Genomic DNA, 57,671 nt, shown 5'->3' on the forward strand with positions numbered 1-57,671 from the left:
GTATAAAAAACTTACATTTCTCTTAAGGTCAAAGTTTGGAATTATTATCAACAAGAAAAAGGGTTACAGGCTATGCAGGGTATATTTCATGAGCGAATACCAGTAAGGTCGCCTGAAAGAAACCCAAATATTGAAAGATTTCATAGAACCTTGAAAGAAGAATATGTTAATTTAAATGATTTTGAAAGTTATAATTCATTCTTTAAAGGCCTGGATGATTATATAAAATTTTATCTTTGTGAAAGGCCCCACGAATCCGCAAATTTATGACACCTTCAGCATTTTATGAAGCATTTTTAAGAAATAATGTGAATCGTGGCGTGTTGGTCGTTTAAGTCCAAGTAATAGGGGGCCAGTACATAGCACAAATTAAAAAGCAAGCTGAAAAACAGCAAAATTTTTTACGTTTAATCCATCCCTTTTTAAATGAAAATGATAGGTACCACCAGGAATGTATAGAATTACGTCCTATCCCCAGACAAAAGGATGTTTATTTTATGAAATCCTTAAATCTCTGGAGATTGTATGACAAAGCCACAGAAAGACACATAAAATTCCTTCAGAAAATTAATGGAATTCCTGTTTGCTTATATTATTCGGTTTTTGCCCTAGATTATAATAAGGAAACCTTTAAAAAGGATGGTAAGCCCTATATAAAAGGCTATATCAACAACCAGAATGCTGTACATTGCCAGATATTGGTGGCGGATTTTGATAAGATAACTGAAAGCGAACATAATGCTATTATTGACATGTTTAATAGCTGTGACATTGAAGTCTTGTCCGTATTCAGCGGACATGGCTATCAGGATATCATTCTCTTAAGCGAGAAAGTTTATGATTTGAATATATTAAAAAAGTTTTGTTGCATCTTAAAACGAAAAGGTTTTCCAGTAGACGAAAATATTGTTGATCCAGCCCGTGTAATGCGAATGCCCTTTTCCTTTAACTGTAAGGAATTTGACCCAACCAATAAATATCATTCTGATAGCCCAAAAGCTATACCAACACGGTTAGTTAGAGAAACAGACAAGAGATATTCAGTAAAGGAGATATTTGAAAAGCTCGAAATGCTCCCTGATTCTCCAGCAAGCTTTAACATGCAAATAGAAAATCCACAGTTAGGCAAACAAGAAGAAATTTTCCCCAAAATACAACCAAAAATACAACCAGGGATATTGAAGCAATAAAAGAAAAGTTATTGGAAATGGGCCGCAGATATACTTCTGGTGAATACAATACTCCCAAAACAAATGATAATTCCGAACAATATAGCAAAGACAAAGAAGAAAAATATAAATATGAATTGGATAATAATCAAATTGAAGAAATGCAGGATATTTACAAAATGATAAATATTAAAAAACTGCCGAGTGCGGTTCAAAAAATGTTATATTGTACAAGAAAAGGGTTTCGGGGGAGAGTGCTTTATTTCCTGGTTACTTTTTTGTCAAACAAAGAAGGAATGCCCCTGGACAAAGTACTTGCCATTATGAAAATTTGGGCAACACGATGTTCGCCATCTCTTGATGTAGATTATGTTTTATCGAATGTAGAAAGGATATATAGAGGCAGATACAAAGGCGATGGCAAGTATGATTCTGAAATGGCAAAAGAATTTGGCTATATAGAGTTTAGCCGTTACAAACGCGACAATAAAATATTGGTTAAGAACGAATTTTTTGAAATGTTTAATAAACTGACAGATGGGGTTATAAGGTTGTACCTTTGTGCAAAATTATATGAAAAACTGAACAATGAAAAAACATGGACCAAGGATCAATTAATTAAGCTGTCTGGAATGAGTATTAGAACAATTGACAAACATTTAAGGCAACTTGTTATTCATGGTTTTAACGATAAGAAGAGGGGCTGCAGGCGAAAAGGAGAACCTAACAGATATTGTACAAATAAATTTTACGACCGTACAAAAGGGTTCACTGTTTGGGAAGTGGGCACTTTAACGCATCTCTTAAAGCAGGGATATTTAACTGATGGAGAACTCAAACTGTATTGCTATCTTTGCTACAGCATTAGTCAATCTGTAAATGGAGAATGCTGGTTGAGCCAGAGCCATTTGGGGGAACGGATTAATAAGAGACGGAATTCTATTTCGGAAATGACTACCTCTTTGCATGCTAAAAATCTTATAACAAAATCGGCAGAAAAAATAGGGCCAGCAGTTCATTGCTATTATTCGCTGAAGTATTGACATCTATTTTATCTTTCATAATGTTCGAGCGTTTTATTATTCCCTCCTTTCGACTACGTATAAAATGTGAAGATGCTTAAAAATTAAGGGTTAGCATTTATTAAATGTTATTTTCCGACACTATATATAAAAACGGGAGAGAGGGGAGGAGGGGGGCTTTTTCAAACTTTCAAATGAGGGAAGGGCGATTTCAATTCAAAATGAGGAGAAGAGAGGAATTACAAACCATAACTGTTGCTAAGGGGGCAATGCCCCAAAACTCTGTGCTGGTTTATTTCCTTTTGTGAAGTTTCCTCTTCCTCTCGTAGTCGATAGAGTGCAATTAAGTATTAATGATTTATCCCCGTCGACAGATGGACATTAAAAAAGCATATTTCATTAAAAAAGCATATTTTTAGAGGGGAAATTTATTTTGCTTTGTTAACCTTCCCCCCGTCGATAATTTGCGATTATATTTAAGGCAAGGATATTTTAAAACAGCTAAAGATAAATAGTACCTGCTTGTTTCGTCATAAGAAAATTTAACTGATATATCTTGACTTTGGTTTATATGTTGTGTATATGATGGATTCGGGTTAGGGGTGGAGCAATTTACAGACTTTCTTGGTATTTGATTACCTCCTTCTTCACCAACAGGGGAGTTTTAAGCTCCTGTGGTACATAGCAGAGAAACCTATACGGCATTTCAACATGCCGTTTGATATAAATTACTTCCCCTTTCTTTTCCCTCTCCTTCTTTGATGATGCAGGTGTGATTTGTAGCCGCTACGGTTGATGTAGCGGCGTACATATGGTTTTTAAAAACGATTTGAAATGCCTAATTGCAACAGCATTTCTTTTTTTATTTTCAAGGACGTTTTTAAAAACGAATATGTTTAAACTTTTGGTTATGTCTAATAACGGGTACACATTTTAAGCAGCTGTTTTTCGTTTTTAGAGGCGGGAAATGTTTTCAAAACACGATTTTGAAAACGCTGTTGACTCAAATTTTTCTTACCCATTGAAATATTGTAGCCAAATAAGATACATAATATAATATAAACAAAATAATAGTTGCCAATACGTTGACTAAAGTGTAAGAAAAAGCATATAATATTAGCAGGAGGAGGTGTTTGAAATGCTTACAACCAACGAAATCATCGGACAAAACATCCTTACCATACTTAACAAAAAATCTTTGACGCAGGCAGCTTTGGCGGAAAAACTTGGCTGGACAAGACAGGAGGTTAATAAAATAGTTCATGGAAGAAAGAATGTAACCGCGCAGGAATTAAAAAAGATTTCCGATGCCTTAAATGTATCTATGGAGGAATTGGTGAAAGAGGGTGCAGTCAATGAAAACATTGAACCGATAAAACTTTTTATGGGCCAGGTTAGTACAAAAGAGGCGCGATTGGGACTGCTGCATGCCCAGAAAATCATGGACATGGTTTTATTCCACAGCCAGGTTCAGGAAAACAAAAGCAAACTGATGAAGGAATGGGATGCGTAATATGCATGAGCTTATAAAAGAATGTGTTTTTAGAAACGATAAGGAGCAATTTAATAATATCGAAGATAAGGTAATTGGCTTTGTCAATAGGTATGTCGGCAGTGGGGTCATTATCCAGGACGATATTTTTAATATTATTGAAAACTACGATCGGCAAGTGACTTTACTTCTTTTCCCCATTCCTGACGATGAAATCTGTGGCTTTATTTGCAATTACAAAGGGAAAATGTTTATTTATGTAAATACCAACCTTCCGCTGGAAAAGCAAATTTTTACTGCTGCCCATGAGCTTTATCACCTCTTGTTCAACCGCGACCAGTTGGAAAGCGGTTATAGCCACTTGGTCAAACAGGACGATCTAAACGGTAGACAGGAGGAACGGGTAGCTAATCTTTTCGCCGCCCTATTGCTTGTCCCCAGGACTTTGTTGAAGGAACAGATTGAGATTTTACAGATAGATCCTGCTAATTTAAATTTGCTAGATATTATTCGTTTGATGGATGTATTTGCCGTTCCTTATAAAACAATGATATTACGGCTGTACGAAACGGGGATTTTGAAAGAAAAAGAGGCGGATAAATGGCTGCAGGTTCCAGACCGAGACGAAAGGGAAGGCGTATTGTTTGAAATAAAGAAACACGAAATCGGATTGCGGTGGCAGGAACGTACCAGGACAGTAAAATACGGGAACTTAAAAGCATTGATTATGGACAATGATGCCCAGGAACTTGTTCCAGAAGCAAAAGCTGCAAAAGATCTGGCTTATATCCAGAAAAGTATGGAAGAGATCTTTAAGGGGTTGGGTGAGAAAGTTGAGTAAATTAGGTATTTCCGTACTTGATACGGATTTTATAATTAAGTCAGCTGTCTCCCCTTCTCCTCAGCAATCCACCTTATTTGAAAGGATTTTAACCCTGGGTGAAAAGTTTTACATACACCATCAAGTACATGAAGAAGTGGAGTGGCCACAAGAGGCAGCAGATTTGCTGGACAAGCTTATTAAAGAGCATCAAATAAAAATGGTGGACGACAGGGATTTGCTTGAACTATTGGACAAGCATTATCCTATGCCTGCAAGGACTTTTTTAGGCAATCTTAAAGAGTGTTGCGAGATGTTTGGCACGGACTATTACGAGCATTATTATAAACAATTGGAAGCATTGCTTTTTGATGGTGGCAATATTGAACAATTTTGTGCAAAGCTTGCCGCTGTGGAGGAAAAGCTAAAGCAAAACTGCAAGGGTGGAGGCCGTTCAACCAACCTTGGGGAAATCAAGACAGCCCTGTTGGCAGCTATTTTCAGCCTTTCCAATATCGAACGGGTAACCATTTTCATGTCTGATGATCGCAGGGCGAGAAATTTCATTGTATCCAGATATTCCGAAAAATACCATGAAATCAAGGCGATTAGTGTAATAGGGGCGTTCTATATCTTGATGAAAAACGGCATGCCTCTTGAGGAAGCCCGCAGGTATGTAGATGCTTTGGCGACAAAGGAGTTTAGACTGTTTGATAATAAGAAAATGACAGGTTTGGAGATTGTTGATGGGATTTATGCTAATAAACTGATTCTTCTTGTAAACGGTATGCTGAAAGCGCGGGACTGATATTTTCAGTTCCTTTTTTTGATGCTATAATTCCATCATCAGCCAAGAAAGGGGGATGTATTGCATGACAGGGCAGGAAGAAAAACTTATCAATGCTGCTCAGGAGATCATCTTTGCCGCAAGGCTTGGCGGGCAGGATTTGGCACAGTTCGGTCGGGAAGTAGCACAGATTCTTTTAAACTACGGCCTTATAGAGAAAGGGCCCTATGAAATACTTACAGGTGAGGTATAGTTAAATTGAGGTTTTACACTCAAAATTGCGCTTGAGATAACAAATGATATGCTGAAATTGGCAAAAGCTTTTCACGAAAGTTCAGTTGTAAACTTTGGTGAATAATTGTTTTATCTAATGATGATTATAACAGCAGAACAGAAGATATAGTGGTCGCGGCTGTTACTTCAAATCTGGCAGCAAAAGATTATGTTGTTATGCTGACCAGTAGCGACCTTGATGAAGGAACCTTAAAGGTGGATTCCTGCATAAGGGTGGATAAAATTTATACCTTATCTAAAGTTTTGTAATAAGCAAGTTTGGTGTCGTGAAGAAGCATATTATTGATGTAGTGAAGGAAAAGCTTTTTGAATTAATCTAAAATAACCTTAAATAACTTAACGTAATTGCAGTGAATTATCTTCGTGGAAAAGGAAAGCATATATGAAAATTAAAGAGAAGCCCTGTTGACGGACTTCTCTTTTTCTTAATGCTATCAAATCACAATTCTAAACAGGTCTTTTTTTGAAGTTGTGGCTTCAAATGTATATGGTTCGCCTCCACCAACCTTACCCCTTTTCGTTTAAATTTCATACAACCTTCAAAGACGCATCTATCCTGTCAGGATAGATTTTTATTTTATTCATTATTCTCTATGAAGTCCTGCCTGATCCGATAGTTGTTGGTTGAAATTTTTAACGAATGGAAAAGACTGGATGACGATGGGAATAAAGATATATTTAATCTTATTCTGGGTATGCAGGATTCAAAAAAGTCTTTATTGGAAATAGTTTTAATACACATTAAAAAATGCAGAAGGATTGGGATAATTCAGTGTCCGGAAGAATTCATAAAATCACTTTGCTTATTGAAGATGTATTGGAAATTTTATATAATTGAGACAGGGAGGGAAGGTGTTGAGCATGCCCCTGGAAGATATGGAAAAAGCTAAAAAAGAAGTTGCAAGCAGCGATGAACCAAAGATTCCCGAGATCGGTTATTTTTATCTGGCACAGCAGGTAAATACTCTCATGCAAATGTTAAATGAAACCAGAAATAATATAGACATACGTTTCGATAATCAAAGGCAGGAATTCAAAGGCGAAATAAAAAGCCTGAGAGAGGAAATAGATGGATTAAGAGAGGAAACGAAGAACAGCATAATCAGTCTTAAAGAAGAAACGAAGAATAATATGAGCGCTTTAAGAGAAGAAATTAAAAACGAGATAAAAGAATTAAGAGAAGAAATTAAAAATGATATAAAAGAATTGAGAAGTGAATTTAATAGTATCAAAACCTGGTTTATCGGAACAGTGGTGGGAATAGTAGGCATCATCGTTGCTATTGTAGGGATGATATTAAAGTCATAGGGTGGATTTTTCCACCCTTTATGTTCTCTTTTGTTTTCTGAAGTGCAAGGGTTCAAAGCCTGGCGGCCTTGCTTAAGAGTACGGCAGCAAAGAAAAATTTTGCTACTGAATAAAAAAATTTATAAAAAAATTAATAAATAAGGGGCGCTGATGTTATGATAAGATGGAAGGACGAATACAGGATTGGCGTTGAAAAAATTGACGAGCAGCATAAGAAACTGTTCGAGATAGCCGGCAGGGCGTACGATCTTTTGAAAAACGAGTTTTATATTGACAAGTACGACAGGATAGTGGAAATACTGAACGAGTTAAAGGATTATACCGTTTATCACTTCAACTCCGAAGAGGAGTATATGAAAAGCATAGGATATAGAAGGTTTTTATCTCACAAAGTCGAGCATGACGACTTTATAGAAAAAATAAACAGCGTAGACTTCAGCAAAATCGACAGCAATCAGGACAAGTACATACTTGATCTGCTGGAATTTATTGTTAACTGGATCGACAAACATATACTGGGCAGGGACAAATTGATAGTTTCTTGATAAAGCTGTTTACTTTTGCAGCTTTAATTTTTTTATATAAAAAAATGGAGCGGAAGACGGGATTTGAACCCGCGACCCTCGCCTTGGCAAGGCGATGCTCTACCACTGAGCCACTTCCGCACCTTTGAACTGGCGACCCGGAAGGGATTCGAACCCTCGACCTCCAACGTGACAGGCTGGCGTTCTAAACCAACTGAACTACCGGGCCGCTTTTTATTTGTCAGAGATATTACGTAATATGTATTATACATGAGAATTTTTTTTGTGTAAAGAGCCTTTTTCGTTTTTTTATAACCCCCGTTTTGATGGGGCTGGTGGTCCTTTTTGATAATCATCAAAAAAACTTAGTTTTTTAGTTTTGAAAAACAAAGGGGCTATACGCATTGACGTATAGCCCTTTTCCATGAAACTATTCAATGTCGATTTTTCGACCTTTGGGCTTGGAAGGAGTAACTTTGGGTAATGTCACCCTTAATACTCCGTTGTTGAAGCTGGCCTTTATGGCGTCGCCGTTAACATTTTCGGGCACCGGAATGGAGCGCGAAAAGCTGCCGCGGCGTCTCTCACGGTGGATGTAGTTGTCTCCCTTTTCCTCGGTGATTTCGTTCTGCTCGGCGGATATGGTCAGCAGATTATCTTCGTACCGGATTTCAATGCCGCTTTTATCATATCCGGGCAGATCGGCTTCGACGATGTACTCATTTTCGGTTTCTTTCATATCAACCTTTACCGGCTGGAAATTGAAGAAATCAAACAGGTCGTCAAAGTCAAAGCCAAAGTCGAAAAACCCGGGCAGTAACCCTTTTCGCCTCCAAGGAACCAGACCTCTACCACGCATAAAAATTCCTCCTTTAACATAAATTACTATTTGTAACTATTATTATAATACAAAGGTCAGAGAAGGTCAAGAATTTAAATAAAAATTTTTTTGGGTCGGAAGGTTTTAAGTTGCCTGTATAGAAATAAACTATATAAATGAGTGTGGTGAGGAATTTCACTTCTACCCTTCAATCCTTTATTATTTTTATCATTTTTGCGATAAAAAATTCAGATCAATACGTTCCGGGGTGAAGTATGGAAATAGGTGTAGACATAGTTGAAATTCGTAGAATAGAGAAGGCGTGTCGGAGGAACAGATTTTTGAATCGATTTTTTTCCGAGAGGGAACTGGGGATTATAGGCTATAGCGCCTCTTTTTATCCCCGTATTGCCGGCAGGTTTGCCGCAAAGGAGGCGGTGGCAAAAGCCCTGGGCACCGGCTTTAGGTATTTCCGGTGGCGGGACATTGAGATTTTAAATGATCCGGACGGCAGGCCACGGGTTGTACTTTCCGGCAAGGCAGAAGAATTTTTAAAATCAAAAGGTTTGGAGAAAGTCCTGGTGAGCATTTCCCACGGCAGGGATTACGCCGTGGCCTTTGCCGTAGCTTTGGGAGGTGCTGAGGTTGAAAGTGATAAGCCCTTACGCCATGAGGGAAGCGGACAGGAAAGCCATTGAAGAGTTCAAAGTGCCCGGTGTCGTCCTTATGGAAAACGCCGGCCGGGAAGTGGCTTTGGCCGTAAAAAGGATATGGAACCTGGATAAAAAGAGGTCGTCAAATAAAGTTGTGATTTTTTGCGGCAAGGGGAATAACGGGGGTGATGGGTTTGTAGCGGCGAGGCACCTGGCCAACATGGGCTTTGACACAGGAGTAATTCTTCTGGCCGACCCCGGAGAAATAAAGGGCGATGCCGCCGTGAATCTTAAAATCCTATTTAAAATGGGTCTTAAAACAATAACAGTTAAATGCGAGGATGACCTGGCCGGAGCGGCGAGTTTTTGCGACGGGGCCTTTGCGGTGGTGGACGCCCTTTTTGGAACGGGGTTAAAAGGAGAGGTAAGGGGCCTTGCCCGGAGGGCAATCGAGCTTATAAACAACGTAAATTCTCACGTCATAGCGGTGGATATTCCCTCGGGGATATGCGGGGAAACCGGAAAGGTGCTGGGAGCTGCCGTCAAAGCCGAAGAAACCGTCACCATGGCGCTGCCCAAAATGGGCCTTGTCCTCTATCCCGGCGCCGCATACGTTGGAAAGCTAACGATAGCCGATATCGGCATGCCGTTAAAGGTTATCGAGAGCGTTAAAAACGAAGGGGAGCTTGTCGATAGAGAAACGATTGCGGGTTTTTTTAAGCCTGTACCTCCCGATGCGCATAAAGGGACCTTGGGCAAAGTATTTATTTTGGCCGGCTCCCGGGGCATGACCGGTGCCGCCGCCCTCTCGGCGCTGGCGGCATCCAGGAGCGGCGCCGGTCTTGTCACACTGGGCGTACCGGAGGGCCTGAACGACATCCTTGAAGTCAAAGTGACCGAGGTCATTACAAAACCCCTGCCTGAGACGCCGGAGAAGAGCTTTTCAATGCAAGCTTTAACGGAAGCCCTGGACTTTGCCGGGAAATGTGACGCCGTGGCGCTGGGCCCCGGGATTTCCACTGTGGAGGAGACAAAGGAATTTGTCAAAAGGTTTTTAATGGCCTGCCCCGTGCCGGTGGTGGTGGATGCAGACGGATTAAACGCCCTGGCCGGGGAGCCGGAAATTATCGCGAAAGCCCCGGTACCGGTGGTCATAACTCCTCATCCCGGGGAAATGGCGCGACTCCTTTCAACGACGGCAGAGCTCATTCAGGAGAACAGGGTGAAGACGGCAAAAAATGCGGCGGAACAATTTAAATGTACGGTGCTTTTAAAAGGGGCCCGCACGCTGATTGCTGCTCCCGGCGGCCGGCTGTGGATAAACACCTCCGGCAATCCCGGTATGGCCACCGGAGGCAGCGGCGACGTATTGACGGGGATTATTGCCGCTTTCCTTGCCCGGAGAATGGAACCTTATGAGGCCGCCGTGGCGGGCGCCTATATCCATGGCCGGGCAGGGGACCTTGCCGCCAGGGTGAAAGGTGAAACGGCGGTGATCGCCGGCGATATAATAGACTTTTTGCCTGTAGCCTTTAAAGAAATACAAATGGCAACTTAAATTGCCGATTACAATTTGCCTGAAGGAGGAATATCATGGACCTGCGGCATCTCCGGCCCACCAGAGCCGAAATCAGTCTTGACAACCTTGAACACAATTTAAAAGAAATACGCAGAGCTACCGCACCCACCGCCCGGATTTGCGCTGTGGTGAAAGCAGACGGCTACGGTCACGGCGCCCTGGAAGTGGCCCGAACGGCCCTCGCCTGCGGGGCTTCTTACCTTGCCGTCGCCATACTGGATGAAGCTCTTCAGCTTCGCGAGCAAGGTATAAAAGCTCCCATCCTGATTTTGGGTTTTACACCGGAAGAGCAATTTGATAGAATAGTAGAACAGGACATTATTCAGACCGTTTATAACCTGAAATCGGCGCAGCTCCTTTCTCTTGAGGCGAAAAAGCAGGGGAAAAAAGCAAAAATCCACGTAAAGCTGGATACGGGCATGAGCCGTATCGGTTTCCAGGCGGAACCTTCCGCACTTTGCGAGATAAAGAAACTTTTTGCTCTGGAAGGTTTGGAAGTTGAAGGCATATTCACCCACTTCGCCAAAGCCGACGAAAAAGACAAGACTTTCACGCACGAGCAGTTTGAAAAGTTTATGGCGGTGGTCGATGCCCTCGAAAAGGACGGCTTCCATATCCCTGTAAAACATACCGCCAACAGCGCGGCCGTCATGGAACTGCCCGGCACCCATCTGGACATGGTTCGTCCCGGCATTATCCTCTACGGTCTATATCCTTCTGACGAGGTGGACAAAAGCAGAATCCGGCTGAAACCGGTCATGAGTTTGAAAACCAGGATATCTCATGTCAAAAAATTGGGCAGGGGCAGAGCGATAAGCTACGGTGGTACTTTTGTCACCCGGAGGGAAAGCCTTATCGCCACTCTGCCGGTGGGATACGCCGACGGCTACTCAAGGCTTCTTTCAAACAGGGCGCACGTGCTGATTAAAGGCCAGAGGGCGCCGGTTGTTGGAAGGGTGTGCATGGACCAGTGCATGGTGGATGTGACCGACATCAAAGGCGGAGTGGAGCCCGGGGAAGATGTGGTGCTCTTTGGGAGCATGGGCGAAGAGACAATTTCCGCCGATGAAATAGCCAAAATTATCGGGACCATAAGCTATGAAGTGGTTTGCGCCGTGGCGCGGCGGGTTCCCAGGGTATACTTTAAACACGGCAAAATTTTAAAGGTGAAAAACCTTCTGGTATGAAAGGTATAATTTTCTTGTTTGATTGACATAATTATAGTGACTTATATATAATAAAGTATATACGTGTGCGTTTTCCGAATACGTTAGGGGGTGCCGGTGTGGCCGAGTTAAAGAGGATCATCGTCAGCCTGCCCAACAACCTGCTGGAAGAAGTTGACGGCATAGTAGCCCTGGAAAACAGGAACCGCAGCGAATTTATCAGGGATGCCATGAGATTATATATTAAAGAAAGGGAAAAGATAAAGATGAGGGAACAGCTTAAGAACGGTTACATGCAGATGGCCGAGATAAACGTGAAGTTTGCCGAAATGGGATTGTGTGAGGATTATAAAGATTTTGTCGTATATGAAACCAGACTTTCGGAGTGTGAATAAGCTTTCGGAGTGTGAATAAGGTGCTGGTCAGGCGTGGAGATATTTTTTATGCAGACTTAAACCCGGTGGTGGGTTCCGAGCAGGGCGGCATCAGGCCGGTTTTAGTGGTTCAAAATGACGTGGGGAACAAGTACAGCCCCACTGTTATTATTGCCGCCATAACCTCCCAGATAGATAAAGCCAAGTTGCCTACGCATGTGGAAATAAAGCGCGAAGATTACGGGCTTGAAAAAGATTCCGTCATATTGTTGGAACAATTGAGAACGATAGATAAAAGACGGCTTAAAGAGAAAATCACTTTTCTGGACCAGGACATGATGGCGAAAGTCGATGAGGCCCTGAAGATCAGCCTCGGCCTGAGTGAATTTTAAAGTCGGGAGGTGAAGTGATGGAACGCCTTACCATCATGGGTCTGCGCCTGGACCACAGAAAAGACATAGCCCCCAAAGTCCAGGAAGTGCTTACAAAATATGGGGATAAGATTATGTGCAGGATGGGCCTGCCGGATTCGGAAAAGCAGGAAGGAATCATTACACTTTACATGAAAACTTCCTCAAAGGAGACGGAGGAATTTTCGAGAGAATTGAAGGCCATAGAGGGCGTTAGCGTATCTCATATGGTGATCTGACCGCTTTGCAAAGCGGTTTTTTTTTGCCGTTTTGCCTGTCGATGCGCCTGCTTTAAACAGCCCTTGATTAAGTATGATTCAAAGATATAATAGTGATTAAAGCCAATAAAATAAGGGGGCCAAATTTTAATGAAGGTTGGGGTAGGCTTTAGCTGTAAAGACGATCCAATTTTGGCTGGAAAACTTGCGGTCAGGCAGGCGCTGGACTTAACCGGAGAACCGGCCATAACATTTTTATTCTGTACCGCAAATTATGATCAGGAAACCGTTTATAAAAGTGTGAAAGAAGTCATCGGGAAGTCGAAATTGATAGGAGGCAGCACCGCCGGGGTGATAACCGCTCAGGGCGTTTTTGAAAAAGGAGTAGGTATTTGTGCTATTGAAAAAAGCGGGATTGAAGCCCAAACTCTGGTTATTAGCCCTGAAGAAATAAAATCATTGCCTGAATGCAGTTTGATGGAGAAAAAATTAAGGGATTTCACCGTTGATTCGGGTACATTATTTATTTTTACTGACTGCTCGTGCGACAATATGCCCTTGATTCTTCGCAGGATATACAATATTCTGGGTCTGGATTTTACATATATCGGCGGCGGGACGGGCGACAGTTTGAGTTTTTCCGGTGCCCATCAATTTACAGAGAGGGGGGTCGAGGTCGGGAGTATTGCTGTTGCCCTGTTGCGAGGGATTAAATTTACGGTCGGCATAGGTCACGGGTGGATGCCGTGGGGCGAGCCGATGATTGTGACCAGATCATCAGGTAAGATTGTTTATGAAATTGATGGCTTCCCTGCCTTCGATGTATATTCAAAAAATCTTGCCTTAAAAGACAAAAACGAATTTGCCTTTTTCGGCATGAAATATCCTTTTGGCATGCCGTGTGCCGGGACGAATTTTCTCATAAGGGACCCCATCGGCGTTAATGAAGATGGAAGTATAAGACTTGTTTCTGAAATACCCCAAAATAGCGCAATTTCTTTAATGAAAGGAAATCTTGAAAGCTTTATAAATACCGCCGAGGAAGTGGCAAAACGTGTAATTTTGAGTCAGCCGAAACCCAGGGCCATATTTTTATTCGATTGTGTGTCGCGTTATCTTTTAATGAAAAAAGATTTTGAAAAAGAACTGAAAACTGTAATGAGCATTGTGGGCGGAGACACTCCCGTACTAGGAATGCTTACTTTTGGCGAGATAGGCGCTTATTCTTCGGTGCCTTTATTTCATAATAAGACCATGGTAGTTGCGGCAGGGTGGTGAAGCGATGAACAATACGGCTTTCAGTATTTATGACCTTTTTATTTTTTATGAAATTGCTTCTTTAAGTTATCCTCAAGGTTTTGATGAATTTATGGAGGAGATAACAGAAAAATCTACCAGGCTTTTCGGCACGCGCCGGCTGGCTGTCGTACTCCTGTGCGAGAATGGGGAGAAAAAAGAGCATTATTTTGGGTTTAAAAACAAACAAAATCTTGAAGAAATGCTTATGATTAAACCTGAAAATTCTTTTGTATATTACCTTGACGGCGGAAGATTGGGATTTATGTATTTTGAAAATGCCCATAAAATTTCATTGCGCGACAGTAAACTGTATTCGATTTTTTCAAAAAGGATAGAAGAATTGTTGAGGGTTAAATATATGGAGCAAAAACAGTTCGAAGGGGAAAAAAGAAGGATATCGGAATATCAGGTTTTGTTGGACAGTGTTCCTGTGCAGGTGTGGTGTTTAAAAGATGAAAGAACTTATGTCATAGCAAACCAGATGCATTCCCTTTTCGTCGGAGTTGACAAAGACCGTATATCCGGAAAAGACCTGCGCGAGATATGGCCGGAACCGAAGCAGGCCGAGATGTTCATAAATGAGAACAAAAAAGTCATCCAGTCAAAAAAATTTTTTTTAAGTGAAATATGGCTGAATGATGCACTGGGGAACAGCCGTCTTCTTTCAGTTAGCAGGACACCCGTTTTGGATGAAATGGGAAATTTTAAATTTCTCGTTTGCTCAGCTTTCGATATTACTGAACTTAGACGGCAGAGAGTCGCACTCCAGGAGAGTGAAGAAAAGTTTAAAAATATATTTTTGCAGTCGCCGCTAGGGATAGAGATTTACGATAAAAACGGAAGACTGTTGGAGGTCAATCGGGTTTGCCTGGATATATTCGGTATCGTAAATCCCGACGAATTAAAAGGTTTTAGACTTTTTGAGGACCCAAACCTTCCTGAGGATCAAAAGGCGAAGCTGCTGGACGGCGAGGCGGTCAGGTATGAGACGGAATTTGATTTTGACATTATAAAATCGATGAAACTTTATAATACGAAAAAATCCGGGAGGATGCATATCGAGTGCTCAATAACGCCGTTAAAATTAAATTCAGAAATATATGGGTATATTGTGATCGTGCAGGATATTACCGAAAGAAAGGGCAACGAGGAAAAAATAAGGTATTTAACTTTTCACGATAATGTAACAGGCCTTTATAACCGGCATTATTTTGAGGAAGAACTAAGGCGGTTGGATGTTGAAAGGCAGCTCCCTTTAAGTGTAATAATTGGCGATTTAAACGGTTTAAAGCTTGTAAATGATACGTTTGGCCATTTTGAAGGTGATGAGTTGCTAAAGAAAATAGCGGATATTTTGAGAAGAGCCTGCAGGAAGGAAGATATCATCGCCCGCTGGGGTGGAGATGAATTTGCCATACTGCTGCCCAAAACGGATAAAAAGACGGCCGAGCAGATCTGCATGAGAATAGAGGATTTTTGCAGAGAGGATGAATATCGAATACCGCTCAGTATAGCTCTCGGATGTGCGGCGAAGGAAAATCCGGGTGAGGATATCAATAAAGTGTTGAGTAAGGCGGAAAATGCAATGTACAGGCAAAAATCGATGGAAGGCAGTGAAGTGAGGAAGAGACTGCTGCTGGCCTTAAAGAAAACTTTATTGGAAAATACGGATGAGACGGAAGAACATATCGCCAGAATAAAAAACTTGGCGTTAAAGATGGCGGAAAAGCTGGGGCTTTCGGAAGAAAAATTGAATTATGCAGGGCTATTGGCGGAATTTCATGACATAGGAAAAGTGGCGGTTCCGGAAGATTTGTTTAGAAAGGGCGGCCAGCCGGCATCGGATGAAAGCATTTTAATGCAAAAACATGTTGACGCCGGTTACAGGATAGCCATATCTTTTCCTGAACTTGCAGGCATAGCGGAAGCAATATTGCATCACCATGAGAGATGGGACGGCGGAGGTTACCCGAAAGGTTTGAAAGGGGAGGAGATCCCGCTTTTAGCGCGTATTATTTCAATAGTCGATTCGTATGATGAACTTATTCGAGGCATGTCGTATGAAAATAATGCCGATTATACGGGGGCTTTAAGAGAAATAAAAAGAAATTCGGGCATTATGTTTGATCCTGTTCTGGTAGATTTATTTATGAGTATCAATGATACGAGCTTTTGAAAAAATTTGCATAACAGGTTTTTTATGAGGGGATGACTGCTTCTTACAAATATTTTTGTTTTTACCGTTAAAAAGAAGGATTATAAAAAATAATTTAGAAATATATAGAACAGAAGTATAAAAACGGGAAATTATTGGGGGATAGAAATGGAAATTAAGACGCAATTTTTTTCAGAACTCATTGGGGCTCTATCGCTGATGATGGACCTGGATGAGAACAGGAAGATATATCACGCATGGCGGGTTGCCGTATTGTCCGAAAGGCTGGCTCAGAAAATCCTCCCGGAATACAGAACGCAGATCTTCTATGCAGGACTGCTTCACGACATAGGCGCCATTTCACTGCCGGATCACGTTGTTCACTACACGAATTTAAAAGATCATTTCAAAAATCCCATCCTTCTGAACCATCCGGTAAAGAGCGCGGAAATAGTGAAGGAAATCAAGCCGCTTGCCATAGCCGCCGGTATGATAATGGACCATCATGAGCAGTGGGATGGAAAGGGGTATCCCAGGGGCCTTTCCGGCAACGATATTAATCTTGGCGGCCAGATACTGAGAATTTGCGATACCTTTGATGTGCTCGCCAGAGTTAGGCCTCCCCTGGATTTGAACGGCATGAAAACCCTGCTTTCGGCGCGCCGTGAATCGGAGTTTTCGGGTTTGATGTACGAACTGATGGCGTCCACATTAGAGGAGGGTGATTTGTTTAATGAAATAATGGATGAAAAAAAGGTCTCCGAGATGGTATTAAACACCTTGAAAAACCTGCCGCTTATGGATTTGACATCCTGCGAAAGCGAAACCCAGGGGGTTATAAGGGTATTCGCCAGAGTGATTGACGCAAAGCACAGCTATACCGCCGGCCATTCCGAGCGGGTTGCCCGTTATTCCGGCATTCTGGCTAAAGCACTGGGGTTGGCCGAAGAGGAGATAAAGCGGCTGGAGTTTGCAGCTTACCTTCATGATGCCGGAAAAGTGGCGATTCCAAGGGCAATATTAGATAAACCGGGGCCGCTTACTATAGATGAATTCAAGCTGATGAAAAAACATCCGGTGTACTCTATGGAGATAATCAGTATGGTAAGAGCGCTGGCGGACCTTGCAGTGATAGCCGGCATGCATCACGAACGGTATGACGGTACGGGCTATCCCGAGGGATTATCGGGCGAAAGCATCCCCCTGGGCGCCCGGATAATGGCGATAGCAGATGCTTATGACGCCATGACATCTATAAGACCGTACCAGAAGACCAGAAATTCCGCTGAAGCCAAGGAAGTTTTGATAAAAAATGCGGGTGGTCAGTTTGACCCGAAATTAATAAAAATAGCCGTAAAATTTCTGCCGTAAGTAAAAAGAGGTGAAACCGTTGCCGCCTTTAATAGGAATAACCGCCTCTTACGATTTTTATAAGAAAAAGGCTTCTTTGGGTAAGGGGTACTTTAGAGCCGTAGAGCAGGCCGGTGGAATTCCGGTGGCTATACCGCCGCTGGAAGATGAAAATACCCTGCGGGCTCTGGCCGCACGGCTTGATGGGATATTATTTTCGGGCGGGCCCGATGTGGACCCTTCATATTTTGGGGAAGAGCCCCATCCCCATCTGGGGAAGGTATGCCCCCAGAGAGACAGGACGGAAATATTTTTGGCCAGGGAAATGATAAAAAGAGGCAAGCCGGTGCTCGGCATCTGCCGTGGAATACAGCTTATAAACATCGCCATGGGAGGCAGCATAATTCAGGACATCACGGCGGAAATCAAAAGCCCCGTAAAGCATCAGCAGGATGCTCCTGAATGGTATGCCACCCATCGGGTTGAAATTATTGACAGAGAATCACTGCTGTATAAAATAACGGGGCAAAGCTGCATAAGGGTGAACAGCTTCCATCATCAGTCGATAAAGGTCCTGGCACCGGGCTTCAAAATCACCGCGAGGGCTTCCGACGGCGTGATAGAGGCCATTGAGGCAGAGGGCAGAGGCATTTTTTGCCTTGGAGTTCAGTGGCACCCGGAGGAAATGTGGGAGCGTGACCCCCTGCAGTTCAGGTTGTTTAAATGCTTTAATGAAGCGGCAAAAAATTAAAATTGAATGCCTTAACGGGGAGGAAGTCGGATGCTTGCAATAACAGGCGGAAAGATTTTTACGATGGCCGGCGACGTTGTGGATAACGGCGTCGTTCTCGTAGAAAACGGCAAAATAAAACAAGTGGGGAAAGGGCTCAAGATCCCCCGGGATGCCGAGGTAATCGACGCCTCCGGCAAATACGTGTTTCCCGGTTTTATCGACGCCCACAGCCATGTGGGTATTTTTGAGGAGGCCGTGGGGGAAATAGGCGAAGACGGCAACGAATGGACCGACCCTGTTACTCCTCACCTGAGGGCCCTTGACGCTGTAAACCCTTACGACAGGGCCTTTGAAGATGCGGTAAGAGGGGGGATTACCTGTGTGTTTACGGGGCCCGGCAGTGCCAATGTAATAGGGGGTCAGTCCATTGTTGTGAAGACCTGGGGCAAAGTTATAGACCGTATGGTGGTAAAAGAACCGGCAGGTCTTAAGGTAGCCTTTGGGGAAAACCCCAAGCGGGTTTACGGTGAACAGAAAAAAATGCCGTCTACCCGCATGGGCACTGCAGCTCTTTTACGGGAGACTCTGGTAAAGGCCTTAAATTATAAGAATAAACTTGAAGAGGCAGAGCGAAACCCGGAAAAGTTTGTAGAAAGGGATCTGAGAATGGAGATCATTTGCGATGTCCTGGACAGAAAATTTCCTCTGAGAGCCCACGCCCACAGGGCCGACGATATCATGACCGCAATCCGCATAGCCAGGGAGTTTGACGTTGATATCGTCATAGAGCACTGCACGGAAGGACATCTGGTGGCCGATGAGCTGGCCGAGCTGGGCGTGCCGGCGGTGGTGGGGCCGTCCATGACTTCGCGCTCCAAAGTGGAGCTTAAGGACCTGAGTTTTAAAACACCGGGGATACTTGCAAACAAAGGAGTAAAGGTGGCCATAATGACGGACCACCCGGTAATTCCCATCCAGTATCTCCCCGTATGCGCGGCTCTGGCGGTAAGAGAGGGTATGAAGGAAGAGGATGCCATGGCGGCCATCACCATTAATGCGGCAGAGATAATCGGCGTCGCCGACCGGGTGGGCAGCCTTGAAGCCGGCAAAGATGGAGATATTGTCGTGTGGGATGGGCATCCCCTGGATGTAAAATCAACTCCTGTTTATGTTATAATAAGCGGGCAAGTTGCATACAGGCGATAGGCCGAAAGGATGGGTGTGTCAGGTTTAGGTGGCTTATGGAGCATCTCGACATCAAAAAAAAGCTATTATATTCTACCCGTCCACTTTTTAAAGTCTTCGCCATTAACAAAACACCGGTTTTAGGCAATGCATTTTGTAAGCGTAAGGAGCAGATTTCTGCTCCTTACGCTTGAGTTTTTAAAGGATATCATTTTCTCTATAATGGTTATGAAATATTGTAAAACTTTTGGAACCGCTTAATAGTCTAAATATAAATAGACTGAATTTTATGTCTTAATTTTTCTTCCAGGCATAAAAATGGAAGTTTTTAATTTATGAATGTTTTCTGCATAACTGCGATTATTAAATAACCCTGCAGTGCCAACAATAAAATATTCTGCACCGGCATTATAAAGTTTATTTATATTTTTTTCATTAATACTACCATCTACGGCTATTTTTATGTTGTAATTTTTTTTATCAATTAATTCTTTTAATCTAGCCACTTTATTCACTGTAGATTCAATAAACTTCTGTCCTGCAAAACCTGGATTTACTGCCATAACAAGTATGCAGTCAATATATTCTAGTACCTCTTCTATTAATGCGATAGAAGTTCCAGGATTCAATGCCAGTCCAACCTCAACTTTATTTTCCTTTATTTTTAAAAGTGTCCGGCTGATATGTTTACAGGCCTCTAAATGTACATACAATATTTTACAACCGTAAATTAAAAATTTCTCTATATAATTTTCAGGTTCCTCTACCATAAGATGGACATCAAGTGGAATTGAAGCTAACTTGCTCACAGCTTTTACATCTTCAAGGCCAAGTGCAAAATTGGGAACAAATTTACCATCCATTATATCAAGATGAAACATATCTGCTCCAGCATTTTCAAGTTCTGTTATTTCATCTTTTAATTTTGAAAAATCAGCACACATGAGAGAGGGACAAATTTTAATCAATTTGTTCGCCTCTTTCAATCTTTGATATTTGATCAATTCTATTTTGATGTCTCCCCCCTTCAAAGGAGCAATTCACCCATTGATCAACTATCATTTTGGCAAGTTCTACGCCTACAACTCTTGAACCTAATGCAAGGATATTAGTGTCATTGTGTGCCCTTGAAAGTAACGCTGAATATGGCTCGCTGCAAACAACAGCCCGAATCCCTCTAACTTTGTTGGCTGCTATTGCCATGCCCACACCGGTTCCGCAAAACAATATCCCTTTTTCACATCTTCCTGATACAATTTCTTTAGCCACTTTTAATGCGTATTTTGGGTAATCCACTCTGTCAGTTCCAAAAGCACCAAAATCTCTACATTCTATTCCTTTTTCTTCTAGATATTTTTTAATCTGGATTTTTAAATCATAACCTACATGATCACTACCCAAAGCTACTAACATAAAGTCACCTCAAATATTTTTCCAACATTTTCATTTACTTTGATTCCATTTTTGCCTCTTAAAAGTGACTCCTATCTATTATTTCCAGCCATCCTTTTCCAGGTAAAACGTCTCCCTCTTATTGTCACCGATAATTGATAAAGGTTTTCAGGTACTGCTACACCTGGATAACCTGCATCACCGATAGCATGGATATCCGCTCCGGTTTCTTTCATCTTTAAAGCTATTTGTCTAATGGTATCTTCATCTGCTCCTTCCACTGAGCTATCAAGAAATACCATCGCTAGTGTACCCGGTTTGTAGGAATGAGTGAATTCTACACATTCTCTTATCATGTCTGTTGAAATTCCATGGCGGGATCCTGGGGCCGGAAGGGTGATAACATCTGCACCGGCCTCAATTAGCTCCTTAATTATTTCTTTTGCCGGCCTTTTGGCGAGAGGATCCCCTAAAACTTTTTCAACAGTACCATCTTCCCATTTTCCAGCAAATATAAGCGCCTTATCCTTTACTATGCTTTTCGCTAATTTAGTAGCTGCTATTATACTTTCAAAGGTTGTTCCGGTTCCCGGATTACCGCCTAATATTATAAAAGCTGCTCCCTCTTTTATACATTTTTCTATATTCTCGGGCGAAGCTTTTCTATCATTTGTAATTTCACGCCTTTCTCCTGAAACAGTTGAATTGATATCCGGACATTCAAGATAGATTCCCAGTGGTCTATTTACTAGTTTTTTGACATCCTCTAATCTCATACCTAGCAATCCGGGCATTTCCTGTTTTTCATCCAAACTATATCCGTTTAATAAAATCATATCCGCCCCAAATGCTGCTTCCAGTTCTGTATTAGTTATATCATCTATAAGACCTGGACGCATAACGTAATTTTGTGCGAGTATCGTTCTTCCCTCAGCAGCAAAAATTGACTCCTTTAGATTTACTGCATTCATTTTTTCAAAATCGCTTTTGGTACAATCGATTATCCTTTTAACTTTAGCCATTTTGGATCCTCCTTAAATAATTGTTTCATTGTTATCTAGTCTCGCATTTTCCAGAGCACAATATGAGGCGCTATAGGACCCTCCTCTCATGCTTTTTTCTCTAATTATTGTTTAGCAAATATTATGCCAATTGTTTTTTACCTGCTATAAGCAAGCAAATACAATGCCCAACAAAAAAAGTAACACACTATGCTAAATAAAACTTAGTGTGTTACTCAGTTTTCCATAATGATTTCAATTATCCTTGCAATCTCACTATCCGGAATTGATATGTTGAAAATATTTTCTATTTGTTTTAGTAAGTCTTTTAAATATTGGACTTGAGAATCATATTTTTGGTATACATATGAGAAATTATCAAATGTTTTTAGCTTTTTACCTAAAATTAGATCTTCTACCATGCAACCTATGTGCAAAATAATTATTGCTACTATCTTAGGATCAAGTTTTTTATTGAAGTGATTTTCAAAAGCAAGCAAAATCTTTCTTAATTCTTTAACTAATAAATTTGGATTAACAAATTTTAAAACTTTACTAAGAGATAATTCGCCTTCCTTATATGGATTATATCCTTCAGTACTTTCTATTATCAACGACAATTTTCTTATGCCGTCCTGTAGAAATATCTCCTCTGCAGAAATATAAGGTATATCTCGAAAATTATTTTTTAATGTTCCTACTATTGCAAGTATTTTTTCTCCATATTTTAATTTTACCTCTTCCTCAGTAAGGTGAATAAACTCTTTATCTTCTATAATAATTTCAACTTTATCTAATAAATTCTCCCTCATATTTTTTAAAATAAACTCCTTTAGTCTTATGGCTGTTCCTTTGCCCGTAATACAGTATATTACGATTAAATTTTTCTCATTAACGTCATCTTTTTGAATTTCATAGCAAATGGCATCCTGATAATAATCTGATATAATTTCTTTTTTAAATTCTTCAACTGTACCATCGAAAATTAAGGATTTTTCTATGGCACGTATAAGCATTGGAGTGCTTACCTTTTCAATTATTTCAACTTTTACCCCCGATTTATCCCTAATAATGTCCTTGGCATTTGAAATTAATCCCATATCTACTAAAACAAGCACACCTTTTCCTTCATCGATTTTTTTCACTGTTTCAATAATTTCACTTATGGTAATTTCAACGCTTTTTTCTAAAGGAATATCTATTGCTTGGCCAATATTCTTCCCAAGTAGTTTATTGGCCAATTTTAACATCGAACTTGCGATGTTGTCTCCATGGCAGGCTACAAGTATACCTACCCTGCTATGATTGTTTTTATTATCTAAGGAAACCAGAAATAATGTTAAAAAACCCACTTCGCTTAAAGGTATACTCACCGACATATTCTTTTCAATTTTTTCTGCCGCCTCTAAAGCAATCATAAATTCTTTGGGATAGTTTTTTCTTATATAATTTATCTTATTGTTTTTTATTGGTTGTCCGCTTTTTAATCTATTGATAGTTGTTTTAAGATGCAGGGATAAAGTCAAGATATTTGAATTATTATAGCTCTTATTCAATTTCTCTTTCGCTAAGTCAAGAACAATCTTCGACTGTTCAATAATTTCATCTTCTACAAACATTTTAATTGCATCAAAATTAAAATTTATCTCCTCGGGATTCAATTTAAAATACTTATTTATCTCGTTGATCAACGATTTTTCGATCTCTTCTTTCGAACAATTCTGTAAGCTTAATTCATTTAATTTGTTTAGCAAATTCTCATATAAGTCATCATCTCCATTACCTGTATCTTGATAAACACACCCTCTCCCATTAAATATTACATAATTTTTTGGTATATCTCTCACATTTGTATTATTATGACCGATCACTTCTGCCGCATCTTCGTAAGATATAGTTATTGTATTGTCGTTATTTGTTAAGGCCCGAGCAAAAGCTCTAGCTGACATAAGTTTTATGTCGTTTTTTAACTGGCCCACATTACCCCTACAATCATAGTTGCATAATAAATCGATTATTCGACTATCCACTTTAAAAGCTTTATTAAGTATCCTACACTCATTATTAAAGAAAAATTCAATTAATCGTTTTCTTTCATCTACTGGTCTCTCTGAGTAATCTGGCACGTAGATTTTCATTGGTATTCTTCTGTAAAATGCCGGTAATAAAACACTTTCAGGTTTTTCAGTTGTCGCACAAATTATTAAAACATTTACTCTTGTAAATTCCTTGGTTTCTCCTACTCTTCTAAAAACACCTTTATCCATTACATAAAAAAGCATTTCCTGACCTTCTGGAGGAAGCCTGTGCACTTCATCTAGAAAAAGTATTCCATTATTTGCATTTTCTATTATTCCTTTTCTAGCCACATCTGCTCCAGTGTATGCACCTTTAATACATCCAAATAACTCAGTCATTAAAAGATTCGGGTTTTGAGCATAATCTGCACAATTGAAAGTTACATACGTTTTAAACTTTTCGGGCACTTTTTTCTGAGCTATTGAGTACATTAAATCTGCAAGCATGCTTTTACCTACACCAGTTTTACCATATAAAAGTGTATGCAAGCCAAAAGGCGGATATAAAATAGCCATATTTAACTGTTCAAAACAAGATTTTAAGCTGCCTTGTAACCCTATTATATTGAATAATTTATCTTCATCTTGATTTAAAATTTCATCAATGGAACTAATCTCAAAAGAATTAATCTCTTCAAGCTTGTATATATTTTTAATCATATCTACAGGGAAAAATAAAGTGGGACGCCCTACGAACTTTATGACCTTCTCTTTTTTTACTAAATTATTTAAGTCTTTACTAATATTTGCCCTATCCATTTCTAATATTTCTGATAGTTCTTGGGCTGATAAACCAAACTTCTTTGACCCATTCCAATTGTCATGTTTGTATTTTTTTGTACAAAGTTCCCTTAATTTATTAAAAATTATTTCTTCCCGTTTCATTGAAGTTTCACCTTCTAGTAGACTTTTACAGTAAGTTTTTAGATATCTCAAATGTTATAATTAGAGAAAAATACTGGGAGTATATCTATTATCATGTTAAACGAATCAAAAGCGAAGAGCAATAGTTTCATTTCAGTTGTAAGAGAACTCGCATAAGAAAACAAAAAATCTAAGTCCTAAGACATAGAACAACTCATTTAATAAAATAGCTTGTTATACTGAGTTAGTATAACAAGCTTATGACAATCAAGGTTATTTTGACAAAGTATTAAGCTCTTTTTTTACTTTTCTGTGTTAAACTCTTGTTCCTTTTCTATTTCGCTCTTTTCAAATGCTTTGAAGAAAGGATAATAAATTACAACACCAATAAGGAAATTTATTACAACTAACAAGACAGCTCTCCAATCTCCGCCTGTTCCAAGATAAGCGTAGATTGGTGGGGGTGTTGCCCAGGGAAGTTCAACAAATACCCTTGAGGCTAAATGTAAAGCGATTGCCCCGTATGTTACGAAAGCTGCCACAGTTGCAGATAGGATAAACGGAATGATAAAATACGGATTCATTACAACCGGGAGACCGAATACCAATGGTTCAATTATGGTAAAGATAGCTGCTGGCGTACATGCCACAGCCAAGGCTTTAATATGCTTAAGTTTTGATTTATACATCCAGAATAGTAAGCCCCATGCCGAAGATGTCCATAATACCATCCTTTCTAGAGCGGTAGTCCAAATATGGGGTAAATTAGTAACTGGGGCTCCACTAGATAATGCTTTAGCATTTTCAGCTACCCAAGCAGCTAGCAGAGGCTGAGTTATTGGAGCAAGCATATTATCTCCATGTAAGCCAGTGCTCCATAACAACATTCCTATAAATACTCTTGCAGTAAAGGCTACTATGCTATCAGCAGCTGAAAATATAGGCTTCATTAATGTTGATAAAAATGCAACCAGGTCAAATCCGATTATTGTCCTTATTCCCCAAGTAACTCCAGCAACTATTACGAAGGGTATCAGTGCAGAGAAAGCGTTTCCTACTCCTTGCGGAACCCCTGGAGGCATTTTTATTATTAAATTCTTTTCTATACACATGCGGTAAACCCAAACTGAAAATATAGAAACTACAATTGCTGCAAAAAGCCCAACAGCACTAAATGGTCCTATTGATATTGTACCATCTTTTACAATATTTGTTGTAATTAATAGAAAAGACATTACCCCTAATAAAGCAGCACTTAAAAAGTCAAGCTTATAATGTTTTGCATAGGACATAGCTATGCCTATAGAAACATATAGCGATAAAATATTCATAGTTAAATTAAACAAAACCAGAAATTTATCCGAATAAGGAGACATTGATGGTATTAAAGGTTCACCTTTACCGATCCAAGGTTGGCCTAATGCAGCTAATAGTAAAAATATACTTCCTAAAATTATAACAGGGGTTGCGCCGACCAAACCATCTCTAACAGCATTCAAAATAACATTATCTGCTACTTTGGACATGGGACCTGCCAGTTTATCCATGACAAAGGAGACTATCTTATCATTTAAACTATTATTTTTTTCCACGGAGTATACCTCCTATAATTTTTTACTAACAAAATTTTTTAATTTGTGTATTTGCAAAATACAATCGATTAATTCTTTTATCAGATTAATTTCTGATATAGCAGTCATCAGATGATCTTGGGCATGTACAAGTATAATTGGCAAATCAATAGTATTTCCATTTGCTTCTTCTGCCAGTAATTCTGTTTGTACATTATGAGCTTTATTTAATTCATCTTTTGCATTATTCATATACTTTTCGATGTTTTCGAAATTATTCTGCTTTGCTTCATTCAAAGCTTTATATGCTTCGGATTTAGCATTCCCAGCATACAGTATTATTTTAAAAGCAATCTTTTCTATGTCTATGGCCATTTAATTACCTCCATTATTGTTTTTAATATAAAGTGATTTAGCAGACTCAAGAACTTTTTTCCCATCTATTCTTCCATAAGCAATAGGGTCGATTATATCTACCGGTTTATTGTAATTTACGGCAATTTTCTTGATTTCGTTTAATTTGTAACGTAATTGTGGACCAACTAAAACAACATCATAATCTGTTATAGCATCCTCTAGTTCCGAATATGCCACAGCATTTATTTTTGTGTCCGGATCAGCAAATTTTCTCATACTAGATACTAATAAGCTTGTTGACATACCAGCAGCACATACAAGCAATATGTTCAATCTTACCCCTCCCTTCTTAAATTTATTTTTCATGCTTATAATTTTTAGCAATTACCGTGCCAAATTAATAAAGCAGCCACGAACTAAAAAACTACAAGGTTTCTATATTAAAAAAGAACACACAATAAATTTTAAATAACAAGAGTGTTACTCTGTTATGAAGGAACATATTCATAAATTTAGTTGGACTGACTTTTTTACTCCTCTGTAATGTGCCATTGTTTTTATTTCAATAGCTTTTCATTTCTGGGTAGGTTATTGCTCTAAAATAACTACGGGCATCGGACCAATTGTAGCTGAAAAGTAATCGCCGCTGGTGTAAATTTTCCAGAAGCTACAAAAAGGTGTTGCTCCACCTCTTAGCAAAATATACCTATCATACTAACATAATGAAATACCTTCGGGCAGACGGCATCCTGGAGAGGAAGCCGCAATCCCAAGAGAGGATCAAAGCTCGAACCATTCAAAGATATCATTCAACGGCTGATGAATTTTTGTATATTTAATTGCGAACTTATCTACGAAAAGATAAAAGAAGAAGGCTATACCGTCGGCCGCACAATCTTAAGGGGTTATGTAAAGGAATTTAGATCTCCGAAACAGTTACCCGCTGTATGGGGCTACGAAACCGAACCCGGCCAGCAGGCTAAAGGCCCTGCGACGTCCATGCACTTATCCGATGCATGATCCACGGTTTTAAATATTTCGGCGGAGTAACCGACATAGTCCTCACCCCAAAAAAAACCGGATACTGGGCATCGACGAAAACAGAATACCCATATGGAACTCCACTTCCGAAGACCTTGCCGCAACCCTGGGCTTTACTATGGTATCTTAGTTTACTTTACACGCCTTTCCTGGCTTATTGAAGACCTCAAAAAGCCCATAAAGGAGCCAGCGAGAAAAAGACATGAGAATCAATACGGGGCCAAAGCTCGTTGTAGTCGATGAAGTAGGCTATCTCCACATTGACGGCCCAGGCTCAAATTGCTTCTTTCAGCTATAGGTGCCCCATATGAAAGGGGGAACATTATCCTCACCGGCAACAAAGGCTTTTGGGAATGGGGAGAGCTGATGAGAGATAAGATCTTATGCTTACCGCGGATGACATTATCATAAAATAACCACAAGGCCGAAAGGATGGGTATTGAAAATTCAGCGGGCCTGTGCTATAATGTAAAAAATAAATTGAATAGAAATTGCAAAAGACCTTCAGGGCAGGGTGAAATTCCCGACCGGCGGTATGCCCGAGAGGGCGAGCCCGCGAGCTCCTTTTCAGGAGCCGATTTGGTGAAAAGCCAAAGCCGACAGTAAAGTCTGGAAGGAAGAAGGTTTTAAGTTTATGCCTGTAAATGCCCTGGGTTTTCCGGGGCATTTTGATTTATAATTTTTAACAAATAACAGGAGGTCTTGACTATGTCGGCAGTAAATCAAAAGGCTATCAAAAAAAGTATGCATCAAACCAGAGTCTTAACAAAAACCGCGGTCCTTGGAGTCCTGGCGTTTTTAATCATGCTTATAGAGGTCCCTCTGCCGCTGTTCGCCGCCTTCCTCAAGCTGGACTTCAGTGACGTACCGGCGCTTCTGGCGGGTTTTGCCATGGGGCCGGGTGCCGGCATAATGGTGGAAGCCATCAAGAATATCCTGCATGCAATTTTCAGGAACCAGACGGCATTCATAGGTGAGACGGCAAATTTCGTCACAGGCGTTCTCCTGGTACTTCCCGCGGCGTGGATTTATTCCCTTAAAAAATGCAAGAAGAACGCCATTATAGGAATGGCTGTGGGCACGATTGTGATGGCCCTGGGCATGGCTGCAGCCAACTACTATGTCCTCGTGCCGCTGTATCAAAAAGTTTTAAACATACCCACCGACGCGGTGGTGGCCATGGGAACAAAGGTCAACCCCCGCATAGTTGACCTTAAGACACTGGTGGTATACAGTATATTCCCATTCAACGTTCTGAAAGGCATTGTGCTCACCATAATTACGGCCCTGATTTATAAAAAACTGTCCCCCATACTGCACAGGTAGAGAGTAAAAAGGCTCCATTGCGGAGCTTTTTTTATTATTTAATCCCGCTTTTAGCTGTCTTTTGATAGAGCTTGTTTTTTGCCTTTGCATATAATAAAATATCTTTAAAGATCGGATTTTCCGCCAAAGGATATAAGTGAACCGGTAGATAATTATTCGGCATTAATGCTGTTTGAAAGGGCGTAAAGTTCGCCGGCCGTTCACACCGGTTATTTAAAATGAAAAGGTGTAATTATGGAAAAGGTGTTTGAAACCCGCAGCGAAATAGAGACTGAAAAACTCGGCGAATGCCTCGGCCGTCTCCTGGAAAGGGGCGATTTTATTGCCCTGAGCGGTGATCTTGGCGCCGGCAAGACGGCGTTTGCAAGAGGCATCGCCAGGGGGATGGGTATAAATGAGGATGTTACCAGCCCCACGTTTACCATCATAAACGAATACGACGGGGTTTTGCCCCTGGCTCACATGGACGTCTACCGGCTAAAATCCGTCGAAGAACTGGCAAACGTGGGATTTGACGATTACCTGGAAGGTTTTGTGGTGGTGATGGAGTGGGCCGAGAAGGTAAAGGAGATGCTTCCCCGGGATTTCCTGTGGGTTGAAATTGAGGCTGTCGATGAAAAACGCCGCAAAATAAACTTTAAGTCAAACAGCAAGCATTACGATAAAATCCTCCGGGAGCTGAATCTATAATGTATATTCTGGGTATTGACACCTCTTCTATGGTGGCCACAGTGGCACTTTTAAGCGAAGAAAAACTCATTGCCGAGTACATTGTAAACAATAAAAAGAACCACTCGGAAAAGCTGATGTTAGTTCTGGACCGCGTTCTGGAAGACGGGGGGATAGCCCTGGAGGAAGTTGACGCCATTGCGGTGGCCAGAGGCCCCGGTTCTTTTACGGGGATCAGGATAGGCATGGCCTGCGCCCAGGGTATATGCCACGCCCTCGATAAAGCACTGATAGGCATCAATACTCTGGACGGTCTCGCATATAATTTAATGGGTGAGAGCGGCCTGCTCTGCCCGGTGGTGGACGCCCAGAGGGGGGAAGTATACACCTCGCTTTATCGTTGGGAGAGCGGAAATTTGAAAAGGTTCAGGGATTATGAAGTGGTAAAGGCCGTAGATCTGGTCGAAGAACTAATGAAAATGCCGGAAAGGGTGGTGGTTCTGGGCGACGGGGCGCCGCTGGTAAAAGGATTTCTTGATGAAATTGCCGCAGACGGCCGAAAAAGCGGAAGCGGAAATAATAATGTTTGCATAGCGCATCCGGCTTTTTCAATGCCCAGGGCTTCGTCGATAGCGGCAGCCGGGTTAAAGGAATACATTAATGGAAATTTTGACAGTTGCTTTTCCATAAAACCCTTTTATATAAGGAAATCTAACGCAGAAGAAAAATGGGAGGAGCGCCATGGAGGAGAGAGCTCAGGAGAACGTGGTAATTGAACTCATGAAAATGCATCACCTGGACGATGTGATGAAAATAGAGCAGGAAAGCTTTACCACACCCTGGTCTCGCTATACTTTTACCTGTGAGCTGAGGGATAACCAGTTTTCACACTATATAGTGGCCAAATGCGGTGATAAAGTTGTCGGCTACGGCGGCATGTGGATAGTTCTCAACGAGGCCCATGTCACCAATGTGGCGGTGCTCCCCGAGTACCGGGGGGAAGGCATCGGAGAGCTCATAATGAGGACCCTTATGGCCATTGCCAAGAAATACGGCGCGGAAAAGATGACACTTGAGGTCAGAAAGAGCAACTATGTAGCGCAGAATCTTTACTCAAAGTTGGGTTTCGAGCCCCGGGGCATAAGGCGGGGGTATTACGCGGACAACAAAGAAGATGCCATCATAATGTGGAAAGACTCACTTTAGCGGCCTTGCCGGGATTCCTCCCACCATGGCGTTTTCCGGCACGTCCCTGTTTACCAGCGAACAGGCGGAAACAATGGCGCCGTCACCTATTATTACTCCGGGCAGTACTGTTACGTTGGCTCCTATGGTGACGTTTTTTCCTATTATTACCCTGCCTTTTCTCCATTCTTTTACCATGTACTCATGGCCCAGGATGGTGGAATTATAACCGATGATTGAGTTGTCGCCGATTTCTATCATTTCCGGAAAAAAGATATCGAACATGGCCATGAGCCCCACCGATACCTTTTTGCCCACTTTCATTCCTATTGCCCTGTATAAAACATTTTTCAGTGGAAGCCAGGGCAGAAACCTGCAGGTGTAAATCACAATAAAATTTATTACGACCTTCAGGGGATTTACCGTCCTGTACCAATGCCAGAGGGAATTGGCCTCTCCCACCGCCGCATGTCTCTCAACTCTCCTCATGCTCAACCTCCAAAAAACGACCTTTTTTTGGGAAAATAAGTATTTATCCACATATCCACAGAGTTATCCACAGCAAAAAAACTAAAAAACCGGTTTGTCCATGACTTATCCACAATATCCCCAGGCAAATAATGCACATTTCCACAGCTTGTCAAAAAATCCTTAGGGTGGCGTGGGCGTTTAACGTCATATCCGATCGAAAACCTTCGAAATATCTGAAAGTGCCGGCACATGCGATCATGGCGGCATTGTCGGTGCACAGCTCCGCCGGGGGGAAGTGGATGTTAAACTCGTTTCCGGCCCTTGCCTTAAATTCTTCCCGGAGCCTGCTGTTGGCCGCAACCCCTCCGGCCAGGGCTATGGATCTGACATTTTTCCTGCGGGCCGCCCGCATGGTGTTTTCCACCAGGGCGTCCACTACGGCCTTCTGGAAGCTTGCGGCAATATCCTCGACGACCACAGGCAGGCCCTTTTGCCTCATGCGGTTGAGATGGTTTAAAACGGCGGATTTGAGGCCGCTGAAACTGAATGAAAGGTCATCTTCCCTTACATGGGCCACCGGAAAAGAAACAGCGTTTTCGTTGCCGCGCTTTGCCGCCATGTCAATCAACGGCCCTCCCGGATAGCCCAGCCCCAGCGCCCTGGCGATTTTGTCAAAGGCCTCCCCGGCCGCGTCGTCGACAGTCTTGCCCATCACTTCATATTGCCCGTAGCCTTTTACGTAGACCAGGTGGGTATGGCCGCCGGAAACCACCAGAGACAGGAACGGAGGCTCGAAATCACTTTCCAAAAAATTGGCGAATACGTGGCCCTCGATATGGTTGACCCCGATGAGGGGTTTTTTTGTCGCATAGGCAATGCCTTTGGCATAGGACACCCCCACCAGCAGAGCTCCAACCAGGCCCGGCCCCGATGTCGCAGCTATAAGGTTGAGATCGCGAAAACTTACCCCGGCGTCGTCCAGGGCTTTCTGGGTCACGTGACATATGGCCTCCAGGTGTTTTCGGGACGCTATTTCCGGTACCACGCCGCCGAACTTCTCATGCCACTTAATCTGCGAGAATATGCAGTTGGATAAAATCTTTCTGCCGCCCTTTACAACCGCCGCCGAGGTCTCATCGCAGGAAGTTTCGATACCAAGAGTCAGGAAATCCCTGTCAATCACCTGAAATTCTCTCCTTAATTCAATTTATTTGTAAGGGTCAATGTGCATTTGTCTCACTCAATTATTTGTTGCAAGGTCTGATTCACCCAGGCATTCATATAACCTTTCCAGCTCTGAAAGAACCGCCCTGTACCTGGCGTTGGTCTCCCTTGCCTTATCGGGGTTGCTGTACACTTCCGGTTTGCACAACAAAAGCTCCAGGCTTTCCAGTTCATCTTCTTTCGCCAGTATGGCCTGCTCCAGTTGTTTTAGCCTCAGTTCCTCCTGCCGTCTTTGTTCCCGCTCTTTTCTTTCCAGATACTTAGCTTTTCGCTGCCGGGTCTTGCTCTGGCTTATTTCCGGGATATCATCCTGCCTGTTTTCTTTCTTTTTTTCAATGTAATATTCATAACCACCGTCAAAGTCCCTTATACCTTCCGCGGAAAACTCCCATATTCGTGTGGCGATTTTTGCCAAAAAATAACGGTCGTGAGAAACCGCTATGATGGTACCGTCGAAGTCCATCAGGGCGTCTTCCAGTTTCTCTTTTGAGATGATGTCCAGATGGTTGGTGGGCTCGTCCAGGAGCAGTAAATTCGCCCCCTGCAAGATGGCTTTTGCTAGTGCCACGCGGCTTTTTTCGCCGCCACTCAATGTTCCTATGGTCTTTTCCACTTCGTCACCGGAAAATAACAGACTGCCCAGAAAGGTGCGAACCTGGGTGAGGGAAAGATCCGGGGCGGCGCCCCACACTTCCTCGAGTACGGTGGAGCCGGGCGAAAGGTCTTCCTGCTCCTGGGCAAAATATGCCGCCTGCACCTGATGGCCGTAATAAATGCTTCCCTCCCCGGGTTCCAGCTTACCAGCCAGAATTTTTAAAAGGGTCGATTTTCCTATGCCGTTGGGCCCCACAATTCCTATCCTCTCGCCGCGAAATACTTTTACATTTACCGATGACAGTATTTTTTTATCGCCGTAAGAGAAACTGAGGTTGTCGACCAGGAGCACCTCTTTTCCGCTGGACTGCCGGGTGCTGAATTTTACGTTAAACTTCTGGTCTTTTTTGGTGGAGACTGATTTGGGTAAAAGTTCCTCAAGCCTTTTGCGCCGGCTTTCGGCCTGGATGTAATTCCTGTGGGAGATAAAGTTCTGTATGCTCTTCTTGAGACGCTCGATTTCCTTTTGTCTGAGTGCAGCGTGCTTTTCTTCAATGTTTACCCTGGCGTGCTTTTTCGCCATGAACTCGGAATAATTGCCATTATAAACGGTGAGCCGGCAGTCTTCCAGTTCAAAGATCTTGGAAACCACCCGGTCTAAAAAGTATCTGTCGTGGGAGACTACCAGCAAAGCTCCGGTATAATCCTTAAGGTAACTTTCCAGCCACTGGAGTGAATCGATATCCAGGTAATTTGTAGGCTCGTCCAGGAGCAGGAGATCCGGAGATTGCAGCAATATCCGGGCGAGGGCCAGGCGCGTCTTCTGGCCGCCGCTTAAAGCCGAGATGGGTGTCGATTCTTCTTCAAAGCCCAATCCCTTCATGACTCCCCGTATGCGGCTCTGTATTTCATATCCTCCCAGGTTTTTAAAGGCCTCGGAGAGGGCCGAATACCTTTCCATCAACGGCTTTAAGCGAGTGTCATCGCCGTAGACCTCAGGCCGGGACATGGCGACTTCCAGTTCCCTGATCTCCCTCTCCATCTGCCGGTATTCTTCAAAAACCGACTCCAGGGCTTCCCCCACAGTTTCATACCCCTCGAATTTAATCTCCTGCGAAAGATAGCCTATTTTCGCCCCTTTGGCAACGGCGATGCTCCCGTTGTCGCAGGAGATTTTCCCCGCCAGTATTTTTAGCAGGGTCGATTTTCCGGCGCCGTTTAAGCCAACCAGCCCTATTTTATCCTTTTCTTCAATTACGAAACTTATGCCTTCCAGTATTTTATCGGCGCCATAACTCTTGTCCAGATTGGAGATGGAGATAATGGCCATTTAAAATCACCTTTATAAATCAAATCCATGTAATATGTTAGCACAGTCAATATCAAGTTACAATGATAAAAATTTTTAAAATATTTGTTGAAAAACTCATGAAAAAAATTATATTCCTTTAAGAGGAATTTGAAAAAAAATATAGAAATATATAAATAAAGGTGGGTTACCCAGTAACCCTAATTAGGGAGGAAATCATGTACTTCCAGAAGATAAAAAATATCAGGCTTTATGAAACCATAATCGAACAGATAAAAGAAATGGTAGACCGTGGAGAAATGCAGCCCGGGGATAAGTTTCCCTCGGAAAGGGAGCTCATGGAAAAGCTGGGCGTGAGCCGGGCGGTGCTGAGGGAAGCTTTTAGGGTGCTGGAATCCAGAGGCCTGGTGGAAAGCCGCCCGGGCGGAGGCAGGTTTTTGAGAAAGATCAGCGGTTTTCAAATGGTAACCACTTCCTCCCTGGACCTTGAGAGGGATGCGTTGCTGGATGTGGTGGAAGCCCGGGAAATAGTGGAAGTAAAAATAGTAAGGCTTTCGGTGCAGCGGGCGTCCGATAAGGAAATCGAAGACCTGCTTGCTATGGACAGGGAATTTCACGGGGCACGCAAGAATCTGGAGGAATATCGCCAGAAAGATAGGGATCTGGCGTTTCATCTCGCCCTGGCAGAAATGGCCCATAATTTCATGTTGAAAGAAATGATAAACTTCATGCTGACACTCACACGAGACTTGCGGGAGAAATCCATCCTGGATTATGGCGACTGGCTCCGGCTTTGCGAACAGCATAGCGATATCGTAAAAGCGGTGGCCGACAGGAATGAGGGAGAAGCCGTATTAAAAATGAAACTTCATCTAAACCAGCTGCGCCAGGATATATTAAAGCAGGATAAATTAAAGGTTGGAGAGAACCCAAAACGCGGCATGAATTTATCCCGTTAAGGCCGGGGTTACTAAGACGCTCATAGTAACCCCGCTTTTTTTGGAAAAATGCGAAAATCGTTAATGACAATTATATATCATTATCCTCAAACTTCATGTCTGACATATCGTATGTAAATTCTACCAGTCCGGGAGCCATGTATATGGGAGCGTTACAGCGCAGGGCGAGTGCGATGGCGTCGCTGGGCCTTGAGTCGAGCACGATAATTTCCCCGTTTAAGGTTATATAGATTTCGGCATAGTAAGTGTTATCCCTTATATCGGTGATGATTATTTTATCCAGCTTTCCTCCCAGGTGTTCAATGACGGATTTCAAAAGGTCATGGGTCATAGGGCGGGGAGGTTTTACTCCCTGCAGGGGCAGGACAATGTTATTCGCCTCCAGTGCACCTATCATTATAGGCAACACTTTTTTTTCGTCTTTATCAACCAGCAAGACCAAAAAATCTCCCGTCGGGCTGACTGTGACTGCTTTAACTTTCATTTCAAACATTTTACCACCTCTAAGGATAAAAGTGATATATAGCATTAACATATTAAGATTCAATCTTTATCAAGATTAATTATATCACTTACTTCTGCCTGCTAAAGCAGGTAATATTTAAGTTAAAAAATTGATAAAAATGACAAAATAGTTAACTAATAAATAAATATCTATCAAGGAAAAATATTAAATATTTAAAAGAATAAGAAGGAATTTTTTATTATTTGGAGAAATAATAATAATAAAAATAAGCTGGGTTACCAAGTATACCTATGAAGAAGGGAGGGAGTATTGGTGACGACTCGAAAAGCAATTATTGGAGGGTGAAGAAAAAATCAAAAATAAATAGAAATTATTAAATAGTAATAACAAATTGAATGGGGGTTATATTATGGATCTTGACTTATATGACCGTCAGTGGCTTTCCCAGAAGATAGAAATCGGTAAGGAAGTATTGTATTTGACCCAGGAAGAGTGCAAAAGCGTAGGTCTCACGATTGATGACATCATCGATATAACAAGGGAGGCGCTGGTAGCCCACGGTAAAAAAGAGTATGAGATGCCGGCAAAGATAGGCATTCATCCGCTGCCCGAGGTTTTTTTCCATGCCATGCCGGCTTATGTGCCGTCAAAGCATGCGGCCGGGATGAAGTGGGTTGAGTGCTTTCCGAAAAACTACGAGAGATTCAATTTGCCCCAGACATCAGGCTTGCTCATATTAAATGATGAGTATTCCGGCTGGCCCCTTGCAATAATGGACGCCATATGGATTACCGCCATGAGGACTCCAGCCGTTACTGCCCTGGCTGCCCAGGCCCTTCACCCGGACGCCGAAACTTTCGGGATGTTCGGATGCGGCGTGCAGGGGACGGGTCACGTGGAATTTATAACACATACCCTTAAAAATCTGAAGAAAATTTACATTTACGATATTCGTGAAGAAGCAATGAATAACCTCATTGCTGCTGTTCAACCCAAGATAGATGTGGAAATAGTAAAAGGCAAAAGCCCTGAAGAGGTTGCAAAAAGCTGTGAAGTGCTGAGCTCCGCTACATTAATCTTGAAGACGCCTTTAAAAATAGTAAAGGACGAATGGATATCCAGAGGCCAAACCATACTGCCTTGTGATTTGAATACCTACTGGGACCCCTTAATCGCGAACAGGGCGGATAAATATATTGTGGACAGCATAGATGAACATGAGTTGTTCGAAAAAATGGGGTATTTCCCCGACGGCTTGCCGGAGATTTACTGTGAAACAGGAGAGGTGATAGCCGGTTTAAAGAAGGGAAGGGAAAGCAAAGAGGAGCTTATAGTTAACAGCAACATTGGTATGGCTGTGGAAGATGTGGTCCTAGGCAGGGAAATCCTGAACCGGGCATTGAATATGGGCATAGGGAGGAAACTTCCTTTATAAGAGACGGGAGGTATGGAGAGGCAGGCAGGTCTGCCTGCGGCCAAGATGCCTGAAGCGTTCCTTTCGGTTATAATACAGGCAGCAATAGAATACGTCTTGGAGAGTTTTAATCCAAAAACCTTTTTGAATCTTGCTATGATAGAAGAGTTTGTCTCATAAGCATTGATAGAGTAAGGCTGGTTGTAAAAGGGGGATTTCGTTGAACAGATACTTACTACTCAGCAATAACCCGCTGGTCGCGGAAAATTATAAAAATGTTTTTTTTTATAAACGCCCGGCATTTGAAATACTAGTCATGGCACGAAATATGGTGCACCAGGGATATCCACTGCTTTCTCATCCCCTTCCCGCGAATTTTAAAATGATATCATCGCCGTATAAAACCATAGTCTTCAGCAACGAAAAGAAAAGCATCGATATTTTTCATTTAGAAGTAATGGAGAACAGTATATTAAAATTGATGCGTAATGTTGGTGAAAAGGGCATGTGCCATGATAATGATAGGGAGTACCAAAAACTGGATCTATGGTATACAACTACAGTCTTAAGGGAACTTGAAAAAATTTGTTAGATTTAAGAACCCTGTTGAGCCGTAAGGTTAAGAAAGGCCAGGGAGGTTATTTTTATGAGGCTTGAGCTGGGCGAGATCTTTATAAAAGATGTCATTTTTGGTAAAAAAACGACTATTTTTGATGGGGTACTGGTAATAAACAAAGACGAACTCATTCAACGGCTCAGAGACGATAAAAGAATAAAAAATGCGGAGATTGATATAGCGCGCCCCGGAGAAAAGGTCCGCATAATACCCGTTAAGGATGTTATTGAACCCAGGGTAAAAGTAGAGGGGGGAGGAGAAGGGTTTCCCGGTGTTACTCATAAAATTGCCAGAGTGGGCCAGGGAAAAACCAATGCATTGAGGGGGGTTGCGGTGGTAACTACTGGCCCCATAGTAGGTATTCAAGAGGGGCTCATAGACATGTGGGGGGAAGGTGCAAAATATACGCCGTTTTCAAAGACCCGCAACGTAGTGGTTCATGTTGAACCCATCGATGGCTTAGAGGAGCACGAACATGAAGAAACCGTCAGAAGTGCCGGTTTGAAAGCCGCCTCATATTTGGGGGAGGCCGGGAAGGACATAAAGCCCGATAAGGTAACCGTTTTTGAGCTGGGTTCCATCGCCGACAATGTAAAGAAATATCCCGAACTTCCAAGAGTAGTGTACATTGAGATGGTGATTTCCCAGGGCCTCTTGCACGATACGTACATATACGGCGTGGATGCAAAGCAGATTTTACCCACTTTAATTCATCCAAATGAAATTTTGGACGGGGCGGTGGTCAGTGGAAACTGTGTGGCGGCATGCGATAAAATCACCACATATCAGCATCAGAATAATCCTGTGATCCTGGATTTATATGAAAAACACGGCAGAGAATTGAATTTTCTTGGAGTGATACTTACCAACGAAAAAGTGACGCTGGAAGGCAAAATGAGGTCCTGCAGTTATGCCGCAAACCTTGCCAGAATGCTGGGGGCTGAAGGTGCCATAATCACGGAAGAAGGGTATGGTAATCCGGATACCGACCTTCTTCAAATCTGCAGGGAATTGGAAAAATCGGGAATTAAAACCGTATTGATCACCGACGAATGCGCCGGCAGAGACGGGTTGTCTCAAGCTCTTGCGGATGCTGTGCCGGAGGCGAAAGCCATTATTTCCACCGGCAATGTCAGCCATCTGGTGAAACTGCCGCCGGCCGAAAAGGTAATAGGCAGCGAAAAGGCTATATCAAACCTGTCCGGCGGATTTGATGAAAGCCTTTGTGAAGACGGTTCCATTTTATGTGAGCTAAACGCCATAATTGGCTCCACGTCGGAAATAGGTTTCTTCAATCTGACCACACGGCTTTATTAAATGTGAGATAAAAGGGAGGGTGATTTCTTGAATAATAAGTTTCGGGTGGTTTACTACTTGAATCAGTTTTTCGGGCAAATAGGCGGAGAGGATAAGGCCGGCATCGCACCAGTTTTCAAGGAGCGGGCGGTGGGGCCTGCTCTTGCTTTTCAACAGCTTATAAAAGACGAAGGTACAGTTGTGGGGACCATAATATGCGGTGATAACTACTTTAACGAAAATACCAGGCAAGCCCTGGAAATGGTTACAGGCAAAATCAAAGAATTCGGCCCCGATGCGGTTGTGGTCGGCCCGGCCTTTAATGCCGGAAGATACGGTTTGGCTTGTGCCGAAATAGGCAAAGCCGTCTCGGAGACTATGAATATACCTGTGGTATCCGGCATGTACCCTGAAAACCCCGGCGTGGAACAGGGCAGGAAATACATGTATATAGTTCGAACATCGGATTCTGCGGCAGGGATGAGAGAAGCATTGTCTAAAATGGCCCAACTGGTGAAGAAATTGGCGGCGGGCATCCCTCTTGATTCCCCGGAAAAGGAGGGTTACATCCCGCAAGGAAGGAGGGTGACCGTTTTTGCTGAAAAACGTGGTTCAATAAGGGCGGTAGAGATGCTTCTCAGGAGATTAAAAGGAGAAGAATACCGGACCGAACTTCCTATGCCTGAATTTAACCGCGTCGAACCCGCACCACCCATACAAGACCTTTCCAAGGCAACCATAGCTCTTGTCTGCAGCGGGGGAATTGTTCCTAAAGACAATCCCGACAGGATAGAGTCGGCCAGCGCCACAAAGTATGGGAAATACTGCCTGGAAGGTGTGTTTGACCTGAAAAAGGGGGATTATGAGACCATCCACGGGGGCTACGATCCGGTCTACGCCAATGAGGACCCCGACAGGGTCATGCCTCTGGATGTGTTGAGAGAATTGGAAGCCCGGGGAAAAATAGGACGCATATATGATTATTTTTACAGTACCGTGGGAACCGGAACCTCTGTGGCCAATGCTGAAAGATTTGGAAGGGAAATAGGAGGACAATTGAAAGCGGCCTGTGTCGACGGCGTGATCCTCACGTCCACCTGAGGCACCTGTACCCGTTGCGGCGCAACGGTAGCCAAGGAAATAGAAAGTTTCGGCATCCCGGTGGTCCACGTATGCACGATTATTACTATTTCTCAATCGGTTGGAGCCAACAGGATAGTCCCCGGGGTTGCCATACCGCACCCTCTGGGAGATCCAAACTTAAGCCCGGAAAAAGAGAAGGCATTAAGACTCATGATAGTAGAAAAGGCTCTGGAGGCCCTTCGCACCCCAATACAGAATCAGACCATTTTTGAGTGGAAATCATGATTTAAAAAGAGGGATGCAGGGTAAGTTCCCATGCTGTATTTTTTGCAGCAGACAAAATTTCAATTTTGGCCTGCTTAAAAAATATTCACAAGAGGAAAAATATAGCAAGATGTGTATGATTATTCTCGCAGGGGAGAGTGATGGTTTGAGAAAATCAATTATTATTTTAAGAATTTTTACTGCTGCGTGTGTCATACTGCCGGCCGCTGTCCTGATCTTTTCTACCGGCGGGGAGATGCCCGCATATTTTTCCGGCATGATTGGCCTGGAGCTTGCTATATCTCTGATAGTGTTGAATTTCATGGCTATGTCGGCTTTACGGTTTGAATCTTTTGTAAAAATGTGTGTAGAGTCTTCCGGTGATAACGGCAGGAATGCGGGAAACAAACGGTTTTATATGTTCGATGAATCCGTAAAAGATATGCGTTCTTTTATTAAGAAGGTTAATGGTATTAAGAGGGAGTTGAAGATAGTATCGGAACAGGCGGTATATCTGGCGGAGCAGCTTTCTTGCAGTGTAAAGGATCTGGACGGTTCATATGCCCAAATTGTCAATTCCATACAAGGTGTAGCCGCCGGAAGCGAAAAGCAATCCTCCCTATCTTACGAGTCTAAAACTCAACTAGTGAACCTGCTGGAGTTATCGAGAGATACGTCGGCTAGGGCCGTAAAGGCCGGTAAAGGGTTCAATGAACTCATCCAGGTCATGGACGAGTTTTCCGGTATGGTAAAACTCCTGGTGGAAAGTATAAACGGCGGTAGCCGGTTAAGCAGCGAATTAGCCCGGGACATGGCAGAACTCCATGAAAATAGCCGGAAGATCAGAGATATTACCATTGCGGTGGAGAAGGTGGCCGACCAGACCAACCTGCTGGCCCTGAACGCTGCCATAGAAGCGGCTAGGGCGGGGGATTACGGCCGCGGGTTTGCTGTGGTGGCCCAGGAAATAAGAAAACTGTCCGAGGAGTCCAAGGCGCTGGCAAAAAATATAGGAACGCTTCTTGGAGAAATGGTGGAGCAGGTAAACCGGAATATGGGAAAGACCGAGGAAAATCTTGAAAGATCAAAAAGGTATGTTCTGCAAGCTCAAAATTCAATGCATGCCGTGGATGAGGTATTAAAAAGCGCTTATGGATTACAAAAAGAGGTTGATGGAATCCAAAATAATGCAAAAAAACAAGCCGAAGAAGTGGCCACAATAGCGGAGGCTTTTGATGGTATAGTGAAGATTACCGGGGATACGGCGGCAGCCTCTCAGCAAGTTGCGGCGGCGGGCGAGGAGCAGAAGGCCGCCATGGAAGAACTGGTAAAGATGTCGAATTACCTTAAGGACACTCAAGAGAGATTAAATGCCATCATAAAAAGTTTTGGGAATAACATGACTCTGCCTGAAGAAAAGAAAAAATCCCTGGACGTTCTTATCGACATATTGCGCCGGGAAGCCCGGTCTGCGGAAATGCTGTCTATGGATAAAAACCGGCACAAATTGGTTTTTGATAGACTCCAGAGGGAACATCCGGAATTTCAAATATTATACTCTGCCGCAAACGGAAAACTTTTTCATATTACCCGGCCTGTAGATATAGAAGATATAGCTTTCAGGCCCTGGTATAACGAGGCCGTCAAGGGCAGCCCGTACATTTCCGAGCCCTACGTACCGGTTGGAACTGATGATATGTGTGTGACCATTTCGGTCCCCATAATTGATGAAAGCAGGGGAATCCAGGGCGTGCTTGCTTCCGATATCCTTGTAAAAGACCTTTGACGGCTGGAGGCAAATATTAGGATATGACTAAATTGTTGGCAAAAAAAGAAATATATAACAAAGAAAAATATTAATTAATTAACAGAAAAAGAAGGAATTTTTGATTTATTGTAGAATATTAATAATAAAAATAAAATGGGTTACCAAGTATACCTATCCGGATGATGAAAGGAGGGAGTATTGGTTGCGACTTAAAGAGCAATTAAATATAGAAAGGAGGGATGGGCCGGCGTTAATGGACTCGAAACACTTGTCCGGCAATAATCCTTTTAATCATTAAAGTAAAGTGGCAATTAGCTGTTCACCACGGAAATCGATATTTAAAAAGGGGGATATTATGGAAAATCGCGAGTCTTTTGCCACGAGGTTTGGGTTTATAGCAGCCGCCATGGGGCAAGCCATTGGTACCGGCAATGTATGGCGTTTCCCCAGAGTCGCCACCGCCAATGGTGGAGGGCCGTTCATGGTGGCGTATATAGTGGCCTTGCTGGTATGGAGCATTCCTTTGTTGATGGCCGAAGTGGTAATAGGCCGCAGGACTAGAAAAGGTACGGTGGGCGCCTTCAGGGATTTGATAGGCGAGCGCTACACCTGGATGGGCGGATGGATCGTGGTGGTCTGCTTTGCCCTTGGCGCTTACTATTCGGTTACGATGGGATGGACTTTGAGGTATTTTTTCTACGGTCTTTTTGGGGTGTTAAAGCCCGGTCTGGATACCCAGGCTCTCTGGGATGGATTTATAGCATCGCCACTACAGGGTGTTTTATTCCACGCGATTTCCGTAGGCCTTGCCGCCTTCGTTGTGTTCAGAGGAGTCCAGGGCGGTATTGAAAAAGCGTCCAAGTTTATGATTCCCACCCTTTTTTTACTTCTAATAATCGGTATGGTAAGAGCACTTACCCTGCCCAATGCCGTGGGAGGACTAAACTACCTGTTTAACCCCGATTTTGGCAAACTGCTCAGCGGCAAGGTATGGCTTGAGGCTTTTACCCAGTCCGCATGGTCCACCGGAGCCGGCTGGGGATTTATGATCACCTATGCGGTGTACACCAAACAAAAGGAAGATGTGGCATGCAACGGCTTCATCACAGGCCTTGCGGATTCATCCGCCGCTTTGATTGCCGCCATGGCGGTAATTCCCACCATATTCGCCCTTGCGCCCCAGAATGTAAATGACGCCATCAGTTCCGGCAATACCGGTTTGACCTTTGTGTGGCTTGCCAAGCTGTTCCCCGAAATGCCCGGGGGTTCAGTAATTGCAACTCTATTTTTCCTGGCCATGGCCTTTGCTGCGCTGACTTCTCTTTATGCCATGTACGAGGTGACTATCAGAAACTTCATGGATGCCGGATGGTCCCGTAAAAAAGCCGCCACCTGGGTGGTTGCCCTGAGCTTTATCTGCGGGCTTCCGTCTGCAATCAATATTAACATTTTCAATAATCAGGACCTGGTTTGGGGCGTAGCCCTGCTGGTCAGCGGTTTGATGGTTGCAATTGCTATTATGAAGTATGGCCTCGAAAAAGCGAGAATTGAAGATATCAATGCGGTGTCAGATATCAAGATAAACAGATGGTGGAATGCCTGCATCACGCTGTTCCCGGCAATGTTTGCGGTCATATGCGGCTGGTGGCTGTACCAGGAGTTCACCTGGTATCCGGACACATGGTGGAACCCGTTTGAGGTCTACAGTCCGGCTACTATGTTCATGCAGTGGGGAATTGTAATAATTATTCTCCTTGCCTGCAATAAGACACTGGCCAGAGTAATAAAACCCAAAGATCTGAGCATGTAATGGCGGAAAAGGGGTGTAAAAATGAGCGCCGGAAGTCTTATAACGATGATTATTGTGCTTGGGATAGCGTGGGGCGGAGCGCTGTACTGTATAAATATTGCATTTAAATCTCAGAGCGGGAGCAAAAACGAATAGGTACCAAAACCAAATATTATATCGGGAAAAACTTCATTTGAAACTGCGAAATTCTTTTCGCAGTTTTTTACACAGTTTATTTAAAGATCAAATTCAAATTTGTGTATAATGCGGCCGGGCAAGGATTCCCGGCGGCATAGCTGACTTAGAATTGTAACGGAAAAAAATTTAAAAAAACACTGCAAAAATTATAATATAACAAGGAATTAAAAAAAAAAATGTAGAAATATATTAACAAAAGTGGGTTACCCAGCAGCCCTGATTTGAGAGAAAATTCGTTTATCTGACTATTTTTTATTACAAAAAAATATGGAGGTGGGGTAAGAGTGAGAATAGTAAAACACCCGATTTTAACCTTTGAGAGAGGCAGGGAAGTGGAATTTACCTTTGACGGCAGGAAGATGAAGGGTTACGAAGGGGAGCCCATTGCCGCCGCCCTTCATGCAAACGGTGTCAGGGTATTAAGCTACAGCAAAAAACTTCACCGGCCCAGGGGATTTTACTGCGCCATAGGCAATTGTTCATCGTGTTTGATGACCGTAAACGGGGAACCCAATGTTCGCGTATGCACCGAAAAATTGCGGGAAGGTATGGTAATTGAAACCCAAAAAGGAAAGGGGGATCTCAAGTGAGAAAAACGGAAATTGCCGTAATCGGGGGAGGCCCCGCCGGGCTCATGGCAGCCCTGGCCGCCGCTGAAATGGGAGCAAATGTGACATTGATAGACAGGAATTCACGGCTCGGCGGTCAGCTCGTAAAACAGACCCACATGTTTTTCGGTTCGGAGAAGGAGTATGCCTCCATAAGGGGTATTGATATAGGCAGGATCCTGTCGGCTGAAGTTTTGAAAAACCCGAGAATAGAGACGATGCTGGACTCAACCGTAATAGCCTATTATCCCGATGACGGCGTGCTGGGAGTCGAAGTACAAGAAAGGACATTTATAAAGATCAAACCGGAAAGGGTTGTCGTGGCGACCGGGGCCTCGGAAAGATTTCTGCCCTTTATGAACAATGATCTGCCGGGGATATACGGAGCCGGTGCGGTGCAGACTCTTATGAACGAGCATGGGGTTGTCCCTGGAGAAAACGTATTGATGGTAGGGGCCGGCAACATAGGACTTATTGTAAGTTACCAGTTGATGCAGGCCGGGGTAAACGTGAAGGCCGTAATAGACGCGGCACCCAACATCGGCGGATACTGGGTGCATGCCTCAAAGATAGCGCGACTTGGCGTACCCATCATGACCTCTTATACAGTTAAAGCCGCTTATCCCAATGAAATGACGGGGGCTCTGGAGAGAGCCGTGATCTGGCAGGTGGACGATAAGTGGCAGCCGATCCCCGGCACCGAAAAGGTGCTCAAGGTGGATGTGATGTGCATTGCGGTGGGCCTTTCGCCTCTGGCGGAGATTTTATGGCAGGCGGGCTGCAAGATGAAGTACGTTCCACAGCTCGGAGGCCATGTGGCGCTGAGAAATGAAAACATGGAGACGACCGTATCCGGCATCTATGTGGCTGGAGATGTGGCAGGGGTGGAAGAGGCGAGCAGCGCCATGATTGAAGGAAGGCTCGCCGGTTTGAATGCGGCGAAAAGCCTTGGTTACGACAATGGCAGCTACAACGAGAAGAGGGAAGAAGCCATTAAACAATTGGCCAGCCTTCGCTCGGGTCCTGTGGGTGAAAAGATCAGACAGGGTCTGGCTCAATTAGTTTCATAAGGAGGGGATGAATATGCTTTCAAAAAATGGAATTGCCACCGCCGATGACCTTATCTCGAGAATGCCGCCGGCCGAAAGACGAAAAAAAGGTCCGGTGGTGATGATAGAATGCTTCCAGAGGATACCGTGTAATCCGTGCTTTACAGCGTGTAAACGCGGGGCAATTCAGGAATTTAAAGATATTAACGACACACCAACTGTGGACTACGATAAATGCAACGGGTGCGGTCTCTGTATAAGCAAATGCCCCGGTCTTGCCATATTTGTGATAGATGAAACCTATTCCGAAAATGAGGCAACGGTTTCGCTTCCATTTGAGTTCTTGCCACTCCCCCTTGAGGGGGAAGAAGTGGATTTATTGGATCGAAGCGGTAAAAAAGTAGGGAGAGGCAAGGTGTTAAAAGTTAGAAACGGAAAGTACGAAGATAAAACCCCGGTTATCACCGTAACGGTTCCAAAAGAGCTTTCAATGGTGGTTAGAAATATTAAAGTTGGGGGCGATGAGAAATGAAGAGCAAGACCATCATATGCCGCTGCGAAGATGTAACCCTTGAGGAAATCGAAGCTTTGATAGAAAAAGGCTACACTTCCATGGATGAGATAAAGCGCATCACACGGTGCGGCATGGGCCAGTGCCAGGGGCGCACCTGCAGGACGCTGCTTCTGGCCGAGCTCGCGAGGGCTACCAAGACCCATCCCAACGATATAAAGATGACCACGTTCAGGCCCCCTGTTAAAAATGTAAAAATGTCGGTGATACTGGGAGGTATTCAAGATGAAGAAAACAGCTGAAATAGTCATAATTGGAGGCGGGATTTCAGGGCTCGCCACGGCCTTTAATCTGGCGTCCCGGGGTATGAAAGATGTCGTGGTCGTTGAAAAAGATTATTTAATGAGCGGTTCTACAGGGCGCTGCGGAGCCGGCGTCAGGCAGCAGTGGGGTACGGAAATGAACTGCGCGCTTTCCAAGGCCTCCTGCGAGATATTTGAAAACATTAACGAGATACTGGATTACGAGGGCGACATTGAATTTAAGCAGGGCGGATACCTCCTCATGGCCATCACCGAAAAAGAGGTGGAACAGTTTAAGAAGAACATTGAACTCCAGCACAGGATGGGGATTAATTCGGTTCTTCTGACACCCCAAGAAGCCCTGGAAATTGTACCGGAGCTAAATATAGAGGGTATACTTGCCTGCGCTTTCCATCAGAAAGACGGTCATGCCAATCCATTTCACACCATGGTGGCCTATGCCGAGGCGGCGAAAAGGCACGGCGTTGAAATATACACTTACACAGAAGTGACGGGTATCGATGTGCAGGCAGGCAGAGTAAAAGGGGTACAGACCAACAGGGGATATATTTCCACGGATAAAATACTGATAGCCGCCGGAGCATGGTCCCGGCATGTGGGAGAACTGGCGGGAGTGGAGGTGCCGGTGAGGCCGGAGAGGCACCAGATCCTTGTTACCGAACCCGTAAATCCAATTTTGAAGCCAATGATAATGTCTTTTGCCGGCAATATATACCTCCAGCAGGAACCCGGCGGAGAATTCATAATGGGCTTTGGCCCGGCGGAGCACGAGACATACACTACAACTTCTACATGGGATTTTATAGAAACCATGTGCAAAAAAGCCACCCATTATCTTCCGTATATGAAAAATGTACGTGTGGTGCGCCAGTGGGCCGGCCTGTATGAGATGTCTCCCGACGCACAGCCCATACTGGGCAGGGCTGAGGAAGTGGAAGGAGTGTATCTTGCCACGGGATTTTCCGGCCACGGCTTCATGTTTGGCCCCATAACCGGCCAGCTCATGGCGGAATACATCCTGGGCCTTCCCACCACCATTCCCATAGACAGGCTGGATGTGGGGAGGTTCAAGAGAGGGGAACTCATCTTCGAGCCGTCGGTGGTGTAATACAATATTTCGAATCAGGTAGGGCCTCGAGGTCCTGCCTTTTTTATATTATAATTGCATTATAATTTTTTTAGATATATAAGAATAAGGCCCTTAAGATGTCGGTTGATGGAATATATTTCCTAAAATGAAAGAGCCCGCAGTGACCTGCGCTGCAGCTACCACGAACCTCTGCGTAGCCCACTGCAGCCTTTTTCGGCTGCAATAGACCATTACAAAGCCCGTGATAACCTGTGCTCGACCACCATGAGCCCCTGGGAAACCTGCGGCGATCTCCCGACCGCTGCAGATCTCCAGTTAAAAACAACAATTCAAATTGTCCTTTAACCTGCGGAACCCATGGTGATCTTAGCTCGAATGCTACGCCTCTTTTTCGACCCCGTGATAACAGTTCGGGCTATCGCGAAGCCTTACAAGACGCATAGCACTCTGCCCGCCGGCCTGCGCCGAGCCGCAAGACCCGGCGCAGACCTTTGGCCGGCTGCCGGAAAACCCCGTAAAGAGATCTTCCGGCAGCCTTGGCTCGGCCACTGCGAACCCTTACGCTACTATTTTAACCGTGCTGGATAATATTATGCATGACCCGCCGGATATAAAAATGGTATATTATGGTTTGTTTTTTCATATGTTTCTTAAAATCCATTTCCGGAAACCGGGAGTTGGAATGTGTCTAATTTAACCCGCGGTGACGAATAATAATTCCGGAGGTGAAGAAATGGTTAGCTATAGCGGGAAGATGAAAGAATACATAGCCTTTGACCCTCTAAAGTTAGAAAGATTCAGGAAAAAAACTATAGGTTCCGGAAGCATAGGCGGTAAGGCAAAAGGGCTTTTATATTCCAAAACAGTGTTGGAAAATAAAAATGATGAGATATTAAAAAATGTGGTTATACCCGATAGTTTTTTCTTAGCCACAAGTGTGTACGATGAGTATTTGAAGCAAAATGGCATAGACAGGATTATCCAGGAATCGCCGGGTGATACAGACGGGATTCAGAAAGCCATAAGAAAAGGGGATTTTTCCGATGAGATAAAGGATAGATTCAAAAATATACTGGAAAAGATGACATGCCCTCTGGCAATCAGGTCTTCTTCCATGCTGGAAGACAGCGTAAAATATTCTTTTGCCGGGAAATATTACACCACTTTTGTTACAAATACTGGGAGCATGGATGAACGCCTTTCACAGATGATTTATGCCATAAAGGAGATATACGCCAGCACCTACGGTAAGAATGCGGTAGTATACCGGAAAAAACACAATCTTCCCGAAGAAAAAATGGCGGTTATAATACAGGAACTTTTTGGAAAGAGGCGGGGTGACGGGTTTTATCCAGAAATAGCAGGAGTTGGATTTTCTCAAAATTACCGACGATTCACCGAAAGGATAAGGAAGGAAGATGGAGTTGTCAGAGTGGTATTCGGCCTCGGAACCAGGAGTACTTCCAGGGGTTATGCAAGGACATTTTCCCTTACCAATCTCAGCCTGCGACCCGAAGGGAATAACGCCCAGGAAATAGCCAAGTATTCTCAGGAAACTTTCGATATGCTGAACATGGAAACCGGCAAACTGGAATCCTACAACATCAATGAAAGATTGGATTTGGTGGAATTCCACAGAAATTTGTTCAGATTTGTTTCTCTTTATTCGTATAGAGACAATATTATAAAAGACGTTTTGCCGGTAATACGGAAGCCCGACCCGGACGAAAAATTAATTTTTACATTTGACCGGCTCCCTGAGTACAAACCCCGGTTTTTCAAACTGATGAAGTATTTATTTGAAGTCCTGGAGGAGGCCATGGGTATCGCCGTTGATATTGAATGGGCCTATGAGCCGGAGCCCCCCAGGTTTGCCGTATTGCAGGTAAGACCCCTTTCGAGCTGGGAAGAATACAGGAAGATAAGGATTCCGGAGGACATAAAGACCGACGATATAATCCTGTCAGGGGACCGGATGTTGACCAATGGTGTTTTGAGGGGAATAAAATACCTGGTCTATGTGGATCATGATGAATTTTACGCAAGCCACGACAAATTTGCCATCGCCCGGGAAGTCGGAAAAGTCAATGACGGCCTGGCCGGGGAGAAGTATATACTGGTGGGGCCGGGGAGATGGGGCTCCAGCGATCCGCTGCTGGGAGTACCGGTGGGCTACAACGAAATTGCGAACTGTGGAATGCTGGTGGAAATAGGAATACAGCGCAAAAACTTTACGCCGGAACTTTCGTACGGCACCCACTTTTTTGCCGACCTGGAGCTGGACGGAATTCTGTACATGCCCGTCTTCGACAATATAGATACAAATATCATAAATTTTGACTGGTTCAGAAACGCACCCAGAAAGGCCACGGGCCACAGAGCTGTATGGGTTTATGAGGGGAAATTCGATGTGTATCTGGACGGAGACAGTATGAAGGGTGTTGTAATTAAAAAATGAGGCATAAATCTGCCTCATTTTTATATACTCTTTTTGAGTCACCGCGGGTGCTTTTTCCATTACAATCTTTGAGCCGGTTTACTTTTCTATATTCAGCATCCGGACAAGGACTGTTGCCGCCTGGGCCCTGGTGACCTTGCCCTTAGGATCGAAATTGCCGCCGCTGCCCGTGACCAGCTTTAGACCCATGGCAATGGCTACATGCCCCCTGTACTCCGGGGCGACGGCAGCGGCGTCTTTTGCCGGCACATTATAAATGCCCGGAATGGAAGCGACTTTTTCAAAATCCAGAGTTCTTATCAGGAAGGCGGCCATTTGCTCTCTGGAGAGGGGCTTTTCGGCATCCACCTCGCCCTTTTTCACAAGGCCCATTTTAATGGCGGCCTCTATATATTTTTGAATTTCATCTTTGGCATCGGTATCCTTTTCAGACGCCGTCGCACCAAATTTCAAAGCTATCTCATCAATCTGCGTCAGGCGGTTGGTGGCTATCATCAAAAGTTTTAAGAAATCCCCCTGGGTTATGTCCTCATCGGGGCGGAACCTGTCCTCCTTTGGCTCTATCACTCCGATGTCTACCAGCAATTTTATGTCCTTTTCGGCCCAGTGCCCCTGGATGTCGGTAAAAGCCGTTTGGGTCTTTTTCTCGATGGGGTTGCCCCGGTAATCCAGGGGCTTCAGGTCGTATGCGTCGAAATTGGATGATGGGGCCGGTTTCAATTTATAGGCCAGGTAATACTGGCCGGACTGTTCCTCGGGCCTGTATACTCTTACATAAGAAAGCTCCAGGCCCACATCCTTTAAGAACATATTTTCGGCTTCCTCTTTTGAAAGCACCCCGTCGGCTTTGGGGAATTCCCTTTCCTGCCATCTCATGCTGTAGCTTATGATCCCTCCGCCGGCAGGGTCCACGCCTACGCTGAAGCCGTTGGCCGGATAAGGGATGCCGTTCACCTGCCGGACAAAATTGAAATAGTGTTCTCTCACCTTCTCAAGGTTCATTTCACCTCTTGGTTCTTCCAGTTTTACTTCCTCGAAGCGACCCGGCTGGATCTTTTTCAGGAATTCTTCGGCTTTCTTTCGGGCGGCGTCCCTGTCATAGTTCTGTTTGAGTTCCCCTCGATAGCGGCTGTCATCGTATATGTTGAAACTCAAAAGCTCGGAACTGACGGCGTCTACCTGCGCGTGGATGGAACCGTAATCGCCCTGAGAGGTCGGCTTTTTGTCCCATCCGATATTCCATACCTTGCGCTCTGGGTTTTCATAGTCTTCATACAAATTGGCGTAATTTTGTTCATACCCTTCGGGGATTTTAAGGTATTTCTGCACCGCTCTGACGGCGGCGTCTTTGGAAATGCAGTTCTTTGTCGCTTCCACTTCTTTTTGCTCCTGGGGGGTAAGGGCCACCCTTTGCGGCGATTTCATAAATTCTCCGCCTCCCCCCAGGTCCCCGTAATAGGGGCCGTCATAATAACCTTCGGTTATTAACTCTCCGCTGGTGGCGTCGATGAGGACCCTGGAAGGCCCGTCTACAGTGTACACCAGCTTCACGGCATCCTGTCTGGATTCATAGTCGAAAAACCGCTGGTATATGAGCTTGAGCCCCACTTTGTCCTTAAAAACTTTTTCCGCCTGTTCCACGGAAATTATGTTCCCGGCCGACGGGAGTTTGTCGTAAGACCAGTTGAAATTGTAGCTTAAAATATCACCGCTGCCGGCGTCGACGGTTATATTAAACCCGTCGCCTTCCACCGGTATGTCGTTTTCCACTCTTACGAAATTGAAGTAATATTCCCGGCGATAGCGTATTGTTTCCATCGGGCGGTAAATAGGTTCCTCGCGCTCTATGTATCTCGTCTTTGCGAATTCTTCGGGCTGGACCTTCCGGGCAAACTCTTCGGCCTTCCTTCGGGCCTCTTCCTCCGAAAGCCGGGGGAGAAGGGATGGCTTTTTGTCCGGCCCCTTGTACATGTACAGGTTTAGAATGTGACCTTTGTCGGCGTCGACGGTGACGCTCAAGCTGCCGTAGGGTTCTTTGGACCTTGACCAGTTCAGATTCCAGATCTTCTGGTCTTTTCCCTCGTTGTAGTTGATGGTGAACTTGTCATAGACACTTGTGTCAAAAAGGCTCTTAACCATGTCTATGGCCTCTTCCTGGGAGAAAGCGGCGCTGGCCTGGGCGGACGTTGCCGGAACAAAAACCGAGAAACTGAAAACGACCACCAAAATTAACGCTGCAATGCACCTGATTTTTTTCATAAAATATTACCTCCTTCTACTGGCTTTTACTAATGTTTTTAAAAACGGTCTGCCTTAATTTGATTTCACCCCCTCTAAGAATTGCATGCCGGTTGACGAGCCTTGTAGAAATTAATCCGCTTGCTTTTATTTCTATTAAGTATAGACGAATAAAATGAAAAAAAGTTCCATGTTTGAATGTAAAAATTTTTTCAGCCGGTTGAGGAATGAAAGTATATGCCGTGGGCAAAAAAAAATTAGGCCGCAACACTTGCGGCAACCGTCTAAAAAGAGGTATCCCACTATTTGCAGTTTTCCGGTCCCCATACGATGGCGATTATTTTTTTAACGTCTTTTTTAGCTTTTTTGATTTTCTCCTTGACAACTTTGTCGTCAAATAAGTATTTAGCTAACATTTTATCCGCCTCCAGCTGATAATAATTTTCAATGCTGATAATATTATAACATGATAATTATTATCAATCAAGCCGGTCAAAAAAATTTTACATATTCTTAACAATAACGGTAACAATTTGCACGCATTTTTTGCGTGGTTCATTTGTCCAGGCTGTAGATAAATGCCAGGATTTCCGCCACGGCTTGATATAATTCCGGCGGGATTTCCTGTCCGATTTCGACCTGTACGAGGGCTTCCACCAGTTCCGGGTCCCGGTGAAGGGCAATATTGTGCTTTCTTGCCAGCTCCAGGATTTTTTCGGCGATCAGGCCCTTTCCGGAAGCCACCAGCCTGGGTGCCGTATCCCTTGCCGCGTCATATTCTAATGCCGCGGCTTTTTTAATTTTATTTTTGCGTGAAAATGTTTCGGGCATAATATTTCCACCTAAACCTTTATATTTATTCCCGCCTTTATTCCCGCCGCAGTGCCCCGTGCCGCCGGTTCTCCAAAAATAAAATCCCTTTTAGAAATCTTTCCCAGCTTCAACTGAAGAGATCTGATAAGGGCGCTTGCCTGCCCGCCGGGATCGGCCAGAGCCTTCCTGGCCGTCTCCAGGGCCTTTTTTTCTTCAAAGGTTATGGAAGCCCTGGTTAGACCATTTTCCCGGACAATGTTCACCAGGGCCGGCCCCAGGTTTCTGGTCTCCACTAAAAAACTCAGGGATATCGAGGTGTCGCCGGAGCGAGGAGAAGGTTTTGAAAACACTTTAAGGTAAGCTTTTTTGTATACGGGGAGGGGGATCACGAAAAAAGCCGCCTGTTCGGTTCCGGCCTTTTTGTATATGCCATTCACGGCTTTCATCAGCAAAAAGTCCCCGATTTTTTCGATTTCAGTGAGGTGTTTTTCTAAAAGCTCCCGGCGAGTCATCGGAATTTTGAAAAGCGAATCGATATCGTTTAAAGGGTCATTCTTCATTTGGGCGCCGTTCCGGTGGTATTGGCCGTGGGAAGCCGCCGCGGGACAATCCGGTTTGTTCCTGCCGCCGGCCTGGCGGAAAAAGTCCGACAGCAACTCCAGGCGCTCCTCCGTCATGGGCAGATTAAGATTTGAAAGCAGGTGGATGGCCGCCCTGGTTTCCGGGGTGTCCGCCATTTCGAAAGATACAGAAGCGCCCCCGCCTGAGGCGCCTGGTGCGCCCCTCCGAATGACCTTCAGCGTCAAATGTGATCCAGAAGCTTCGACCACCTTTAATTTAAGCATTTCACCTATTTTAAGGTCAAGATCGGACACGGCGTACACTTCTTTGCCGTTCAGCTGTATGATGTACCCGCCGGGCGCTTTCCGGCATACTGCGGCTTTCAAGACCTCACCCGCTGTAAAATTATTTTGCGGGAAAAGCAAGTGCGGCAGGGATACTTTCATAAATCCTCACCCTGTTGTCATATTGATTATAATTGTGCGGAAAGAGTCACCGCTGCAGTAAATGATTTAACATTAAAATCATTTTTTATTTAAATTATACAGTTAGCAGCGGGGAATTTCTATACATATTTTGAACAGCACGCCTACAACAATAAAAAACGGCAGGCATTAATTGAAAAATGCCCGCCGCAGCTGAAAAAATCGGATCGTTCTATTTTGCAAAGGAAAGGACTTCACCCATTAAAGTCTTGAAGACTTCGGAAGTGCCGGTGGCACCGGTTACCTTATCCACGGTTGAATCCTGCTTATCCAGCAATGATTTTGTTAAAGCTTCAACCGCTTTATTGGGGGTTGTGCCGGATTTGGCTTCCATATTTTTGGCATATTCGGTATCGGTGCTCTTGTAATGCCCGTCTTCTTTGTTAATCTGGTCAAAGAATGCCGCCGAAATCTTGCCGTCTTTTATGATGACCGCGCCCATAGCCTTCCAGCCGTGATCGTCAAAATCCTTTTCAGCGGCCTTATACAGGCCGTCTTTGTAAGTACCTTTGGCTTCTACAGGTGAACCGGCCAGGGCCTCTTTTACGAGGGTTTTGAATTTATCAACGGTATTAGTGGCTCCCGTTACAGCATCTACGTTATCGGGATTCTGTTTTTCAATAAGTGAGGCGGCCAGGGCCGTCTGCGCGTCAAAAGGAGTTGTGCCGGACTTGGCTTTCATATTCTTTGCGTATTCCGGGTCAAAGCTTTTCAGTTTCCCGTCTTTGTTGATTTCATCGAAAAATACCGCGGCTATTTTACCATCTTTTACCACCACCGTGGCCATAGCCTTCCAGCCGTGGTCGTCAAAATCCTTTTCTTCGGCGTAATACACACCGTCCTTTAAAGAAGCCTGCTGGTTATCGGTTTGCTGCGGCTGCTGTTGTTGCTGTTGCTGTTCGCTGCCGTTCGATTGTTGCGCCGGTTCCTGGGTTTTCTGCCCGCAGCCTGCCACCAGGGTCAGGACCATAAGCGCCACCACGGCGATTACCAAAAGCCTCTTCATATGATATCCCCCTTTGTGAATGTATTAATTAGAATTATGTATATATAATTAGACGAAAGTTTAAAAAATCCTTCAGAAAAAAACGATGTTGTAAAAAAAATAAATCGACCATGTAAATGACAAATTTCGCAATGTATATTTTATTGAACATATTGTCCAGATGCTGGAATTAATTGGATTTATGCTCTCTGGGGCTGCGGGGCTTTAGCCGGCCGTCTTTCCAATTGTAGCAAAATAAGGAACAAAAACCCTCCCCGGGCCGATAACGGGCTGGAAGGCCAGCGGTATATAACGCCGATATATCGAACAATATTCTTCAATTAAGATAAAAATGTTCGTAATTTTTATTGACAAAAATCCCCCTGTCTGATAATATATTTTTTGACGGAACAAATATAGACCTCTTTAACCCTGTATAATTCCGGGGATATGGCCCGGAAGTTTCTACCAGGTGTCCGTAAAACACCACAGGCTACAGGGGAATCTAGTTCCCCGGCGTCCCGGGGGAATTTTATTTTTAAAAACAATACACAACAAAATTAAAAGGGGGTTTATGTGTGAAGGAGGAGATTCTCATTTCAAAAAGGTCGGACAGTTTTCTGGAGCGGACTTTCAATCTGGAGGAAAATGGCACAAATGTAAAGACGGAGGTCCTGGCAGGCCTTACCACTTTCGTCACCATGGCCTACATTCTCTTTGTAAATCCCGTCATATTGAAGGCAGCGGGTCTGGATCAGGGCGCCGTTTTTATGGCCACCGCCCTCGCCTCGGCAGCGGCGACTCTGTTCATGGGTCTTTATGCCAATTATCCCTTCGCGCTCGCTCCTGGTATGGGGCTTAACGCCTTTTTCGCCTACGTCATGGTGGGGAAAATGGGCCTTGACTGGCAGACGGCATTGGGCGCCGTATTTCTTTCCGGAATAATAGCTGTGATTGTAACATTAACGGGCATTAGAGAGCTTCTGATAAAGGCTATCCCGATGTCGCTAAAACACGCCGTGGGGGCCGGTATCGGACTTTTTATTGCATTTATAGGCCTTAAAAATGCCGGAATAATAGTGGCAAATCAGTCTACGTTTGTGGACCTGGGGAATTTCAAGGAACCAAACACACTGCTTGCCTCCATAGGGCTCATCATCATGGCCGTTTTGGTGGCTAGGGGAATTAAAGGCGGCATTTTACTGGGGATATTGATCACCACCCTCATCGGGATACCGATGGGTGTCACCAAAATGCCTTCATCGCTGATTTCTGCACCACCCAGCATGGCTCCCGGTTTTCTAAAACTGGACATAATGGGTGCGCTGAAGTTTTCTATGTATCCGGTTATTTTCTCCCTGTTTTTTGCTGACCTGTTTGACACCATAGGCACTTTTGTGGGGGTGGCCAGCCGTACCGGCATGATAGACGAAAGGGGCAATCTGAAGAGAGGCAATAAAGCCCTGTTTGCGGATTCTCTGGGAACGGTTATCGGTTCTCTGCTCGGGACCAGCAACACCACCACGTATGTGGAAAGTGCCGCAGGTGTCAGCGTGGGCGGCAGGACGGGCCTGACTTCGGTGGTGGTGGCGCTGCTCTTTGTGGCCAGCATCGTACTTTCCCCCCTTGCCCTGGCGGTGCCGGGAGCGGCCACCGCGCCGGCGCTGGTGCTGGTCGGAGTCTTCATGGCCAGCAGTCTGAATGAAATCAAGTTTAATGATTTTTACGAAGCCTTTCCGGCTTTCTTGACCGCCGTCATGATGCCCCTTTCCTTCAGCATATCTTTCGGGCTTTCAATCGGGTTTATCGCATACACCGTTTTAATGCTGCTTTCCGGAAGGGGCAGAGAAGTACACTGGATGATGTATTTGCTGGCGGCGACCTTTGCCCTGTACTTCGCCTTCATAAGGTAGATTCTATCTGTGAAAAGCCGTTTAATACGGCTTTTTTTTATATGTGTAAACCAAACAACAGATGAAGACTGACAAATACGACATTAAGTAACCTTATAAAAAGTTTTGCTATTCTGACTAAAATGTTGTATAATTACTGAAGGTGTATAGCTTTGCAGAATATACGCCGTTGGCAGCCGTTTTTTTAATTTAATACGACATTTTACAATTTATGCCTTATTGATTTTTTTTATAAATGGTGGTAGTCTATATATCATAGACATATAAACGCCACCGGCGGACAGGGGGTGTTTGTACATAACATAGATGGGCATTATCTGAAAACGATTCTAAATTCATTCGGT

Annotated in this window: 57 protein-coding genes, 2 tRNA genes, 3 pseudogenes and 2 riboswitches; of the genes and pseudogenes, 43 read left to right on the top strand and 19 right to left on the bottom strand. The window is 43.8% G+C overall.

Annotated elements, in window-relative coordinates; translation table 11 throughout:
- Positions 1 to 72 precede the first annotated feature (72 nt).
- The 10 genes and pseudogenes from ACKX14_RS08760 (at position 73) to ACKX14_RS08805 (ending at position 7,437) form a co-directional block, all read left to right on the top strand.
- Positions 73 to 270 carry an integrase core domain-containing protein gene (locus tag ACKX14_RS08760; protein WP_422446725.1) on the top strand — a complete coding sequence of 66 codons (198 nt, stop codon included), beginning with the start codon at positions 73 to 75 and terminating at the stop codon, positions 268 to 270.
- Positions 271 to 497: 227 nt separating this feature from the next.
- Complete coding sequence (locus ACKX14_RS08765; protein WP_422446727.1) at positions 498 to 1,190, top strand: hypothetical protein; 693 nt, start codon at positions 498 to 500, stop codon at positions 1,188 to 1,190.
- Positions 1,191 to 1,201: 11 nt separating this feature from the next.
- Positions 1,202 to 2,212 (top strand): hypothetical protein, encoded by a 1,011-nt coding sequence (locus ACKX14_RS08770; RefSeq protein WP_422446729.1) that lies wholly within the window; start codon positions 1,202 to 1,204, stop codon positions 2,210 to 2,212.
- A 1,117-nt stretch (positions 2,213 to 3,329) separates the two neighbouring features.
- Positions 3,330 to 3,704, top strand: a complete 375-nt coding sequence (locus ACKX14_RS08775) for a helix-turn-helix domain-containing protein (protein WP_422446730.1) — start codon at positions 3,330 to 3,332, stop codon at positions 3,702 to 3,704.
- Position 3,705: 1 nt separating this feature from the next.
- Positions 3,706 to 4,524, top strand: coding sequence for an ImmA/IrrE family metallo-endopeptidase (locus ACKX14_RS08780; protein ID WP_422446732.1), 819 nt, complete (start codon positions 3,706 to 3,708; stop codon positions 4,522 to 4,524).
- Entirely contained in the window at positions 4,517 to 5,311 is a 795-nt protein-coding gene (locus ACKX14_RS08785) for a hypothetical protein (protein WP_422446734.1), read from the top strand. Before ACKX14_RS08780 ends, ACKX14_RS08785 begins: the two co-directional genes overlap by 8 nt.
- A gap of 64 nt (positions 5,312 to 5,375) precedes the next feature.
- A complete protein-coding gene (locus ACKX14_RS08790) occupies positions 5,376 to 5,543 on the top strand; it encodes a hypothetical protein (RefSeq protein WP_422446736.1) in 168 nt (55 codons plus the stop codon).
- A 101-nt stretch (positions 5,544 to 5,644) separates the two neighbouring features.
- A pseudogene (locus tag ACKX14_RS08795) lies at positions 5,645 to 5,904 on the top strand (type II toxin-antitoxin system PemK/MazF family toxin); the annotation flags it as partial.
- Between the two features lie 535 nt (positions 5,905 to 6,439).
- Positions 6,440 to 6,892, top strand: a complete 453-nt coding sequence (locus ACKX14_RS08800) for a hypothetical protein (protein WP_422446738.1) — start codon at positions 6,440 to 6,442, stop codon at positions 6,890 to 6,892.
- Between the two features lie 155 nt (positions 6,893 to 7,047).
- Positions 7,048 to 7,437: a bacteriohemerythrin gene (locus tag ACKX14_RS08805; protein ID WP_422446740.1), complete on the top strand. Its 390-nt coding sequence runs from the start codon at positions 7,048 to 7,050 to the stop codon at positions 7,435 to 7,437.
- Between the two features lie 45 nt (positions 7,438 to 7,482).
- Here ACKX14_RS08805 and ACKX14_RS08810 read toward each other — a convergent pair.
- From ACKX14_RS08810 to ACKX14_RS08820, 3 genes are all read right to left on the bottom strand, one after another.
- A tRNA-Gly gene (locus ACKX14_RS08810) sits at positions 7,483 to 7,557 on the bottom strand.
- A 10-nt stretch (positions 7,558 to 7,567) separates the two neighbouring features.
- Positions 7,568 to 7,645: transfer RNA gene (locus ACKX14_RS08815), tRNA-Asp, on the bottom strand.
- 201 nt (positions 7,646 to 7,846) lie between these two features.
- Entirely contained in the window at positions 7,847 to 8,275 is a 429-nt protein-coding gene (locus ACKX14_RS08820) for an Hsp20/alpha crystallin family protein (RefSeq protein ID WP_422446742.1), read from the bottom strand.
- A gap of 236 nt (positions 8,276 to 8,511) precedes the next feature.
- On the opposite strand from ACKX14_RS08820, the gene acpS reads away from it, so the two are divergent.
- The 11 genes from acpS (at position 8,512) to ACKX14_RS08875 (ending at position 19,379) form a co-directional block, all read left to right on the top strand.
- On the top strand, positions 8,512 to 8,934 hold the full coding sequence (acpS, locus tag ACKX14_RS08825; RefSeq protein ID WP_422446744.1) for a holo-ACP synthase: 423 nt from the start codon (positions 8,512 to 8,514) through the stop codon (positions 8,932 to 8,934).
- A complete protein-coding gene (locus tag ACKX14_RS08830; protein WP_422446842.1) occupies positions 8,888 to 10,447 on the top strand; it encodes an NAD(P)H-hydrate dehydratase in 1,560 nt (519 codons plus the stop codon). Before acpS ends, ACKX14_RS08830 begins: the two co-directional genes overlap by 47 nt.
- Before the next feature lie 35 nt (positions 10,448 to 10,482).
- Positions 10,483 to 11,655 (top strand): alanine racemase, encoded by a 1,173-nt coding sequence (gene alr / locus ACKX14_RS08835; RefSeq protein WP_422446746.1) that lies wholly within the window; start codon positions 10,483 to 10,485, stop codon positions 11,653 to 11,655.
- 98 nt (positions 11,656 to 11,753) lie between these two features.
- On the top strand, positions 11,754 to 12,029 hold the full coding sequence (locus ACKX14_RS08840) for a CopG family ribbon-helix-helix protein (protein ID WP_422446748.1): 276 nt from the start codon (positions 11,754 to 11,756) through the stop codon (positions 12,027 to 12,029).
- A 20-nt stretch (positions 12,030 to 12,049) separates the two neighbouring features.
- Entirely contained in the window at positions 12,050 to 12,400 is a 351-nt protein-coding gene (locus tag ACKX14_RS08845) for a type II toxin-antitoxin system PemK/MazF family toxin (RefSeq protein ID WP_422446844.1), read from the top strand.
- A gap of 17 nt (positions 12,401 to 12,417) precedes the next feature.
- Entirely contained in the window at positions 12,418 to 12,657 is a 240-nt protein-coding gene (locus tag ACKX14_RS08850) for a hypothetical protein (RefSeq protein ID WP_422446750.1), read from the top strand.
- 129 nt (positions 12,658 to 12,786) lie between these two features.
- Complete coding sequence (locus tag ACKX14_RS08855) at positions 12,787 to 13,914, top strand: FIST signal transduction protein (protein ID WP_422446752.1); 1,128 nt, start codon at positions 12,787 to 12,789, stop codon at positions 13,912 to 13,914.
- 4 nt (positions 13,915 to 13,918) lie between these two features.
- A complete protein-coding gene (locus tag ACKX14_RS08860; RefSeq protein ID WP_422446754.1) occupies positions 13,919 to 16,111 on the top strand; it encodes a sensor domain-containing diguanylate cyclase/phosphohydrolase in 2,193 nt (730 codons plus the stop codon).
- Positions 16,112 to 16,258: 147 nt separating this feature from the next.
- Complete coding sequence (locus tag ACKX14_RS08865; protein ID WP_422446756.1) at positions 16,259 to 17,461, top strand: HD-GYP domain-containing protein; 1,203 nt, start codon at positions 16,259 to 16,261, stop codon at positions 17,459 to 17,461.
- A 19-nt stretch (positions 17,462 to 17,480) separates the two neighbouring features.
- Complete coding sequence (locus tag ACKX14_RS08870; protein ID WP_422446758.1) at positions 17,481 to 18,191, top strand: gamma-glutamyl-gamma-aminobutyrate hydrolase family protein; 711 nt, start codon at positions 17,481 to 17,483, stop codon at positions 18,189 to 18,191.
- Between the two features lie 30 nt (positions 18,192 to 18,221).
- A complete protein-coding gene (locus ACKX14_RS08875; RefSeq protein ID WP_422446760.1) occupies positions 18,222 to 19,379 on the top strand; it encodes an amidohydrolase in 1,158 nt (385 codons plus the stop codon).
- 266 nt (positions 19,380 to 19,645) lie between these two features.
- On the opposite strand, the gene rpe is transcribed toward ACKX14_RS08875, so the two are convergent.
- The 7 genes from rpe to ACKX14_RS08910 all read right to left on the bottom strand — a co-directional run bounded on the left by rpe (position 19,646) and on the right by ACKX14_RS08910 (position 26,954).
- A complete protein-coding gene (gene rpe / locus ACKX14_RS08880) occupies positions 19,646 to 20,326 on the bottom strand; it encodes a ribulose-phosphate 3-epimerase (RefSeq protein WP_422446762.1) in 681 nt (226 codons plus the stop codon).
- Entirely contained in the window at positions 20,319 to 20,771 is a 453-nt protein-coding gene (rpiB, locus tag ACKX14_RS08885) for a ribose 5-phosphate isomerase B (protein WP_422446764.1), read from the bottom strand. Before rpiB ends, rpe begins: the two co-directional genes overlap by 8 nt.
- Before the next feature lie 71 nt (positions 20,772 to 20,842).
- Complete coding sequence (locus tag ACKX14_RS08890) at positions 20,843 to 21,772, bottom strand: DUF7916 family protein (RefSeq protein WP_422446766.1); 930 nt, start codon at positions 21,770 to 21,772, stop codon at positions 20,843 to 20,845.
- 215 nt (positions 21,773 to 21,987) lie between these two features.
- Positions 21,988 to 24,714, bottom strand: coding sequence for a sigma-54-dependent transcriptional regulator (locus ACKX14_RS08895; protein ID WP_422446768.1), 2,727 nt, complete (start codon positions 24,712 to 24,714; stop codon positions 21,988 to 21,990).
- A gap of 281 nt (positions 24,715 to 24,995) precedes the next feature.
- Complete coding sequence (locus ACKX14_RS08900) at positions 24,996 to 26,285, bottom strand: PTS sugar transporter subunit IIC (protein WP_422446770.1); 1,290 nt, start codon at positions 26,283 to 26,285, stop codon at positions 24,996 to 24,998.
- A gap of 12 nt (positions 26,286 to 26,297) precedes the next feature.
- Positions 26,298 to 26,639 carry a PTS lactose/cellobiose transporter subunit IIA gene (locus tag ACKX14_RS08905; RefSeq protein ID WP_422446772.1) on the bottom strand — a complete coding sequence of 114 codons (342 nt, stop codon included), beginning with the start codon at positions 26,637 to 26,639 and terminating at the stop codon, positions 26,298 to 26,300.
- A complete protein-coding gene (locus ACKX14_RS08910; RefSeq protein ID WP_422446774.1) occupies positions 26,640 to 26,954 on the bottom strand; it encodes a PTS sugar transporter subunit IIB in 315 nt (104 codons plus the stop codon). It lies immediately after the preceding gene.
- A 389-nt stretch (positions 26,955 to 27,343) separates the two neighbouring features.
- Between ACKX14_RS08910 and ACKX14_RS08915 the strand changes: the two are divergent.
- The 6 genes and pseudogenes from ACKX14_RS08915 to rimI all read left to right on the top strand — a co-directional run.
- Positions 27,344 to 27,602: pseudogene (locus ACKX14_RS08915) on the top strand (IS21 family transposase); the annotation flags it as partial.
- A gap of 8 nt (positions 27,603 to 27,610) precedes the next feature.
- Positions 27,611 to 27,777: pseudogene (locus ACKX14_RS08920) on the top strand (IS21 family transposase); the annotation flags it as partial.
- A 381-nt stretch (positions 27,778 to 28,158) separates the two neighbouring features.
- Positions 28,159 to 28,291, top strand: a riboswitch (FMN riboswitch).
- A 79-nt stretch (positions 28,292 to 28,370) separates the two neighbouring features.
- The gene (locus tag ACKX14_RS08925; RefSeq protein WP_422446776.1) at positions 28,371 to 28,988 is read left to right on the top strand and encodes an ECF transporter S component; all 618 of its coding nucleotides are present in this window, start codon (positions 28,371 to 28,373) and stop codon (positions 28,986 to 28,988) included.
- A 234-nt stretch (positions 28,989 to 29,222) separates the two neighbouring features.
- A complete protein-coding gene (gene tsaE / locus ACKX14_RS08930; RefSeq protein WP_422446778.1) occupies positions 29,223 to 29,678 on the top strand; it encodes a tRNA (adenosine(37)-N6)-threonylcarbamoyltransferase complex ATPase subunit type 1 TsaE in 456 nt (151 codons plus the stop codon).
- The gene (gene tsaB, locus ACKX14_RS08935) at positions 29,678 to 30,433 is read left to right on the top strand and encodes a tRNA (adenosine(37)-N6)-threonylcarbamoyltransferase complex dimerization subunit type 1 TsaB (RefSeq protein WP_422446780.1); all 756 of its coding nucleotides are present in this window, start codon (positions 29,678 to 29,680) and stop codon (positions 30,431 to 30,433) included. The genes tsaE and tsaB overlap by 1 nt, the downstream gene beginning before the upstream one ends.
- Positions 30,399 to 30,863, top strand: a complete 465-nt coding sequence (gene rimI / locus ACKX14_RS08940) for a ribosomal protein S18-alanine N-acetyltransferase (RefSeq protein WP_422446782.1) — start codon at positions 30,399 to 30,401, stop codon at positions 30,861 to 30,863. Before tsaB ends, rimI begins: the two co-directional genes overlap by 35 nt.
- Here the strand turns inward: rimI and ACKX14_RS08945 are convergent.
- The 3 genes from ACKX14_RS08945 to ACKX14_RS08955 form a co-directional block, all read right to left on the bottom strand.
- Positions 30,855 to 31,331 (bottom strand): acyltransferase, encoded by a 477-nt coding sequence (locus ACKX14_RS08945; RefSeq protein ID WP_422446784.1) that lies wholly within the window; start codon positions 31,329 to 31,331, stop codon positions 30,855 to 30,857. The two genes, rimI and ACKX14_RS08945, sit on opposite strands and share 9 nt — an antisense overlap.
- A 151-nt stretch (positions 31,332 to 31,482) precedes the next feature.
- Positions 31,483 to 32,493 carry a tRNA (adenosine(37)-N6)-threonylcarbamoyltransferase complex transferase subunit TsaD gene (gene tsaD / locus ACKX14_RS08950; RefSeq protein WP_422446846.1) on the bottom strand — a complete coding sequence of 337 codons (1,011 nt, stop codon included), beginning with the start codon at positions 32,491 to 32,493 and terminating at the stop codon, positions 31,483 to 31,485.
- Between the two features lie 60 nt (positions 32,494 to 32,553).
- Positions 32,554 to 34,461 carry an ABC-F family ATP-binding cassette domain-containing protein gene (locus tag ACKX14_RS08955; protein ID WP_422446786.1) on the bottom strand — a complete coding sequence of 636 codons (1,908 nt, stop codon included), beginning with the start codon at positions 34,459 to 34,461 and terminating at the stop codon, positions 32,554 to 32,556.
- Positions 34,462 to 34,658: 197 nt separating this feature from the next.
- Here ACKX14_RS08955 and ACKX14_RS08960 point away from each other — a divergent pair, with 197 nt between their 5' ends.
- On the top strand, positions 34,659 to 35,399 hold the full coding sequence (locus ACKX14_RS08960; protein WP_422446788.1) for a FadR/GntR family transcriptional regulator: 741 nt from the start codon (positions 34,659 to 34,661) through the stop codon (positions 35,397 to 35,399).
- 70 nt (positions 35,400 to 35,469) lie between these two features.
- On the opposite strand, the gene ACKX14_RS08965 is transcribed toward ACKX14_RS08960, so the two are convergent.
- On the bottom strand, positions 35,470 to 35,892 hold the full coding sequence (locus ACKX14_RS08965) for a bifunctional nuclease family protein (RefSeq protein ID WP_422446790.1): 423 nt from the start codon (positions 35,890 to 35,892) through the stop codon (positions 35,470 to 35,472).
- A 382-nt stretch (positions 35,893 to 36,274) separates the two neighbouring features.
- On the opposite strand from ACKX14_RS08965, the gene ACKX14_RS08970 reads away from it, so the two are divergent.
- From ACKX14_RS08970 to ACKX14_RS09030, 13 genes are all read left to right on the top strand, one after another.
- Positions 36,275 to 37,300 (top strand): ornithine cyclodeaminase family protein, encoded by a 1,026-nt coding sequence (locus ACKX14_RS08970; RefSeq protein WP_422446792.1) that lies wholly within the window; start codon positions 36,275 to 36,277, stop codon positions 37,298 to 37,300.
- A gap of 12 nt (positions 37,301 to 37,312) precedes the next feature.
- Positions 37,313 to 37,459, top strand: coding sequence for a hypothetical protein (locus tag ACKX14_RS08975; RefSeq protein ID WP_422446794.1), 147 nt, complete (start codon positions 37,313 to 37,315; stop codon positions 37,457 to 37,459).
- 40 nt (positions 37,460 to 37,499) lie between these two features.
- Positions 37,500 to 37,871 carry a GrdX family protein gene (locus ACKX14_RS08980; RefSeq protein WP_422446796.1) on the top strand — a complete coding sequence of 124 codons (372 nt, stop codon included), beginning with the start codon at positions 37,500 to 37,502 and terminating at the stop codon, positions 37,869 to 37,871.
- Positions 37,872 to 37,925: 54 nt separating this feature from the next.
- Positions 37,926 to 39,212 (top strand): glycine/sarcosine/betaine reductase component B subunit, encoded by a 1,287-nt coding sequence (locus tag ACKX14_RS08985; RefSeq protein ID WP_422446798.1) that lies wholly within the window; start codon positions 37,926 to 37,928, stop codon positions 39,210 to 39,212.
- 27 nt (positions 39,213 to 39,239) lie between these two features.
- Positions 39,240 to 40,559 carry a glycine/betaine/sarcosine/D-proline family reductase selenoprotein B gene (locus tag ACKX14_RS08990; RefSeq protein WP_422446800.1) on the top strand — a complete coding sequence of 440 codons (1,320 nt, stop codon included), beginning with the start codon at positions 39,240 to 39,242 and terminating at the stop codon, positions 40,557 to 40,559.
- Between the two features lie 145 nt (positions 40,560 to 40,704).
- Entirely contained in the window at positions 40,705 to 42,324 is a 1,620-nt protein-coding gene (locus ACKX14_RS08995; protein WP_422446802.1) for a methyl-accepting chemotaxis protein, read from the top strand.
- A 337-nt stretch (positions 42,325 to 42,661) separates the two neighbouring features.
- The gene (locus tag ACKX14_RS09000) at positions 42,662 to 44,116 is read left to right on the top strand and encodes a sodium-dependent transporter (RefSeq protein WP_422446804.1); all 1,455 of its coding nucleotides are present in this window, start codon (positions 42,662 to 42,664) and stop codon (positions 44,114 to 44,116) included.
- A gap of 21 nt (positions 44,117 to 44,137) precedes the next feature.
- Positions 44,138 to 44,251, top strand: coding sequence for a MetS family NSS transporter small subunit (locus ACKX14_RS09005; protein WP_422446806.1), 114 nt, complete (start codon positions 44,138 to 44,140; stop codon positions 44,249 to 44,251).
- A gap of 326 nt (positions 44,252 to 44,577) precedes the next feature.
- Positions 44,578 to 44,883 carry a (2Fe-2S)-binding protein gene (locus ACKX14_RS09010; protein WP_422446808.1) on the top strand — a complete coding sequence of 102 codons (306 nt, stop codon included), beginning with the start codon at positions 44,578 to 44,580 and terminating at the stop codon, positions 44,881 to 44,883.
- Positions 44,880 to 45,971 (top strand): NAD(P)/FAD-dependent oxidoreductase, encoded by a 1,092-nt coding sequence (locus ACKX14_RS09015; protein WP_422446810.1) that lies wholly within the window; start codon positions 44,880 to 44,882, stop codon positions 45,969 to 45,971. Before ACKX14_RS09010 ends, ACKX14_RS09015 begins: the two co-directional genes overlap by 4 nt.
- Before the next feature lie 13 nt (positions 45,972 to 45,984).
- Positions 45,985 to 46,482, top strand: coding sequence for a 4Fe-4S binding protein (locus ACKX14_RS09020; protein WP_422446812.1), 498 nt, complete (start codon positions 45,985 to 45,987; stop codon positions 46,480 to 46,482).
- Positions 46,479 to 46,763 carry a (2Fe-2S)-binding protein gene (locus tag ACKX14_RS09025; RefSeq protein ID WP_422446814.1) on the top strand — a complete coding sequence of 95 codons (285 nt, stop codon included), beginning with the start codon at positions 46,479 to 46,481 and terminating at the stop codon, positions 46,761 to 46,763. Before ACKX14_RS09020 ends, ACKX14_RS09025 begins: the two co-directional genes overlap by 4 nt.
- Positions 46,747 to 47,892, top strand: a complete 1,146-nt coding sequence (locus ACKX14_RS09030; RefSeq protein ID WP_422446816.1) for an NAD(P)/FAD-dependent oxidoreductase — start codon at positions 46,747 to 46,749, stop codon at positions 47,890 to 47,892. The genes ACKX14_RS09025 and ACKX14_RS09030 overlap by 17 nt, the downstream gene beginning before the upstream one ends.
- A gap of 360 nt (positions 47,893 to 48,252) precedes the next feature.
- Here the strand turns inward: ACKX14_RS09030 and ACKX14_RS09035 are convergent, their stop codons facing one another.
- Positions 48,253 to 48,423 (bottom strand): hypothetical protein, encoded by a 171-nt coding sequence (locus ACKX14_RS09035; RefSeq protein WP_422446818.1) that lies wholly within the window; start codon positions 48,421 to 48,423, stop codon positions 48,253 to 48,255.
- A gap of 184 nt (positions 48,424 to 48,607) precedes the next feature.
- Here ACKX14_RS09035 and ACKX14_RS09040 point away from each other — a divergent pair, with 184 nt between their 5' ends.
- Positions 48,608 to 50,332 (top strand): PEP/pyruvate-binding domain-containing protein, encoded by a 1,725-nt coding sequence (locus ACKX14_RS09040; protein ID WP_422446820.1) that lies wholly within the window; start codon positions 48,608 to 48,610, stop codon positions 50,330 to 50,332.
- 78 nt (positions 50,333 to 50,410) lie between these two features.
- On the opposite strand, the gene ACKX14_RS09045 is transcribed toward ACKX14_RS09040, so the two are convergent.
- The 4 genes from ACKX14_RS09045 to ACKX14_RS09060 form a co-directional block, all read right to left on the bottom strand.
- Entirely contained in the window at positions 50,411 to 52,591 is a 2,181-nt protein-coding gene (locus tag ACKX14_RS09045) for a YcdB/YcdC domain-containing protein (RefSeq protein ID WP_422446822.1), read from the bottom strand.
- Between the two features lie 534 nt (positions 52,592 to 53,125).
- On the bottom strand, positions 53,126 to 53,401 hold the full coding sequence (locus ACKX14_RS09050; RefSeq protein WP_422446824.1) for an EscU/YscU/HrcU family type III secretion system export apparatus switch protein: 276 nt from the start codon (positions 53,399 to 53,401) through the stop codon (positions 53,126 to 53,128).
- Between the two features lie 11 nt (positions 53,402 to 53,412).
- Positions 53,413 to 54,390, bottom strand: a complete 978-nt coding sequence (locus ACKX14_RS09055) for a hypothetical protein (protein ID WP_422446826.1) — start codon at positions 54,388 to 54,390, stop codon at positions 53,413 to 53,415.
- A gap of 211 nt (positions 54,391 to 54,601) precedes the next feature.
- Complete coding sequence (locus tag ACKX14_RS09060) at positions 54,602 to 55,435, bottom strand: FMN-binding protein (RefSeq protein WP_422446828.1); 834 nt, start codon at positions 55,433 to 55,435, stop codon at positions 54,602 to 54,604.
- 391 nt (positions 55,436 to 55,826) lie between these two features.
- Positions 55,827 to 55,930: riboswitch (purine riboswitch) on the top strand.
- Between the two features lie 62 nt (positions 55,931 to 55,992).
- On the opposite strand from ACKX14_RS09060, the gene ACKX14_RS09065 reads away from it, so the two are divergent.
- The gene (locus ACKX14_RS09065; RefSeq protein ID WP_422446830.1) at positions 55,993 to 57,327 is read left to right on the top strand and encodes an NCS2 family permease; all 1,335 of its coding nucleotides are present in this window, start codon (positions 55,993 to 55,995) and stop codon (positions 57,325 to 57,327) included.
- The last annotated feature ends 344 nt before the right edge of the window (positions 57,328 to 57,671 follow it).

Origin of the sequence: Thermorhabdus hydrogeniformans (assembly GCF_049310025.1) — a bacterium.
Lineage (GTDB): Bacteria > Bacillota > Thermosediminibacteria > Thermosediminibacterales > Tepidanaerobacteraceae > JBJYKD01.

Coding starts and splice junctions, on each gene's coding strand:
- ACKX14_RS08760 (WP_422446725.1), top strand. CDS start 73: ATGCAGGGTATATTTCATGAGCGAATACCAGTAAGGTCGCCTGAAAGA.
- ACKX14_RS08765 (WP_422446727.1), top strand. CDS start 498: ATGAAATCCTTAAATCTCTGGAGATTGTATGACAAAGCCACAGAAAGA.
- ACKX14_RS08775 (WP_422446730.1), top strand. CDS start 3,330: ATGCTTACAACCAACGAAATCATCGGACAAAACATCCTTACCATACTT.
- ACKX14_RS08780 (WP_422446732.1), top strand. CDS start 3,706: ATGCATGAGCTTATAAAAGAATGTGTTTTTAGAAACGATAAGGAGCAA.
- ACKX14_RS08790 (WP_422446736.1), top strand. CDS start 5,376: ATGACAGGGCAGGAAGAAAAACTTATCAATGCTGCTCAGGAGATCATC.
- ACKX14_RS08805 (WP_422446740.1), top strand. CDS start 7,048: ATGATAAGATGGAAGGACGAATACAGGATTGGCGTTGAAAAAATTGAC.
- ACKX14_RS08820 (WP_422446742.1), bottom strand. CDS start 8,275: ATGCGTGGTAGAGGTCTGGTTCCTTGGAGGCGAAAAGGGTTACTGCCC.
- acpS (WP_422446744.1), top strand. CDS start 8,512: ATGGAAATAGGTGTAGACATAGTTGAAATTCGTAGAATAGAGAAGGCG.
- alr (WP_422446746.1), top strand. CDS start 10,483: ATGGACCTGCGGCATCTCCGGCCCACCAGAGCCGAAATCAGTCTTGAC.
- ACKX14_RS08850 (WP_422446750.1), top strand. CDS start 12,418: ATGGAACGCCTTACCATCATGGGTCTGCGCCTGGACCACAGAAAAGAC.
- ACKX14_RS08855 (WP_422446752.1), top strand. CDS start 12,787: ATGAAGGTTGGGGTAGGCTTTAGCTGTAAAGACGATCCAATTTTGGCT.
- ACKX14_RS08860 (WP_422446754.1), top strand. CDS start 13,919: ATGAACAATACGGCTTTCAGTATTTATGACCTTTTTATTTTTTATGAA.
- ACKX14_RS08865 (WP_422446756.1), top strand. CDS start 16,259: ATGGAAATTAAGACGCAATTTTTTTCAGAACTCATTGGGGCTCTATCG.
- ACKX14_RS08875 (WP_422446760.1), top strand. CDS start 18,222: ATGCTTGCAATAACAGGCGGAAAGATTTTTACGATGGCCGGCGACGTT.
- rpiB (WP_422446764.1), bottom strand. CDS start 20,771: ATGTTAGTAGCTTTGGGTAGTGATCATGTAGGTTATGATTTAAAAATC.
- ACKX14_RS08890 (WP_422446766.1), bottom strand. CDS start 21,772: ATGGCTAAAGTTAAAAGGATAATCGATTGTACCAAAAGCGATTTTGAA.
- ACKX14_RS08895 (WP_422446768.1), bottom strand. CDS start 24,714: ATGAAACGGGAAGAAATAATTTTTAATAAATTAAGGGAACTTTGTACA.
- ACKX14_RS08905 (WP_422446772.1), bottom strand. CDS start 26,639: ATGGCCATAGACATAGAAAAGATTGCTTTTAAAATAATACTGTATGCT.
- ACKX14_RS08925 (WP_422446776.1), top strand. CDS start 28,371: ATGTCGGCAGTAAATCAAAAGGCTATCAAAAAAAGTATGCATCAAACC.
- tsaE (WP_422446778.1), top strand. CDS start 29,223: ATGGAAAAGGTGTTTGAAACCCGCAGCGAAATAGAGACTGAAAAACTC.
- tsaB (WP_422446780.1), top strand. CDS start 29,678: ATGTATATTCTGGGTATTGACACCTCTTCTATGGTGGCCACAGTGGCA.
- rimI (WP_422446782.1), top strand. CDS start 30,399: ATGGAGGAGAGAGCTCAGGAGAACGTGGTAATTGAACTCATGAAAATG.
- ACKX14_RS08945 (WP_422446784.1), bottom strand. CDS start 31,331: ATGAGGAGAGTTGAGAGACATGCGGCGGTGGGAGAGGCCAATTCCCTC.
- ACKX14_RS08955 (WP_422446786.1), bottom strand. CDS start 34,461: ATGGCCATTATCTCCATCTCCAATCTGGACAAGAGTTATGGCGCCGAT.
- ACKX14_RS08960 (WP_422446788.1), top strand. CDS start 34,659: ATGTACTTCCAGAAGATAAAAAATATCAGGCTTTATGAAACCATAATC.
- ACKX14_RS08965 (WP_422446790.1), bottom strand. CDS start 35,892: ATGTTTGAAATGAAAGTTAAAGCAGTCACAGTCAGCCCGACGGGAGAT.
- ACKX14_RS08970 (WP_422446792.1), top strand. CDS start 36,275: ATGGATCTTGACTTATATGACCGTCAGTGGCTTTCCCAGAAGATAGAA.
- ACKX14_RS08975 (WP_422446794.1), top strand. CDS start 37,313: ATGGAGAGGCAGGCAGGTCTGCCTGCGGCCAAGATGCCTGAAGCGTTC.
- ACKX14_RS08985 (WP_422446798.1), top strand. CDS start 37,926: ATGAGGCTTGAGCTGGGCGAGATCTTTATAAAAGATGTCATTTTTGGT.
- ACKX14_RS09000 (WP_422446804.1), top strand. CDS start 42,662: ATGGAAAATCGCGAGTCTTTTGCCACGAGGTTTGGGTTTATAGCAGCC.
- ACKX14_RS09005 (WP_422446806.1), top strand. CDS start 44,138: ATGAGCGCCGGAAGTCTTATAACGATGATTATTGTGCTTGGGATAGCG.
- ACKX14_RS09020 (WP_422446812.1), top strand. CDS start 45,985: ATGCTTTCAAAAAATGGAATTGCCACCGCCGATGACCTTATCTCGAGA.
- ACKX14_RS09025 (WP_422446814.1), top strand. CDS start 46,479: ATGAAGAGCAAGACCATCATATGCCGCTGCGAAGATGTAACCCTTGAG.
- ACKX14_RS09030 (WP_422446816.1), top strand. CDS start 46,747: ATGAAGAAAACAGCTGAAATAGTCATAATTGGAGGCGGGATTTCAGGG.
- ACKX14_RS09040 (WP_422446820.1), top strand. CDS start 48,608: ATGGTTAGCTATAGCGGGAAGATGAAAGAATACATAGCCTTTGACCCT.
- ACKX14_RS09045 (WP_422446822.1), bottom strand. CDS start 52,591: ATGAAAAAAATCAGGTGCATTGCAGCGTTAATTTTGGTGGTCGTTTTC.
- ACKX14_RS09050 (WP_422446824.1), bottom strand. CDS start 53,401: ATGCCCGAAACATTTTCACGCAAAAATAAAATTAAAAAAGCCGCGGCA.
- ACKX14_RS09055 (WP_422446826.1), bottom strand. CDS start 54,390: ATGAAAGTATCCCTGCCGCACTTGCTTTTCCCGCAAAATAATTTTACA.
- ACKX14_RS09060 (WP_422446828.1), bottom strand. CDS start 55,435: ATGAAGAGGCTTTTGGTAATCGCCGTGGTGGCGCTTATGGTCCTGACC.